Origin of the sequence: Halomonas sp. NPDC076908, from assembly GCF_050269715.1 — a bacterium.
GTDB lineage: Bacteria > Pseudomonadota > Gammaproteobacteria > Pseudomonadales > Halomonadaceae > Vreelandella.
Window position 1 is genome coordinate 78,879 of sequence record NZ_JBNNIW010000010.1, and the last position, 57,671, is coordinate 136,549.

The following is a 57,671-nucleotide window of genomic DNA, read 5'->3' on the forward strand; positions in this document are numbered from 1 at the left end:
AAGGCGAGCGAGTGATTGGCTATGTGGGCAGCTTCAGCCCCTATGAAGGTCTGGATGTGCTGCTCGACGCCTGCACCGAACTGGTGCAAAACGGCGAAAAGCTCAAGCTGCTGCTGGTGGGTGATAGCCAGCCCGTCACCCAGGCAAGCCAGCGCCTGGCGAACCTGGCCGATGCGCCCTGGCTGATTCAGGTCGGGCGCGTGCCCCATGAGCAGGTCGCCGACTACTACGCGCTGCTGGATGCCGTGGTGATCCCCCGCAAGCCCCTGGCGGTATGCCAACTCGTGCCGCCGATGAAGGCCGCCGAGGCCCTGGCCTACGGTAAGCGCTTGGTGGTTTCTGACGTGGCGCCCCTGGCCGAATACGCCGACCATTTTGACGGCGTGGTGAGCTTCGAGGCCGGCAGTGCCAAAAGCCTGGCCACAGCCCTTCAGAGGTCACTGAAGCTGCCGGCGCCCAAGCCGAGTACCGAGCTTCTGTTCTCCGCCCATACCGAGCCGATGGTCAAGGCGCTGAAGGGGGAAGAGGAACAAAAGGGCGGAGAGAGTGAGCCCGTTGCCCTGCCAGTTACCGAGCCCGTTACCATCGGGCCGCTGCTCAAGCTGGCACAGCAGATGGCCAATCAAGAGAAGGCACCGGTTGATTCTATTGAAGGACGCGTGGCCTATGTGGTCAGCCATGGGGTCAGCTATGCCAGCAATGGCTATGCGATACGTACCCAAGGCATTGCGCAGGCACTTAACCACCATGGCCTCGAAACACTATGCTTCGTGCGGCCGGGACGCCCCTGGGACCTAGGCGTAGCGCAGGGTGAAGTAGCCTCTGAAGTAGAAGTCGATGGGGTACGCTATCTCCATAGCGCCTGGGCCAAAGGAGAAAAGCCTCAGAGCGAGCGTGAACGCATCATTGCCATGGCAGAGCGGTTTACAGAGCTTTTCTGTGATCACCGCCCCCAGGTGGTGTTGGCTGCTTCCAACCATGAAGTGGCTCTACCGGCGCTGATTGCAGCTCGCCGGCTTGGGCTGCCCTTCCATTATGAAGTACGAGGTTTTTGGGAAATCTCGCGGATCTCACGCGACCCGTCCTGGCACGATACGCCCGACTTCATGCGCCACCACGACCATGAAAACTGGGTGTGCAATCACGCAGACAGGCTCTATACCCTGAACCGTTTCATGCGCGAAGAGCTGGTTAAACGCGGCGTGGCAGGGCAGCGGATTACGCTGGTGCCCAACAGCGTAGCCGAATTGCCATCACCACAGCCGTCAGTGAACCAAACACTGAAAGCGTCGCTGGGGATTGCTGACGATGCTTTCGTGGTGGGCTATATCGGGGCCTTGACCGAGTACGAAGGGCTCGAGTTGATACTGGAGGCGCTGGCCAAGCCTCAGTGCAAATTCGTCCATGCGCTGATAGTCGGCGGCTATAGTCCTGTCAGCCGCCCCGAGCAGGGCAAGAGTGAACCTATTGCTGAGAAGCTGGCTCTCTACGCCAAGCAGCTAGGCGTGGCCGATCGTGTCACCTTTACCGGGCGTGTTCCCCATGAAGTGCTGGGCGACTACTTCGGTCTGATCGATGCCACAGTGATTCCGCGCAAGCCATTACCGGTATGCGAACTGGTCAGCGCTATCAAGCCGCTGGAATACCTGGCCTGGGGCAAGCCGGTCATCGCCTCCGATGTAGCGCCGCAGGCGGAGCTGCTTGAGCATGGAGAACTGGGCTGGCTGTTTGCCAAGGGGAGTGCTGACGCCCTGGCCGACACCATTCAGGCGGTTCGCAATACCGCCCCCGAGGCGCGTCAGGCAAAGGTGGACAAGGGGCGCGAGGCCATCAAGCGTCACTACCTGTGGAACCAGGCGGTCCAGCCGATGGTGAAGGGGCTGAAGGGCGAGCCTCTAGCAACCAAGGGCCCCAGAGTGGCCTGCATCATGGATAACTTCACTTACAGCTCCTACAGCCCGGAAGCCAACTTCTTCCAGCTGACGCCGGAGCACTGGCAGCAGGAGCTGGAGGAGTTCAAGCCGGAGCTGCTGTTTATCGAGTCCGCATGGCGCGGCAAGGATGAGCTGTGGGGCAGCAAGGTAGGCCACAAAAGCCAGGAAGTGCAGGGTATCGTGAGCTGGTGCAACCAGCACGGTATTCCCACGGTGTTCTGGAACAAGGAAGATCCGATCCACTTCGAGACCTTCCTGAACACGGCCAAGCTGTTTGACTTTGTGTTCACTACCGACCTTGACTGCATCCACCGCTACAAGGCGGCGCTGGGCCACGACAACGTTTACTTCCTGCCCTTCGCCTGCCAGCCGGCCCTGACCAACCCGGTGGAAACCTACCAGCGCAAGGACGCCTTTTGTTTTGCCGGCGCCTACTACGTGCGCTACCCCGACCGCACCCGGGATCTCGAAACCTTCGTCGAAGAATTTCCCAAGTTCAAGCCGCTGGAGATCTACGACCGCAACTACGGCAAGGACGACCCCAACTACCAGTTCCCGGAGAACTACCAGCCCTACATCGTGGGTACCTTGCCGTTCAGCGAGATCGACAAGGCCTACAAAGGTTACCGCTATGCGATCAACCTGAACTCCATCAAGCAGTCGCAGACCATGTTTGCGCGCCGGGTGTACGAGCTGTTGGGCTGCAATACCATCACCGTCAGTAACTTCTCGCGAGGCGTTCGCCTGTTGTTCGGTGAGCTGGTGCTGACCTCGGACAGTGGCGGCGAGATCGTACGCCGCCTGCAGGAGCTGGAAAGCAGTACCGAGCATGCCGATAAGTTCCGCCTCGCCGGGCTGCGCAAGATCCTCAGCGAGCACACCTACCAGGCGCGTTTTGACTACATCCTCAGCAAGGTGACCGGCAAGCGCCATGAGCACCCGTTACCTGACTATACCGTGGTCAGCCTGGTCAATAGCGTTCAGGAGCTGAGCACCACCCTGAACAATGTGGCGAGACAGCACCATCTGCCGACCAGGCTGGTAGTGATCACGGGGGCAGGCATCACGACCGCCGACGCCGAGGCAACGCTTGGCCAGCTGCCAGAGGGCATCGACACGGAATGCCTGAGCCTGGAAAGCCTGGGGGGTAGGGCACTGAAACGCCTCGCCAAGTCGGGTAGCTGGTTGGCGGCATTCAGCCCCAAAGATTACTACGGCCCCAACTATCTGCAGGATATGGCCCTGGCGACGCGTTTCACCGAGGCGCCGGTAATCGGCAAGGGTGCCTACTACCAGGCCGGTTCTGAAGGCATTCAGCAACAGAATGCGGACCAGGCCTACCGAGCCGATGCGGAACTTCCGCTACGGGCTGCAGCGCTGGCACCCGGCATGCAGCTTGGTCAGGCGAGTGTTTGGGTCAAGGGAATCGAGTCAGCGACCTATACGGCAGCCAACCAGCAGGCGATCGATGCCTTCAACTACTGCCGTGATGGCCTGAGCGGTGCATCTGCCATGGGGAGTGACGCCTTGGATGCGTTGCAGGCCAAGGTAGACGATGCCGAATTTGACACCGGTATACCCCTTGCAGAGCTAGAGAAACTGGCAGAAACGACGGCTCCGGCCACCAACAGCGCCGAGCAAATCCCAAGCTTCTCGCCCAGGGAGCTCAACGAGATTTTCTCCAACCCCGGCACGGCCAGTAGCCAGATGGCGCTGACCGAAGAGGGGTTGGAAGTAACCTCAACGCTAGGGGATGGTAAGCATGAATACATCTATATTCGCGATGGTAACAATCTGGCATTGGATGAGATAGGGAAAGGAAAAATTGAAGAGGGAAAGTTGCCGCTTCATCTTGAGATGACACCCGGTCTCAATCTGACGTTTGTAATCATTTTCTTCGATAAAGATGGAAGCAGGCTTCATCACTACATCGTTCCGCCCAACAAGAACCACCTGTTGGAGATACCGGAAGGCGCTGACAATGTGAGGTTGGGCTTCCGAATTTATCAAGGTGGTGAGTCAGTTGTGAAGCGGCTGTTGATAGGGTCTAAGGACCTTTCGCCTCCCAATGTCATGGGTCGAAACGATGTGCTCATACTAACCAATAATTACCCAAGTTATGGCGATCTCTACAAGAATGGCTTTGTGCATAGTCGTGTGAAGGCCTATCGAGAGTATGGAACGGATGTCGATATATTCAGGTTCAAGAAGGATCAGCCGCTAAGCTGGCATGAGTTTCAGGATGTGGATGTGATAACTGGATCACAAAATGCACTGGAAAACATGCTGGCATCGGGGCGGTATCGCCATGTTCTGGTTCATTTTCTTGATCCGGATATGTGGGCTGTCCTTGAAAATTTTATCGACAACATCAAGGTGACGGTCTGGGTCCACGGTGCAGAAATTCATCCATGGTATCGTCGTAAGTATAATATCCAGACACAGGCGCAGGAGGATGCTGCTAAAGAAGCCAGTGAGAAGCGCATGGCCTTCTGGCGGGGTATCCTCAAGCCGATGCATCCGAATTTGAAATTGATATTTGTGTCTCGCTATTTTGCCGGCGAAGTCATGGAAGACTTGGGCTTCTATCTTCCCAAGGACCAGTACCAGGTCATACACAACCCGATCAATACTGAACTTTTCAATTACATAGAAAAGCCGGCGGAGCAACGAAAAAAGATTCTTTCCATACGTCCATTCGCTTCTAGGCAGTATGCCAATGACCTGACAGTAGCTGCGATCGTTGAGCTCAGCAAGAAGCCCTACTTTAATGAGCTAGAGTTTCGGATCATTGGTGATGGGCCTCTCTTTGAAGAAACGGTTGAACCCATAAAAGACTTCCCTAATGTGATTCTTGAAAAGAGGTTTGTTGCGCAGCCCGAGATTGCGCAGTTGCATAAAGAGTATGGTATCTTTCTATGTCCGACTCGCTGGGATAGTCAAGGCGTGTCAAGAGACGAAGCGATGGCATCTGGGCTTGCCGTAGTGACTAATAATACTGCTGCAATTCCAGAGTTTACTGATAGCACTTCCGCTGTCATAGCGAAACCTGAAGATTATGTTGATGTTGCTAATAAAGTGGCGTCGGTTTTAGAGAGTGCATCTTTGTTCAGAGCTATTTCTTCATCAGCTTCTAAAAGGGTTAGAAGCTGTTTGTGTATTGATCAGTTAACTCCTAAAGAGATTTCTTTGTTCAGTAAATTATAAATATGGGTTGGGTCATGTGAGTCTAAATATAGTGCTATCCTGACACGAAGTTTAGTTATTCAAAACCTTTTGTTTCTTGTTATAGGAAGTCTATGAAAGCTAGTGAAATTAACGAAAATAGAGATGCGTTTTATAATAAAGTGAAAGAGCTGGTGCGAAGTGAAGGAGTGGCTCAAAGCATCCATTTCATAGAGGGGTATCGGGGGAAGATAAACCCACGGGTGTTTCTTCAGTCAGGAATTATGGCATATAGGTTTTCCGATGTAGGTAGTGAGGAAGAGCTAAAGTTTGCAGAAAGTGTTGCTTGTGATAATCCTGGAGATATCTACATAAAATTAATTTTAGCGAACACCTTGTTTTCAATGGGTGGAGTTGAAAGAGCTAAAAACTTGTTGTTAAGCCACTGTGAAGAATATGAAATAAAAAGCTTTAAAAGCAGAGTGGTTTCTACTTTGCTGAATATGGGGTTTTATCATGATGCCCACAGAGTTTTTGAGGGGCTTGGTATTATTGCCGACAATAAAGAGCACAAAATTCTTGAGAGTCGAATCAAAAAGTCTTTATCTTCTGGTTATTTTGATCATGGTTCAAGTCTAGGTGTTTTATACATAAGCCTGGATCGTGATGTTAGAAAACAAAAAGTAATAACCGGGGTGTATGATAATGTTGGATTGTCGCCTGTTCGCTTGCCGGCTGTTCTCGGGAGCTCTTTGCCAAGAGTTGTGAGAGGGCGGGTTGACCCTATGGGAATGTTTGATGACGCGCTAGGCTCTCTAGGGTGTGCATTAAGTCATGTGCGAGCGTGGGAGTCTGCGGTAAGTAATGATTTTACGCTCATAACTGAAGATGATGGTCTTCCATTTTATGACTTTTCTGACGACATTTATTATTATCTTTCAAATAATCAAGAATTAGATGTTCTTTTTGTTAATGAAAGAATGTCTAGTGTTCGAGATGATGCCTTTGGTCTTGGTGTTGAGGGTTTGATGCCCGTTAGCAAAAGGCTGAAAAATTTACCAGATACTCAAAAAGGATGGGGTGGAGATGGATATGTCCTATCCAGAAAAGGTGCAGAGAGGCTTTTAGAAGCATTTGAAAAAGATAATATTTGCGGGCATATAGATGGACATTTAGGTTCTTATGGGGTGTGCAACAATATCGACCCGGAGAGTAGAGCTCAAAAAACAGCAAAAATTTTCCGGAGACGTTTTTTATCAGGACTTGTCTTGGATGCTAGAGCCTTAAATTTCCCAATGATTCATCAAATGAATTTTGGTTTTTCCTCAAGAGATTCATATTGATTTCTTAATTTTAATTGATCGCGGCGGTAAATTATGGACCTTTTTTGGTGGCAGTCTAATGATGGTATGTATAATCTAGGCGATGAAATCACACGCCCTATTTTTGAGGAGTTGTTTGATTGTCACGTTAGCAGATCTAGCTATCCTGCTGCTGATGTTATTAGTACAGGAAGTATATTGGGATGGGCGTTTGAACGAGATGATTTGAAGGCGCGAAAAAAGAAAATGGTGGTGATGGGGTCAGGGTTTATGCACCCGTGGGTACCTGTTGAGAAAAGAGAGTGGCTAGACATTAAGTTAGTGAGAGGATATTTAACAAAAAACCTTCTGTCTAGGGTTTTCCCTGATGATATTTTGGTAGGGGATCCAGGGTTGCTAGTTTCCTACCTGGATGTAGGTGATGTTGAAAAAAAATATAAATACGGGGTTATTCCTCATATAAGTAGCTTTGATAAAATTGTAAGTGGGGATGAATTTTCTTTTCTTGGTGATGTTTTGTATATTGATTTTAGAACAGACGATTACAGATCAGTCTTGAGAAAGATGAAGCAATGTGAGTTTATTATAAGTCAAGGGCTGCACGGCCTTATTTTTTCTGACTCTATGGGTATTCCGAATGTATGGTTGGATCAAGGGCGCCTTCATAGTGGTGGAGAATTTAAATTCTTTGACTATTTTTCTTCAATAAATAGGTCTTTTGATAAAAAAGTCGGGAGGTATTTAAGCAGGCAGGGGGTTGATAATAATTTGTTCTGTGCTGATAGAGAGGCTGTTGGGGTGTGTAAAGAAAATATATATGTAGCTATGAAAGATTATTTTAAAAGTTGCGAGGGTTGAAGATGAATCTTTACGAAGACCAATTTTTGAATAGCCATGATTTCCCTGTTTTTCGAGGTGAAAGAAAAAACCTAATATTAGCTACCACTCCCCGATGTGGAAGTCACATGCTCGGTCATGCATTATATGAGACTGGCGCTTTTGGTTTTCCATTGGAGTACATTAACAATGCAAATGTTAAGAGGTGGAAAGAGCGCCTAGGGGTTAGTGATTTAGATGAAGTTATTGAAGAGATAAAGAATAGAAGAACCTCCCCTAACGGAGTATTTAGCGTTAAGGCTCATTTTAGTCAAATGAAAAATATTGGGGGGATGGCAAGATTTGACAATCTTTTTAGTGATGGGAAGTACTTGCATATTAAAAGGAAGGATGTGCTCTCTCAGGCCGTATCATTTTATATCGCAAAAAAAACAGGGAAGTGGATATCTGCGCAGGCCTCAGTTGTTGAGGCTGAAGATGTCGAATATGACTTTCAGTCAATAGATTCCTGCTTAAAGTCGATACTGAATCACAATGCTTGGTGGGAGTATTCTATTGTGCGGATGGGGCTAGACTATTGCTTTGTTTATTATGAGGATGTGTTAGAAAATCCGAGTTCTACATTAGAGAGAATATCGCGCTTCATTGGTATTGATATGCCTGATAAAATTTCACTTGACTCATATACTTCTAAGCAGTCAGGGTCAATAAGTGAGATCTTCAAGGATAATTTTTTGAAAGACTGTAGAGCTAGGTGAAATGGTGCGGTAATAAACTTTTAGGTTTAGGGCCCCGGATGGTAAAAGTCAAATGAGCTATAGGGGTTGTCCTCTACTGGCGGCCAGAGAGTTTCTATAGAAATTTATTCGGGAGCAGGTTTATTGATCCTGTGTGCCAACCTGAGTTTATATACCGGCTCAGTGAATTAAGCTCAATATCAGAACCCGGGGCTCAGGTGACTTTAGGTGCATTTATTCCAAATAATGGTCGTCAATAATCCCGATGCAGCTATTCAGGGATTGTCATCAGCGGGCTTTGTCGCTTTGGGCCGAAAGGATCTTCCCCATTACCCCTTTTCACTGCCTTTCGATTGGGCGGCTAACCCGTTCTCCGACCGAAACTGGATGTTTCAGCTACATGGTTGGCGAATGCTGGATGCCTTCTTCAATCGCATGGCTCCCGATGATGTCGCCTTTATCGGCGAGGTCATGAGCGATTGGTGGCGGTTCTATCAGGCGGACCCTGATGCAACGCCCTGGTACTGGTATGACATGTCCACCGGGCTGCGCGCTTCGAAGATCGCCTACCTGGTGCACTGGTGCGAAGAGAATGGAGAGGTTGTGCCGTTGGCTCCCGGTGTGCTTCAGTGCCTTGTAACGGAGCATGTATCTCATCTCACCAATCCTGAAGAACTCAATCACGGCAACCATGGATTGTCCCAGCTTCAGGGGCTAATGGGGTTGTTGGATGCATTGGCCAAAACCGGACGAACTTTGCCAAACCAGAGTGCAGCAACGGAATTTGCGGTTAGTAATATGCGGAGCATTTTACTGAGCCAGCTGGGAGAGCAAGGGGTCCACACCGAAGACGCGCCCGACTATCACTTCTTTGCCTTGTCCAAGATCCGGCAGATTCTGGATTCGCCCTGGTGGCAGCGTGATGATATGGCAGATATAAACGCCTTGTTCGATCGGGCGGAGGTTGCCAAAGAGTGGCTGGTAACGCCCTCGATGCATTGTCCGCCAGTCGGCGATTCTGCAGAAGCCGCCAAACTCAAACGTTACAGCCGGCTGGGTGAGTGGCCCCATCAGGTTCAGGGAGAGAGCATGGCCGCCTGGCTGGACGGCTATGGCGTAGTTCGCTCTTTGCCAGAGGTGGCGCTGGCGGACTCCCATTACCTGTTTTTTCAGGGCAGCTTCCACAGCAGTGGCCATAAGCATGCCGATTGCTTGTCGTTTGTATGGCAGGAAGGTAACCGCTATCGGCTTTGGGATTCCGGCAAGTATGGTTATCAGAAAGATGACATGCGCGCTTATTTTCAAAGTACCCGGGCGCATAACACCTTGGAGATTGATGGTAAGGATTTCAGCCGCTCGAAGGCGGATGGTTATGGAAGTGCTATTCAAGAGGTGGTTGCCTGTGCCGGCGGCTGGCTACTCTCTGGAAAGGTTTTCCATAAGCGATTGCAGGTTACTCATCAGCGCATTCTGTTTTACCGGCCGGGTATTGGCGTGGATGTGTTGGATAAAGTGGTTAACCACACGGAGGCCATGCGGCGGTATCAGTTGTGGTGGCATTTGGGTGAGGAAACGGAGGTCGCTGTTTCGGGCCAGTCTGCAAAGGTTTTGTTTCAAGGTGAGCCAGACCTGGTGTTTGCTACTGCGAGCAGTGTGGATTGTTCACCTGAACTGTCAGTATTCCGCGGAGAGGAAAAGCCGAGGCTATTAGGGTGGATTTCACGTGAGTACCTGAAATTCGAGCCTTCAACATGCATGTCTGTTAGCTGGGAATCTCGAGAGCCGGAACAGTTTTTTGCAACTTGTTGGCGATTGGCTTCCTGCCCCGATGTACCGCCGGCATTTGAGGTTAGTCCGGCGGGCGTTAAGGCGGATGATCCAGAGCTCTCGGCAAAGCTTACTGCCTTATTGGGCATATGAGCTATTCCCGGCGTATGCACCCCAGGGGGTCAAGTGGCCGATAACGTATTTGAGATTTCTGTAGATGACCATGCTTACCGCATGGTTCTGCCCCATTGGCAAACCGACTACATTCAGGGGTTGCTGGCCAATACACACGAACCTTATGAACTGGAAATGTTGCGGGCCATGGCTGGCTTGCTAAAACCCGGTGAGGTGGTTCTGGATGTTGGTGCCAATATTGGTAACCACAGCATGTATCTGGCGGTGGTTGCTGGCTGCAGGGTTTGGGCATTCGAGCCGAACCCGGAGCTTTGTAGCGCATTCCAGAAGAGTATCCGGTTGAACCGTTTGGGACGCCAGATCACCCACCACTGTAAAGCGATAGGGCAGGGCAAGGGCAAAGCCCGGTTTGTAGACTTGCTTCCTGAGAATATTGGTGCCCAAGCCCTGGAGTTGCTTGCCCCTGATGAAGAGGGTGACGATTCCTACGATGTGATCGCACTGGACACTTTCCGCTTTCGCAAACCGGTGCGGGCGATAAAGGCTGATGTTGAAGGCATGGAACTCGATGTTTTGGAAGGGGCGAGAAAGCTTATTTCCAAAGATAAGCCATTATTGTTCATTGAAGCCCAGGCAGAAGACGATTTTGAGGCGTTGCACACGATATTGGTGGAGTTAGGGTATGTGTACTGGGATACCTTCAACGCAACGCCCACCCATTGCTTTATTCACCGGGATGAATTGGGTGAAGATCAGATCATCGACCACTATTACAGCAAAGGAAAAGACAGCTATAAGCTGTTGCTTCAACTGCGACAGACGAAAGATCAGCTGAATTCCGCCAACCTCAAGTATCGGGATGCCATTGCGCGAATCGATACCTTGAAAGAGAAGTTGTCGGATGCGACCGCAGCCCGCCAAAAGACTGCTGAACAGTATTCATTGTTGAAGGAAAAACATGTTGCGGTTGTTGAGCGGCTGAAGGCTCAGATTGAGCGGTTGCGCTCTGGTGGTGACAAAAAATAATGGATATGTAAGCTGCTTAGGAATCGACAGTGTAGCATGATGATCAGGATTCTCACCCAACACGCCCAAACCCTGAATACAACCCCGCTCCGCAGGAAAACGACGCCGGAACACGGCAGTTGTTGCAGCGGGTTTTGGAGTGGCGGCAATAAGCCAGCAGCCCCACGCTCGATATGATGGCGGTTTATCCATTGGTCGGGCTTTATGTTATTGCTCTGGGCGGCATCTGGGCCAGCCGGTTGGGGCATTTGTCTCAAGGCGTGGGGCTTATGCTTGCGTATGTGTCACTGTTGGCAGCGGCTTTTCTGGTGGGTGAAATACTGCTCACTGTGTTCGAGCTTATGGGCGAAATTCATATTGGGCTTTGGGCAAACCTGCTGTTCGCCTCGGTGTTCGGGATGTGGGCATTGGTGCATGAAACATTCCTGAAGCCCAAAGGTCAGTGACGGCAAGCTCAGTGTCCGTGAGTGATGCGCCAATCACTGCACAAAACCAACTCCAGGGAAAGGAGCCACATGAAAAACATCATCATTTGTTCAGACGGAACCTGGCAATCTCCGGAATCCGATACCACTACCCACGTACTGCGCCTGGCGGAGGGTATTGCTCCGCAGGACAGCGCCGGCAACAAGCAGGTGGTGTTCTACGATTGGGGCGTAGGCTCGGAGGGCGATAAGTTCTCTGGCGGCATTACCGGCCAGGGGCTGGATAAGAACATTCAGGACTGCTACCGCTTTCTGGTGCACAACTACGAGCCGGGCGATGCCATTTACCTGTTCGGTTTCAGCCGCGGGGCCTATACCGTACGCTCGCTGGCGGGGCTGGTGCGCAATTGCGGCATTCTGCGGCGGGAACATGCGGAAAAGGTGGGCCACGCCTACGCCCTTTACCGCAACCGTGGCCCGGCCAGTGCGCCCGGGCGCGAGAAAGCTGGTGTCTTTCGCAAGAATTATGCGCTGGCGGATATCAGCCGCATTCACTTCATTGGTGTGTTCGACACCGTGGGTGCCCTGGGCATTCCGGCGCCGTTTCTGGGTACTTTGGGTTCCGACAAGTACCTGTTCCACGACACCGAGCCCAGCAGCATCATCAACCACGCCCGCCACGCGGTGGCCATTGATGAAAACCGGCTGGATTTCGAGCCTACCCTGTGGTCTGCAAAAGCCGGCATCGATCTGAAGCAGGTGTGGTTTGCCGGCGTGCACACCGACATTGGCGGCCAGGGAAAATGCATGAAAACCCGCGCCATGATGCGGCTTTCAGCGCTTTACGAGGTTAGTCTGATGTGGTCATCTAAGTGTTTTCCTTTTGGATAACATCTATGTCAGCGCCGTCTCTGTTTCAGCATTTGTCTGTTATTCCCGACTTCAGGCAATCCTGGAAAGTGCAACATCAGCTTTCGGATATCCTGTTTTTAGTGGTATGTGCAGTGATTTGTGGCTCAGAGGGCTGGGACGAAATCGAGGATTTTGGCCACTCAAAACTTGATTTTCTCAGACAATATGGTGATTTTGGCGGCGGCATTCCCAGTCACGATACGTTGGCGCGTGTCATGGCACTGATCAACGCAGAACAGCTTCAGACAGCCTTTGCCGAATGGATGAAAGCCTGCCACGACGTAACTCAGGGTGCAGTGGTGGCTATTGACGGTAAAACACTGCGGGGCTCTTATTGCCGAGGAAAGCAGAAAGGCGCGATCCACATGGTGAGTGCTTTCAGCGCGGCTAATGGCGTCGTATTAGGGCAAGTGAAAACGGCACAGAAATCCAATGAGATCACCGCGATACCCGAGCTACTCAAGCTTCTAAATTTACAAGGCTGTCTGGTGACAATTGACGCGATGGGGTGCCAGAAAAAAGTAGCGGCAAAAGTGCTCCACAAAGGAGCTGATTACCTGCTTGCTGTCAAAGATAATCAGCCTAAATTGATGCAAGCCTTCGAGCAGGCGTTTCCAATGAGTGAGCTGATTGGCTTTGAAGGTGATGCTTATGTGACCGATGAGAAAAATAGGGGGCGTCAGGAAACGCGTTATCACTTTGCCAGTGAGTTCACTCAAGAATTTCAAGATCTTAGTTATGAGTGGCCGGGGTTGAAAACAGTGGGTGTGGTGATGTCATTTCGTACTGAAGTCGGTCGTGCACCAGAAGAGCCAACGTTGCGCTACTACATCAGTTCAGCAGAATTGAGTGCTAAAAAATTGGCTGAAGCGGCTCGTCAACATTGGTTCGTGGAAAATAAGTTGCACTGGTCACTGGATGTCGCTTTACGAGAAGATGCTTGCAAAGTCCATCGAGGCTATGCGGCTGAGAACCTTGCCAGGGTTCGTCACATTGCTTTGAATTACCTCAAGGGCGAGACAAGTTTTAAAGGTGGCATACGCCGAAAGCAGAAAAAGGCAGCACTGGATGAAAGCTATTTAGCGACGATATTGGCTGGATGAAATCTTTCATGCGTTTGCCCTGCATTGGCGGCGGTTACCCCAATCACACCCTGGGCGATATTCCGGGGCAGTGGATGGCCAAAGAAGCGGAAGCCTGTGGCCTGGCCCTGGAACCTCACCTGCTGCGGCGTATGAACCCGGACTACGCCGGCCCCAAGCACAATGAATACAAAGGCTTCTACAAAGCCATGCGCCGCAAACACACCCGCCAGCCTGAACCGCTGCTGCATGTGAGCGTGAAGCAGCGGTGGCAGGATGATGCGGTGAAGTACCAAAGCCCGGGGTTGAGGGCTTTGGTTGAGCAGCTGGGGTGGGAGGGTATTGAGCTGGAAGGCTGAGTAGTGTCAGTCACCAGAATACCGCACCCCCAGGATAATCTGATAACCTCCCTTTCCACGAATTCACCAACAAGGACCTTTTAAGGCATGGCACGAAGAAAATCCAGAAAGAAGTCGACCCCCAAAACCCAGACCACTCAGACTCAAGCAAGCACAACCACCACACAGGCAACCCCCATGACCAGTTACAACGCCCCTGAAGCCACCGCCACTGCCACCACTGAAGCCCCCGAGCGCAGCCGCACCACCGTGCGCCCGGTAGACCTGGCCGCAGGCATCACCAAAGGCCTGAACGAGCAGCACGAAACCCTGCAAACCAAGGCCAATGCGATTGTGATCAAAGAAGTGTTCGAGCAGATCCGCGCCCAGGTGGAAAGCACCGAAGATGGCGTAATCAACATCCCCGGCCTGGGTACCTTCAACTGCCGCACGGTTACCCGTGAAGGCGAAGAAGGTGCAGAGCCGGTGCAGGTTAAGCGTGTGAACTTCCGGGTGGCTAAAGCGCCGCAGTAAGTTATGGCTAAGAGCGTGTTGTTGCGCTCACCTTGCATTAATTGGGTACCCCTGTGTCTATTTTGCTAAAATAACTCAAGGATTGGATATGGGGGTATCTAATGATTAGTTTGGTATCGGGGCGGGATGTTCAGTCTGCATTGGCGGGCTACGTACAACAGCGCCGGAAGGCTTTGAAGTGGTCTCGGGCTGCATTGGCCGAACGCAGCACGGTGCCAGCACCCACCATCAAGAAGTTCGAAACCACCGGGCAGATTTCGCTGCGGCAATTTTTGTTGTTGTGGCAATGCGTAGACGATCTGCAGCGCGTTCAAAGCCTGACTCAGGCCTCCGAACAAGAACCAAAATACAGGACACCCACTTTTTTGACAGCCTGCTTCGGCGGGCTATGTTGAGATAAATCCCGCCTGACGGACACCGTCATGACTCAGCCTCGTGCCACCCTTATCTCGCTGGAAGCCACGCCCTGGTATCACCTCGTCAATCGCTGCGTGCGCCGTGCCTTCCTGTGTGGCACGGATTCCGTGAGCGGACAGTGCTATGAGCACCGCCGTGGCTGGATCGTGGACAGGCTGCATCAGCTGGCCGGGGTGTTCGCCATCGATGTGGCGGCGTATGCGGTGATGAGCAACCACTATCACTTGGTGGTGCGAGTGGATGCGGCGCGGGCAGGGGAGTGGGGCGATGACGAGGTGCTGCGCCGCTGGACGTCGCTGTTCACCGGCCCGCTGCTGGTGCAGCGCTATCGGGCGGGGGCCGACCTGTTGCCGGCGGAGCGGCAGGCGGTGACGGCGCTGGCAGCCACCTACCGCGAGCGGCTGGCCGATGTCTCCTGGTTCATGCGCCTGCTCAACGAGGCCATCGCCCGCCAGGCCAACGCCGAGGATGGCGTGAAGGGGTGTTTCTGGGAGGGGCGTTTCAAGAGCCAGGCGCTGCTCGACGAGGCGGCGATCCTCAGCGCCATGGCCTATGTCGATCTGAACCCCATCCGCGCCGGCATGGCCGATACGCCGGAGCGTTCCGAGCATACTTCGGTGGCCGAGCGCCTTGGCGAGCTGATGCCCCAACGCGATTCCGTGATGCCGGTGGCGCCGCCAGCGGTGTCCGCTGCTTCGGGCAGGGCGCCGGCCTGGAGTGACATGCTGCCTCGGCAGCCGCTGATGCCCTTCGATGCCACCGCACGGCTGTCCACCGCCATTCCCTTCAGCCTCGAGGACTATCTCGAGGTGGTCGAGACCACCGGGCGCTCGCGGCGAGCCGACAAGCGGGGGCTGATCGAGGCGCGCGTACCGCGGCTTCTTGAACGCCTGAGCATCGACCCCGAGGCCTTCATTGCGGCTTCCACCACACTGCTCAAACGCTTCGGTAGTGCCGTAGGCTCGCCCACCAGCCTGACCGCCTGCTGCGCTTCCCGCCAGGCACGACACCTGAGAGGCATGCGCGCGGCGCGGGAGGTGTTCGCGCGGCGGGTGGCGTGATGGACGCTGGCGTAGATAGAATGCTTGTTATGGCTTGGGGAGTGAGGAAGCATGCCTACGATATCGGCATTCTTTGGCATCCTGATTCGCATGTATTATGACGACCACAATCCACCGCATTTTCATGCCTACTATGGTGAGCATGAAGCAATCATTGCTATCCAAACCTTGGAAGTCATGGAGGGAAATCTGCCGAAACGGGCTCTGGCAATGGTCCTTGTGGATGGATGACACTATCCGCCCCCTCTGTCAGGAGGAGAAGGATATCTGCGAGCGCTGGGCAACGGACCATGGCTTTGAGCTGGAGTATTACCCTCTTGAGAAGGGGTTGGGTCGATTGACACGGCGTGACGCTTCCTACGCTGCTTTGGCACCGAAGCCGCCGACGATGGTTGCTGTCAGCAATGACGATGTCCACCCAGAGCATACCTTAGGCCTAGACTTCTCCTTGCCTGAAGAGAGACGTTGATGGCTTGTGAGGAGTTTTACCTTCTTTGGGTATGGATTCCCGAGTGTCCTGCTATTCTGTCATTCCCGCGTGCCCTTAGCGGGAATCCAAGTTGATCAGGTGGCCGGGCCTCAGCGGGTAAGGTCAAACTAGATTCCCGATAACCCCATTCGGGAATGACAGGCATGGGAGGGGCGGGAATGACCGTATCTTATCTGTAACGAAACATCTTCAAACTTTCTCTTCTTCGGTTTTTCGCTTTACCTGTATCATGGTGTGCAAGCATCACTGCATTGAATTCTTTACTTTTATTTATAAATTTCACTTTCGACCAGGTATTACATGGACGTACTGATTAAACACGCGGAACAGTTAGCTCAGCATCGCCTTCCTTTTATTGCTCAGCCGGTTGCTGGGCGGGTGGCTTATGTCGTTAATCATGGCCAGTACGATGCGACCAATAGTGACACGGTGCGTACACAAGGTATTGCAGAAGCACTGAACCATCAGGGGTTAGAGGTGTTGTGTTTTGTACGCCCTGGGTGTCCATGGGCATTTTATCCCAACCGCGAACTTTCGCCTGATGTAGAGGTGGAGGGGGTAACGTACATTCATTCGCGTTGGCCCTATGGCGTGGTGCCGCGGGGGCAGTTGGCTAATTTGAATGCCAGTGTGGAATGTTTTATTGAACGGTTTCGGGTGTACCGCCCTGCGGTGGTGGTGGCTGGGTCTAACTGGGAAACGGCGTTACCTGCCTGGGTGGCGGCGAAGCGGATGGGGTTACCATTTTGCTTTGAAGTACGCAGTTTCGGGGAGCTTGCCAAGGATGCCCGCGAGCCGGGGTATGCCCATACGCTGGGTTTTCGAGAAGAGGCGGCGCGAGATAGTTTTATTGCTCGTAACGCGAGCCAGGTATTTACCCTTAATGCATCCATGAAAGCGGAACTGATCAAGCGTGGGGTTCAGCCGGAGCGTCTGAGTGTCGTACCGAATGGCCTCCGCGAGTTGCCTGCCATTCAACCGATTGATACAGGGCTGAAGCATCAGTTGGATATCTGGGAGGGTGATAATGTTATTGGTTTTCTTGGTAGCTTTCATGCTTACGAAGGGCTGGATATCCTGTTTCACGCCTGCGAATCACTGATAAGCAAAGGCATTAACATTAAGTTGTTATTGGTGGGGGATGAGCAGCCGCTAACCAGCGCTGTTAATCGTCATCAGCGTGATGCGGATAAACCTTGGCTTATTCAGGTAGGCCGAGCATCTGATGAGCAGTTGGCGAAGTATTACGCGCTTATGGACTGCGTGGTTATTCCACGTAAGGCGGTGCCGCTATGTGAACTGACGCCACCCACAAAAGCGCTGGAAGCGCTGGCCTATGGCAAGCGGTTGGTCATGTCGAAGCTTCCTGCTTTAGAAGATGCTTGCCCGGTAATCAAGGGCGTTAGCTTCGCCAAAGCGGATGACGTGGGGGCGTTAGTCGCTGCTATGGCGCAAGTGCTGGAAGATGTGCGTGTTGAGCGATTAAGTATCGAGAAGAACACTGAGCAAGAAGGCTTGCAAAGTAACGCTGTTTTTCAAGGGCTAGACACCAACGTGCTGACGTTTAACCGCTTGACCCAGGGAATGGTAGAGACCCTGGAAATGGTTGCAAACGAGCCAACACCGCTATTAGCGTTGCCGCAACCCCAGGATGAGCCTGAAGGTTTAGGCAACATTACTTTCTCAACGGCCAGCCAGTGGTTCTATGAAGAGGGTCGCCTGACCGATACGCTGCTGGCGTTGCAAAGCCTGCAAGCTCGCGGGGTTAAATTTGATAAACCTAAGCGCGATTTAGAGGCCTTTGTAGCGGGCTTAGCACGCCTAAAAGGGGGCATTGGGCTGCCGCCTCGCCAACCCAATGCTGGGCTGATGAGCCGCCGCCAGCAAGTGTTGTACTGCTTACACCAGTCGGTTCCCCATGCCACTAACGGCTATTCTACCCGCTCACATGGCATAGCGGTGGGCTTGCAAGAGTCTGGCTGGAACGTGCGTGCGACGACGCGACCTGGCTTTCCGTGGGATGGCGGCATGAAGGGATTGCCCCGTGGTTACCATGAAGCCACTGTCGATGGCGTGGCCTATGCGGCGTGTGCTGGCTGGAACCTTGCCAAAACTCCGTTAGACCTTTACCTGGCAGAGGCAGCTGACCACTACCTGCGTGAAGCGCAAACCAGTGGTGCGGAAGTGATCGTGGCGGCGTCGAATCATATTACCGCCTTACCAGCGTTAATAGCGGCACGACGCTTGGGTTTACCGTTTGTTTATGAAGTGCGCGGTCTGTGGGAAATCACGCAAGCCTCTACCCAGCCTGAATGGGCAGGCTCTGAACGTTACCAGCTTATGCGTGAACTGGAGCAACAGGCTGCTCTTGAGGCAGACTTGGTTATTACCCTAACCGAAGAACTGGCCGATGAACTCGCCAGTTGGGGCGTGTCGCGTGAGCGGATTACGGTAGTACCTAATGCCGTGAACGCTGAACGCTTTACCCCAAGGCCCGCCGATATTGATGTGGCGCGCCAACTAAAACTACCTGCGGGCGTACCGGTTATCGGGTATGCGGGTAGCGCGGTAGCCTATGAGGGGCTGGAACTGCTGCTGGAAGCATTAGCCAAACTGAAGGCTCGGGGGCAGGAGTTTGTCTTTGTGCTGGTGGGGGATGGCAAGGTTATTGATACCGTTAAAGCCACCGCTAAGACGTTAGGAATTGAAAAGAACTGCCGCTTTACCGGGCGGGTAGCGTTTGAACAAGTGCCACGCTATTTATCGTGCATGGATATTATGCCGATACCGCGGCTTTCCTCAGCGGTGACTGAAATGGTGTCGGCACTCAAACCGCTTGAAGCAATGGCAATGGGGAAGGCCGTGGTGCTTTCCGATGTGTCGCCCCATCAGGTAATGGCGGGCCTAGGTGGCGAACGTGCGCGGTTATTTGAAAAAGACAACGCGGTGGCGTTAAGCGATGCGATTGAAGCGCTCATCAACAACCCCGCCGAGCGTGAGCGTTTGGGCGAGGCAGCCCGTGCTTGGATTGACCGTGAGCGTACCTGGAACCACGTTACAAGTATTTATGCTCGTAGCTTGCAGCAATTGCGTGAATCCGTGGTAGCGCATCAACGCAAGCAACAAGTTGAAGGGCAAACAAACGCTAAAACACTGGCGCAGCTAACGCTGGGGCTGATTGGCGATACGTTCACGACCGACACGCTGGCAAGCGCGGTTAAAGTAGTGCCGCTTTCACCGGACAACTGGCGTGAGCAGCTTAAAGAACAGCCCATTGATGCGCTGTTTGTGGAATCCGCTTGGAAGGGCAATGACTGGCAGTGGTTCCGCCAAGTAGGACATTACAGCGTGCATGAGTTTGCAGCGCTTGATGCCTTGTTAGCACATTGCCGCCGTAAGGGGATTCCGTCGTTATTCTGGAACAAGGAAGACCCGGTTCACTTTGACCGCTTCCGCGCGACCGCCGCTAAGTGTGACCATGTGTTTACGACCGACAGTCGCCGGATTATTCCCTATCTCGCCACGCCCGGTGCGTTGACGCAAACGGCCAGCAGTGCGCCGTTCTATGCGTCACCGAAAATTCATAACTTGTTGCCGTCTACCCGTGAATGGCAGCCAACGGCCGCTTATGGCGGTACGTATTATGGTAAGCGCTACCCTGAGCGCACCGAGTACATGGACAAAATCATGAGCGCGGCAGCCCCCCTAGGCCTAACGCTTTATGATCGTCAGCATGATGACCCTACATCGCCCTATAAATACCCCGGCGGCTTGGGTAGCTATGTGGCAGGTAGCCTAACGTACGAAGAGATGATCCAGGCGTACAAAGCTCATCCAGTGCAAATTAATGTCAACTCGGTGCTGGACTCGCCAACGATGTTTTCGCGCCGTGTTGTGGAAACGGCAGCCTGCGGCTCACCGATGCTTTCCGGCCCAGCCCTTGGCATGAATCGTTATCTGGAAGGGGCGGGTCATGTGATTCGCACTGAAAGCGATGCCGCCCAGGCGCTTGAAAATTTGATGCATTATCCTGCATACCGCTGGCGCGTGGCGCTGAAAGGTGCCCGTGCGGTGATGCGTGCCCACACCACAGAGCTGCGCCTGACCCAAATGCTGCGCACTGCCGGTATGGTTGTTCAGGCACCCGAACTACCAGCGTACTCTATTTATACATCTGAAATGACTCCTGCTGGCGCACAGCGTGTACTCGCGCAAACGGTTCGCCCGGCGTGTATTGTTAGTCGCGAATGGCAGGCGGGCACCCGTGCCCAGCTAGAAGCGGAAGGTATTCGCTGTGCAACGCCGGATGGTGAACGTGTGGCGGCGGAAACGCTTTGGTTGCTGGCTAATCCGCGTGCGTTGGAAGGGTTGGAAGCGGAAGACCTCGAAGACTTGATCTGGCCAACGTTTTACGCCCCCCATAAGCGTATTGCTTTCAGTCGGTATGCGGTGCTTGAAGAAGGCGACTGGCCAGGAGTGGCGGTGGAAAACTCTTCTATCGATACGTCATTGCAGCTGCTTCGCCCAGATGCGCAAATGGCACTTGCCGAGCTTCAGAAGTGGGGGGCGCGTAAGCCCACCTTAACGCTTCGCAAACCACCCCACGTTCATGCTCAGGCGCCTAATGTATCGCCCAAGAAAACGGTTGTGATTGCGGGGCACGATCTCAAGTTCATTAAGCCGTTTTATCCCTACTTTACGAAAGCAGGGATGCGGCTATTGCTGGATTTTTGGACCGGTCATAATCATCACAACGAAACCGCTAGTAAGCGCTTAGTACGCCAAGCCGATACCGTGTTCTGTGAATGGACCCTGGGTAACGCTATTTGGTATGCCAAGCACAAAATTGAAGGGCAACGGTTGGTAGGGCGTTTGCACGCTCAGGAATTGCGCAATGTGTTGTTTGATCAAGTGCCCTTCGATGCCTTTGATAAGGTGATATTTGTCGGCCCACATATGCTGCGTAACGCCCAGCAACGTAATCCAGCATTGAAGAAAAATGGGGTGGTCATCTATAACGGCGTTGATATCGACGCCCTGCAAGCGGTGCCGCGACAGCCCACTAATGGCAAAGTGCTGGGCTTGGTCGGTATGGTGCCGCAAAGCAAGCGCTTAGACCGCGCGCTGGATATTCTGAAAGAGCTACGCAAGGAAGACACCGGTTATATTCTGCGAGTAAAAGGAAAGCGGCCAGAAGACTTCGCCTGGATGGTCATGCACCGGCCTGAAGAAATGGCTTGGTATGAAGAACAGTATCGTCGAATACAAGATGACCCGTTACTTAAAGATGCCGTGATCTTCGACCCGCATGGCAATGATATGCCCCAATGGTATGCAGGGGTTGATTTCATTCTTTCGGTAAGTGACCACGAAAGCTTCCACCTAGCAGTAGCCGAAGGCGCTGCTAGTGGCTGCACGCCGATTGTGCTGCCATGGGAAGGTGCGGATGAGATTTACCCCAAAGAGTGGGTGTATTCGGATGCTAAGGCGGCGGCTGAGGGGATAAAAGCGGGCCCGGGGGGGCAGGGGAGTGTGAAAGGCTTTTCCGCGGATAGATTTAATATCAAATCAATCTTTTATTTTTTTATGAGGTTTTTTTAATGAAGGTTGCTATTAGGCATTACGCCTTCCCAACATACGAAATGCAGCTCCCATTGAACTGGCTGGCAGATCCATACAAGAATAAAAATTGGAGGCATCACTTAAATAGCCTCAGATGGTTATCAGGAATACATGGTTTGGTTGAAAAGAAAAAAGTCCTTGTGGATTTCTATCGACAACATTGTGTGAAAAAAAAAAGAAATCCTTTTTATTCAACCATGCAAGGTGATCACACGGCAGCAATAAGAGTTGATATTTTTTTGACTTTAAAGAGGCTTTTTTTAGAGAAAGGGCTTACTTCAGGAGTCGGAATATGCAACAGGTTGCTCCAGGAGGAGCTGAAAAACCTGCAAAGAAAAGAAATGTATAGAACTGGCCATAATCATGGGATGATGGTTGATCTTGCAATTCTTGAGGCTTGCGAAGTTGAGCCAAATTTGACTAAATTTGTTGATATTGATTTGGTGTTGAAGAGAAGCTCTCGGACATTGGGTGAAATGTGGAGCCTTTCTGGTTACACTAAGGAGCACTCCATCTCATACCAAGAATATAACCTCCCCTTAACTATAAGTTATTTTGAAAAGCTTGTTAGCTTAGGGTTTGATTCAAGCTCATTTATTCAAGAAGATTTCCTAAAAAATGAAACCAAAAGGATATTGGGATACTCTCTTAGAGCGAGTGGAGAATATTTCCCAGTAGGAGATTCATTCAGGCAACCTAACAGAAAAATTTTGCGCAGCGTTTACCCAGAAAATAGTAAGGGTATTGATAGCCCTAGTCAAATACTGGCACCGTATTCGATGGAAAAAGGTTGCGTCGTAAAAGAGGGGCTGGTTATACGAAAATGGCAGGGAAAATATAATAAACTAATGCACATTATAGTTACTTGTGGATGGAATTCTTTTAGTCACAAGCAAAATGATGAGTTTTCATTTTGCTTTGATGTTGATGGTGTCCCAATATTCGATGATGCCGGTTACTCTACAGCATGCAGTAAACAAGTTACTGACTTTCTTAAGTCTGAAAATGCGCACTCAAATTTCTCGCTGAAAAATTACGCCTGGTCGGATAAAAAGGTACCAGATGGAAATTCTATTCTTGAGACCTTCTGTTCGCCTGAAAGTAGTGACAGTGAATGCGGTATTCAAAAAATCAACATGCAGCATGGTAGGTTTAGTGGCCTTACAGCAACTAGAGATGTGGTGTTTAATGATCATGGGTTTAGGATCATCGATGGTTTAAATTCAAAAGCAGAAAACTCTTGCCGAGATGTTGACGAAAGTCTGGTTATTTGTCATCGCTTTGTACTTTCGCCAGATGTTTCTGTAGAGATAACTGATGATTCGGTAATGTTAAAATCTGATGGAGTTATATGCAGCCTGTCTTTTGAGTTTGGTAAGGCAAGTGTAATTAAAATTCCTTGGGTCAGCAAAGAAAAGCATAAGATATTTGAAACTAACGCGATCCAAATTGTTAGTCAGAGAAATGTGAGAGATAGACCTTTAAACTATTTTTCGGTTGAGGTGTTGAATGGCGACTGAGTTTGTTTGTGTAATATCGGATGTTGATAGTTTCCATAGAAACCATAGTTTTTTTCAGTCTAGTATAGATAGATCCGATTTAATGCATGGGTCACTTGTAAGGACCCCCAGTTTTTACAGAGAAAAACTTGGAAAAGTTGGGGGCAAGGAGTGTCATTTTTTTTCTGTTCATGACCAAAACGAGAACATTCCTGTAATTCAAAGAGGTGATGCATTTACATTCTTTGATGGTGAGGCTGTATACAAGGGAGCCCACTCACGGCAGCATGAAGTAGAAGATTACTTTGTTTTTAGTAGGGAGGCGCGCGGCTCCTATTGCTTGCTTAGTTATAATCAATGCCATTCAGGTGTGGTTAAGGTAACAAATGACCCTATGGGGCTTTATCCAGTTCTTTATGTTTCATGCGATGATTTCGTTGTTATTACTAATACGCCAATATGGGCGGAAACAGTCCTGAAAGAGCTTTATGGAGTCTACCTTAGAAGGAGCGATGAGCATGTTATAAATGAGATTGTGACTGGTGCGCCCCTTGATGTCGGGCCCTACGAAGGTATGCGCTATCTACCATTTGATTCGGAGTTGACTGTTTCAGAGAAAGGGAGTGTTGTAAAGAATAAGAGAGGGGTGAGTTATTATTATAAGTCAAGTCGGGATGAGTTTGAGGGTTTGCTTGAAAAAGCCAAATCTGAAATATGTAGCAATGTACTATCAGTTGCTAAATCTGAGGATTATGACTATAAAATTAGCGACATATCAGGAGGCATTGATAGTCGAATGATTCTGGCAGCTATATTGGCAACCGGAACTAGAAGTAATTTCTTTTTTAACACTACTGGCAGCTATCCTAACCCTGATTCGAATGTTGGAAACTATATTATTGAGAAGTATTCATTGCAGAAATGCAATATACAAGACCCTTTGTCAAAATCGCGAAGAGGATCATTTTCGGATAACCCAGGGAGGTTTATAAAAACCTTTTGCTATGCTTCTTCAGGTATGAAAAATAATGTAGCTCGCCATGTAGAAAGTAAAGATAAAGAGGTGCGAATATTTAAGCTTGGTGGTGGTTTTTCTGCTTACAAGGCTAATAAGTCGAAGCTTTTGAGTGGATCAGGAAATGTTGCTTTGGACCAGGCTGTCCATTTGCTTACTAAGGGTCAGTTCTGTATAGATGGTGATCGTCTCGATAAAGTCAGGGGGAAGGTCAAAAATATCTTGCATGATTGGGTTGTAAATGACGCAATGTCTATTGCAAGTGCTCTTGACAGGTTCCATATTGAACACAGAGGGCGTTTTCATATAGGAGTATGTGAGCACTGGGGGAGGCACCATGGTGGAAAGGCTCATCCACTAAATTCTCCGTCTTTGGTTAGGGCGAGTTTTTCAGTTTCTGATGTTGACCGGTTGAATGACGTTGTTACTTTTTCATTGATGTATAAAATATTCCCTTCCCTTGTTTTTGTACCTATAGAAAGCAGGGTTTGGAATCCTCTTGCATATGCAGGCTATAGCCCGGGCGTTATACGAAAACTAAGCAAAATTAAACCGGTTTTAAGGTCCTCTAAAAGGCTTTATGGTCAAGAGCCAAATGTAAAAAAGTTAGTATTAAGTGAGCTTGATGGCTTGAGTGTTGATCAAGAAAAAAAGGACGGTTTTTTTTGTGATAGCGTTTCAAGAGAAGTCAAGTCTGTGTCCCTTTGGAAAAGAAAGCAAGTTAGACTAAACAGGAAGTGGTATTGGGCCGAGCTGGATAAGGTAAGAACAGTTTTTTTGTCTCTATTTGATGAGTTCTACTCTTCTGGGTATCATATCGATAGCGATTTTCTGGAGTATCTCCGCCGCTTGAAAAATAAAGATTTAAATGAGTATAAGTCTATAAAAGAAGTTTTGGAGATGCATTGTGTTACAACCTTGCTAGTTTTTATTATGAAAAAAGAGGTCGAGATAAAAGTCTGAGTTTTTTGAGGCTGATACTTTTATTTTTTGGTTTTTTTCCTATTTGGGGGGTGGGGTATGAGTTTTAGTGAATTATTCAAGAGGTATGTAAGCAAACCTGAAAGCTTCTGGCATGAAACTCATTGGAGAAACGCGCGTAAAATAGAGAAGTTCTTAGAAAAAGGCAGTGAGCTTAGGTCAGAAAGTAAGGAGGGGTATGTTGATAACTTATTGAGGCTTGCATATTTAAGGCAAGGCTTTAGGCCTAAGCATATTTATTTGGTCAATGCAGGAAGTTCAGGGTCGCATTGGATAGAGGCGATGCTGGGGCTCATTCCTGGTTTTTATAATGGTGGAGAAATTTACTTCCCCGCCGAGATAAGAAAAAAGCTTAGCTCTATGGATGGCGATGATGCGAACCTGTTTTTAGATGCTGTTTATCTATTGCATTCGGGCGGTATATATAAAGACTCTTTGTACTCTTCTTTGAGTAATTCTGCGCATCTTGCTAACCATGGTCAGGTTTCAGCGTGCAGCAAAAAAAAAGTTGCTGTGCTGGTGCTTCGAGACCCTGTTGATATTGTTATGTCAAGAACATTTAGGAAGGAGGAGTATAAAAACGACATAGCCTCCGGTCTTGATGATCAAGAGTATTTAGAGAAAAACTGTTCGTATCTTGAGAGGTTTTATAAAGGTCTTGATATTAAAAGTTTTGATCGCGTGATAAAATATGAAGAGTTTGTTAGGGATCCTGTGGGTAACCTTCGATGTCTTACTGATTTGTTTGAGCTTGATGTGAAAGAGGCTGACGTTGAAAAGGCTGTTGTAAAGACTTCTAAGTTAGAAGAGGAGAAGGTCGTTAAAAAAGGCGATACCCCGCTAACCAATATTTACTTGGGTGTTAAAAAAGACCATGAATGGGCGAGAGATTATATAAAAGAAAGGCTGCGGGAAGTGATTGATGAATACGAAAATTATTGACGCGATAGCTTTTTTATTGTTATGTCTTTACGTTGTTTAAAAACTTCATGTAGAGAGCCTGATGCGCAGCATTTCTGAAGCTTTATTGTTTAAGTCGTATCGTGAGCTCGATATTGGCACGCATATATCACTGAAAAATGACTATATTTACTTTCAAGTAAGCAAGTCGGCAAGCAGTACTGTAAAGTTCTACTTGCAGGAGCTTGAGGTTCGCGGGACTCAGCGTAAAGTTGCGGATGTCAACAACCGTAACTTGTCACCGCACACCTGGCCGAGTCAGCTGAGAGAAGATCACTTTCTTGAATTGTTGGGCTCCCCTGCAATGCGCAAGGTTACCTTCGTCCGCAACCCGTTTCCCGACTTCTTTCTTGTTACCTTCATCGGATCAAAGGGTCGCCTGATTCTCCCAGTGTCAAGAACATTAAGCGCTTCACCCGCAATCGCTTTGATGCGACCCTTTCTTTTGCTGATTTTGTTCAAATTGTTTGCGATCAGGAAAGTATCCAGCAGGATTCGCACTGGCGGGTTCAGTCAGATGAAGTCTTCTACAATCTTATCCCTCACTGGAGCTTTATCGGCAGGGTGGAGCGTATCGACGAAGACCTTCCAAGACTGATGGCGCTGCTTGACCCCGATGCAGCGGCCCCAACTAGTGAACTTGAGGACTACTCCCCCAGCGTAACCAAGGCAAGCAGCAAGCTTGCCGATTTTTATACGCCTGAGCTTGAGAAAAAAGTGGTCACACGCTACAAAGCGGATTTTGATAACTTTGGCTATGCCACTTCCATTGAGCTTTCTGGATAGGATTAGGAATGGGGCTATGATGCCTGTTGATAAGAAAAGGGTTACATGACCGATATCGCAATGAAAGCTGGCTCAGTTGCTGCGCTTGAACGCTGCGTCCAGAAAAAACTTCAGCAGCTTTCGAATAATTCTAGCAACAAAGCGCTGGGTGAGAAGATAGTTACCAAGCAGCAGCTTGAGCTGGCTCCCTTCAAGGCCGTCCCGTTTTCTGGGTGGGGTGACTGGGAGCAGGATCCTCTCAACAACCGCAGCTGGCAGTGGCGGCTGAACTGGCTATCGTTTCTGTCTTACCTGATGGCTTACCATCGCGCCTCTGGAGATGAGGCGGTGCTGGACTTGGCCCGCGAGGCGATTCAGTCGTGGTTGGATACTTACCTGGAAACGGATACCAGCTACCCGTTTGAGTTTATCTGGCACGACCATGCCACAGCACTGCGTGCCGAACAGCTGGTGTTGCTAGTTTATTACTGCCGTGACTATGCGCCGGAATGGGCAACAACGAACGCTCAATTTCTAACCTATGTTGAAAAGGCTGTCAGGGTACATGGTGAATGGCTAGCCAAGGACAGTTTTTATTCCGAGCATACTAACCACGGGTTAGAGCAAGCCCGAGTGTTGCTATTGCTTGGCACTGTATTTGAGGGCGAGCAGGCTCAGCAATGGCAGCAGCTTGCTACACAGCGAATCAGCAGTGAATTGACGTTTTCATTTACCGATGAAGGTGTCCACGTCGAAAATAGCCCTGCCTACCATATTTTTGTCTTTAAGGTGTTTGTGGGCATCATCAAGGATTATCCCGATGAAGTGCTAGGAGGGCTCTCTAGCCAGTTCGATGTATTTGCCCACAAAGCACTGCGTTTTATTACCCATATACTCCGGCCCGATGGCCTTTTGCCGCCAATTGGCGACACTGAGCAACTGCCTACTTCTAATATGTATCGTGATGCTTTCGGCCACATGCCGGAATATCAACATCTATTATATGCGCTGACCAGTGGTAAGCAGGGTGAGCCGTCAGCAGGCACTAATGCTGTCTTTCCGCGTTCGGGTTATGCAGTCTTTCGTGATCAGTGGCCGTCTCGGGGAAGTTATGCTAATGCGCTTCAGTGCATTATAAAAGTGGGCTGCTCTAGCCGCTATCATCACCAGCAGGATGAAGGGCATATTAGTCTTTATGCGGGTGGTGAAGATTGGTTAATTGACTCAGGTTTATATAACTACAGCGGTAAAGATCCGGTTCGCCGCTATATGCGCAGTCGGGCAGCGCATAATATCCCGCTGGTGTCGGAGGCAGATTATGCTGCGGAGTTTGAGCATCGCCTGAGTGCCTGGGAAGTAACCGCGTATGATGACTCGTCTTCTTTTCCTTTTGTCGAAATGGCCTTGAATGTTCTTCCGCAAGTTGAACATCAGCGGCGTGTAGCCCTTAATACGGCACAGCATGAGCTAAGTGTGGTTGACCGATTCCACTGCGACGATGCACAGCCTCGTGAAGTGATTTTGCAGTGGCACTTCCCGCAGGATAAGCAGATCAGTATTCAAGGAAACCGGGCGATCATCAGCAGCGCAACGGGCAGCCAGCTGTTAATGGAGATCCAAGGTGCCCAGCCGGATAGCTTGTCGGTGGTAAAAGGCTGGAAGGGGGAGCGTGTTTTCAGCGCTTTTTCTGCTAAAGCAAACCAGCTTGAGTCTAGTCAGCTATTGCGAGTTGTGTTTGCACCGAGCAACGCATTGGAAGTGACGACTCGGTTCCATCTTTCGTTGTCACCACTACGTAAACTTGCCGCTTCCGATGCTCAGTTGAGCAGGGGGGATTCGCTTGAAACACTCGCCGCCGTGATGGACCGAACGGGAGTGTGGCAGCACACACTGCTGATGGGTAATGCATCCTTAGCGACTACGTTGGGCAGGCTGCACCAGGACAAGGGGCGTGGTTTTGTGACGGTAATGACTGATGATGACAGCGCTAGTCAGCACTTAGAGGCGCAGTTGGTCAGTGCAGGGCTGGGGCTATGGGCGCAATCGTTATCGCTAAGCGGTTCGGTTGATTGTGATGCGGCGGCAGGAGCTGTCTCAGGCGATGCCTTAAGTGGCCTTAAAGGCATCAGTTTGTTGATTATTGGTACATCAGATGTTTCAGACGACTATCTAGAAGCGTTACTCGGTAAGCTTTTGCCCATACTGTTGCCACGCTTAGCACCCACCGCACAGGTGTGGCTGGCGGATACTATGAATGTATCCTTAAAAGCTTTGTGTCAGCAGTGGGCAAAGCGGCATGGTTTTAAAGTAGCCCAATTGGCTAGTTGAGGTGGTTAGTCGGTGTCGCGTACCTCTAACCACAATACCCTAAAAAGGAAACACCATCGGGGTAATCACTAAGACGGCGGCTGAGTAAGTGATACTGACGGGTAAACCAATCTTGAAGAAATCAGTAATCTTATAGCGCCCTGGTGAATACACCATCAAGTGGGTCTGATAGCCAAAGGGAATTAAAAAGCAGGCGCTGGCACCGTAGGCAACGGCCATCACAAAAGGCAAGGGGTCGACACCAAAGGCTTGGGCGGTGCTCCAGGCAATGGGAAAGGCCAGGGCGGCAGCGGCGTTATTGGTGACGGTTTCGGTTAGTAGTAGTGTTAGTAGGTAGCAGCCAATAAAGGCAGCGTAAACGCCGTAACCGCTAAACATCCACTGCATTCCCCCTGCCAGAACAGCGGCGGCGCCTGAGTTTTCTAACGCTTGGGCTATTCCTAGGGCAGAACCAATGATCAGCCAAAGTTCAAACGGAAAGCGGCGGCGTAATTCTGCCAGGCTAATTACTTTTAATAGCAATAGTCCGCCTAGCAATAGCAGCAAACCATGAAACAGCGGCAGTAAGTTGGCCGTCGCCAGCGCGATAACCGTTGCAAACCCACCTAACGTAATAATGCTCTCTTTGCGCGTGAGCTGAGGCCGTGTGAAGCTGCCGCTAAGCAGGTGGAAGTTACGGTCTATATTGCGGTGCTGGCGAAAGTCGGCACTCACGGCCAGAAGCAAACAGTCGCCCACCCGCAGGGGGATTTTGCCAAGTTGACCCTCCAAACGTTTCCCGCCACGGCGTATGCCGACAACCCCTGCACTAAACATACTGCGGAAGTCGACGTCTTGTAGGGTTTTGCTGGCAAGTTCTGATTCATGGGAAATAACCACTTCTACCAAATTGGTGGCGAGTAAGTTACCGGCTTGGTGGCCAAATAGATTGAGCCCAGGAAAGCGCTGTAGCGCCTGAACTTTGCTTACTTCGCCTGTAAACACCAGCGTGTCGGCTGCTTGAAGGCGTTCATCTGGTGCAACGGGGCTGATTAGGCGGCCTTGGCGTTCAATTTCTAGTAGATATAGCCCGTTTAGGCTCCTTAAGCCGTTTTCTTCAATACTCTTGCCAATCATCGGTGAGTCGGCTTCTACATCAGCTGCAAGGAAGTAGGAGAGCTTTTCGTTGTTATCTTCCAGGTGATGATGGGGTAGGGCATTCGCCCGCCATAGCAGTATGCATAGCGTAATTAATGCAACGGGCACCCCTACTAAGCTGAATTGAAACATGCCTAGTTCACTACCGCTGGCGCTGAGGTTGAATGAGTTCACCACCAAGTTGGTGGATGTGCCTACCAGCGTGGTAATGCCCCCTAAAACGGAGGCGTAGGAAAGCGGAATTAATAGCCGTGAAGGTGCAATACGTTGCTGGCGGGAAATAGCCCCTAAAAAGGCTGCAACGACTGCGGTGTTGTTCAAAAATGCAGAAAGCACTGCGGTGCTGCCCATCAGCCGGGCGGTGGCTAAGCGGGGGTGGCCTTTAAGCAGGTGGCGGGAAAGCCAGTCCAGCAAGGGCGAGCGCTCCAGCGCAAGCGATACCAACAGCAGTAAGAGTAGTGTGGCTAATGCTGGGTTGGTGTATTGCATTAGCAATGTACTGGTATCAACAAACCCAAAAAGCAAAAACAGCCCTGCAAGGGTAACAAAGGCAATCGCGGGCTTAACTTTTCCGCTGATTAACACGATTAGCAATACAACAATTGATAACAAAACGGCCCATGGGGTCATGTTAATCCTTACCAAACATAATTCATGTTAGAAACTTGCTGGATTCTACGCGGGCTTTTATGATGGTGTCTAATAATTGCCAACGATAGCGTTATATGTTGTTTGTAAATTGTTTTAAATCAAGGGTTTGTAATCAATATTGACCATTAAACATTTATCGCCTGAATTGCTAAATGAATGCCGTAAACAAGCGGTTCAGCTTCGCTTGGACGGCCATACCGTTGCGGTAGTCAGCCAGCAAACAGGGCTTTCCGCGCCGACCGTTTCGGCTGCCTGGAAGGCCTTTCGTGAAGGCGGGTGGGCGGCGGTACCCGTAAAGCCCCGTGGGCGTTTAAAGGGTCAGGCCAAGGTCCTTGGGGCAGATGTTCAGGCGCTGTTGTGGCAGGCACTTTATCAAGAACCACAAGACAATTTATTGCACCCAGCACCAGGTTGGAGCAGTGCCGGTTTGGCTGAATGGCTAACTAGGCATCACGGTGTTGTGCTATCTCAGCGGGCAATTGAGCACTGGTGGGAAGCGCAAGGGCTGAAGCATAAGCCTTGGAAGCTAAATCACCTAGAAAACAGTCGCTTAACAAATAGCCACTTAGCAAACAGCCACTTAGCAACGCAGCGTTCCCAAGAAGGGCGTTGGTTTCGCAGCGCGGTGGCTCCCGCTTTTACCAGGCTGAAAGATGCAGACCAGCGTTGGCAAGGTGGTGTTCGGCGGGTGGATCATCCATCTGGTTCCGTGTACCAGATTTATTTGCATGGTCCCAGGGGGCGGTTATTAATGCGTTGCTTTAAAAAGCCGCCTGAAGCGCAAGATTACCTAGCGGTATTTGATGCATTAAATTCATCCGGTGCTGCTGCCCTGGTATTTCATGGGGCTTTGTTTTCAGCAAGCCCAGAAGTGACTGACTGGTTAGCGCGGCAGCCCGCGTTTTGGCTAGTGCCAGTGCCTGCTGATTTTACGCTTCCCATATAGGGCTGTGTTAATAGGGCTGTGTTAATAGTGCTGTGTTAATAGGGCCGCGTTAGTTGCGTAAATTGCTGAAGTTAAGGGTTTTTGAGTCAGCGCCCCGAGTGGCCACTTGAGAACGATTTTTTCATATAACATTGGGATAGATGATGACATCACTCACCCATCTGCAGCGTCTGGAAGCAGAAAGTATTCAGATTATGCGCGAAGTGGTCGCCGAGGCTGAAAATCCAGTCATGCTGTATTCCGTTGGTAAAGATTCTGCGGTAATGCTGCACTTGGCACGTAAGGCGTTTGCGCCTGGGCCACCACCGTTTCCACTCTTGCACGTAGACACGCGTTGGAAGTTCCGCGCGATGTATGAATTCCGCGACAAAATGGCCGAAGAGATCGGTATGGACCTGCTGGTGCATGTCAACCCGGAAGGCATTGAGAAGGACATTAACCCGTTTACGCATGGCTCGGCGATTCACACCGATGTGATGAAAACCGAAGGCCTGAAGCAAGCGCTTGATAAGTACGGCTTCGATGCGGCTTTTGGTGGTGCTCGTCGTGATGAAGAGAAGTCACGTGCTAAAGAGCGTGTGTTCTCTTTCCGCTCTGCTCAACACCGTTGGGACCCGAAAAATCAGCGTCCTGAACTGTGGAAACTTTACAACACGCGTAAGAACCCTAAAGAGTCTATTCGCGTGTTCCCCATCTCTAACTGGACTGAGCTGGATATCTGGCAGTATATCCATCTGCAGAATATTCCCATTGTTCCGCTTTACTACTCGGCAGAGCGCCCGGTGGTTGAACGTGACGGTGCGTTGATCATGGTCGACGATGAGCGCATGCCGCTGGAGTCGGGCGAAGTCCCGATGATGCGCAAGGTTCGCTTCCGCACGCTTGGGTGCTACCCGCTAACGGGGGCGGTGGAGTCTGAAGCTGATACGCTTCCTGCCATCATTCAAGAAATGCTGTTGACCAAGACGTCAGAACGCCAGGGGCGTGTGATTGATCACGATAGCGCCGCCTCCATGGAGAAGAAAAAGCAAGAGGGGTACTTCTAATGTCGCATTCATCCGAACTTATTGCCGAAGACATCGAAGGTTACCTGAAGGCCCACGAGCATAAAGGCCTGCTGCGTTTTATTACCTGTGGCAGCGTCGATGACGGTAAAAGCACCCTGATTGGCCGCTTGCTGTTTGAGTCCAAGCTGTTATTTGAAGATCAGTTGGCTGCTATTGAAGCTGACTCTAAAAAATACGGTACTCAGGGCGGCGACATGGATTTTGCGCTGCTGGTTGATGGCTTGGCAGCAGAGCGCGAGCAGGGCATCACTATCGATGTAGCGTATCGCTTTTTCTCCACCGAAAAACGCAAGTTTATCGTTGCTGATACGCCTGGGCATGAGCAGTACACCCGTAACATGGTGACTGGTGCTTCCACGGCAGACGCTGCCATTTTGATGGTTGATGCGCGCCACGGAATTTTGACCCAGACTCGTCGCCACAGTTTTTTAATGTCCTTGATGGGCATGCGGCATATCGTCGTTGCCATCAATAAAATGGACTTGGTGGATTACTCTAAAGCGCGTTTCGACCAGATCGTTGAAGAGTACCGTACGTTTGCCAAACAGCTCGGTTTGGAAAACATTACGTTTATCCCTATGTCGGCGTTGAAAGGCGATAACGTTATTGAACCAAGCCCGCATATGCCTTGGTATCACGGCACTACACTAATGGGCTATTTGGAAACCGTTGAGCTAGATGCCGAGCATTTGCAGCGCTCGCCCTTCCGGCTGCCAGTACAGTGGGTGAATCGTCCCAACCTGGATTTCCGTGGCTTTAGCGGTATGGTTGCCAGCGGTGTTGTTCGTCCTGGCGATCAGATTCGTGCTCAGCCTTCTGGTAAAACCAGTGCGGTGTCGCGTATCTACACCTTTGATGGTGATTTGGACGAGGCCGTGGCAGGCCAGTCGGTAACACTGCTGCTGGAAGATGAAATTGATATCTCTCGGGGCGATGTAATCTCCGGTGTAGAGCAGCCTGCGCATACGGCTGATCAGTTCGAAACAACGTTGGTGTGGATGCATGAAGCGCCGCTGCTGCCAGGCCGCCCTTACTTAATGAAGTTAGGCACCCAAATGGTATCAGCGACGGTGACCGATATTAAATATCAGGTTAACGTTAATACGCTTGAACACACGGCTGGCAAGCAGCTTGATTTGAATGGTATTGGTATCTGCACAATTAGCCTCAACCGTGCGGTTGCTTTTGATGCTTATCAAGATAATCACGATACCGGTGGCTTCATCCTGATCGACCGTATGACGAACAATACGGTGGGTGCAGGTATGCTGCATTTTGCGCTTCGCCGTAGCCAGAATATTCATATGCAACACGTGGATATTGATAAACAGGCACGTGCGTTGGCGAAGAGCCAGAAGCCAGCGGTTCTATGGTTTACAGGCCTTTCTGGTGCTGGCAAATCAACTATCGCTAATCTGGTTGAGAAAAAGCTATTTACCCAAGGCCAGCATACCTACTTACTTGACGGTGATAACGTGCGTCATGGTTTAAACCGTGACTTAGGCTTTACCGATGCTGACCGCGTTGAAAACGTGCGTCGCGTAGCGGAAACCGCCAAGCTGATGGTTGATGCTGGGTTGATCGTTATGTCCGCGTTTATTTCGCCTTTCCGCAGTGAGCGTCAACTAGCGCGAGATTTGCTGGAAGCAGGTGAGTTCATCGAGATTTTTGTAGATGCGCCGCTTGATGTCGTGGAGGCTCGGGATCCTAAGGGGCTTTATAAAAAGGCCCGTCGCGGTGAGCTGAAAAACTTCACAGGCATTGATTCAACGTATGAAGCACCTGAGTCGCCAGATATTCATCTGAAAACCTCAGAGATGAGTGCCGAGGAAGCGGCTGATAGTGTGATTAAGGCATTGCGGGAGCTTGGCCTGATTAGCTGATCTCCAACGCAGTGTCGGTTAAACGCGTAATGTAAATACTGATAAGCCACCAAGCAGCTAGTCGCTGTTTGGTGGCTTAATCATAAGGAAATGACAAGATGATTGATCAAGCGTTATTGGATTCTGTGGAACGTATTGCCCGTGACGCGGGCGATGCCATTATGGCGGTTTACGCACGCGAATTTAGCGTGGAAGAAAAAGAAGACAAAAGCCCCTTAACAGAAGCGGATCAAGCTGCCCATCATGTGATTATGCGCGGCTTGCAAAGTCTTCCAGTGCAGTTGCCAATACTCTCTGAAGAAGATGCAGAAGGCTTTGCCGGGGTAGATAGCAATGGCCACTATTGGTTGGTAGACCCGCTTGATGGCACCAAAGAGTTTATCAAGCGTAACGGCGAGTTCACCGTCAATATTGCGCTGATTGAAAACGGTCAACCCGTATTGGGCGTTGTTACCGCTCCGGCGCTAGAAACCGCTTATGTCGCCGCTGAAGGGTTAGGTGCATTCAAGGTGGAAGCGAATGGCGAACGCCATGCAATTCGTGTTGCAGGCGAGCCGGGTGCTGATTCTGCCTGGCGTGTAGTGGGTAGTCGCTCGCACCCCAGTCCTGACCTAGCAGTGTGGCTTGAAAAGTTAGGTAAGCACGAAATGCTGCCAATGGGCAGCTCGCTTAAACTATGCTTAATTGCAGAAGGAAAGGCCGATGCTTACCCCCGCTTAGGCCCTACCTGCCTTTGGGACACCGGCGCCGCTCATGCGGTCGTGCTTCAAGCGGGTGGCCGGGTTGAAACGCTAGAAGGCGAGCCGCTTAGCTATGCCAACCCTAGCGAAAAGCTCAACCCATATTTTATTGTTTGGGGAAATGCGTAAAGGCTGTGTTTTGAAGACCGAGCTTTGAAGACCGTGTCTTGAAGACCATGCTTTAAGCCTGAACCATGGGGAGTGTAAGATGCTCCCCTTTAAGGGGCCGTTCATGGGATACTTTCTATGATCGGTCTTTATACAGGCAATGATTAGTCTCTTGTGATCAGCCTTCTGTAGCTGGTTTTTGTGACGAGTCTTTGTAAATAGCCCTCTGCAAATGGCCCTTTGCTAGTCGTTTTTTGCAAATGGTTCTTTGCACATGGCTCTTTGCATGCGAGTGAAAGCCATCGTCGTTATAAGTCGTTATTAAAGGATTGAGTATGTGCGGAATCGTCGGCGCCATTGGCGCAATGGAATGTACCCCGTTTTTGCTTTCAGGCTTGAAAGTGCTTGAATACCGCGGCTATGACTCTGCTGGGTTAGCCGTGCTAGATGCATCCGGAGCTTTGGTACGCGCCCGTGCTAAAGGCCGCGTGTCTGAACTGGAAGCCCGTGTTGCAGAGAAGGGGGCAGAGGGGAATGTGGGCATAGCGCACACCCGCTGGGCAACGCACGGTGTTCCTGCTGAACGTAACGCTCATCCGCATATTTCTAGCGGGTTGGCCGTTGTGCACAATGGCATCATTGAAAACTACGAAACCCTGCGTGAAAAGCTTCAAGGATTAGGGTACGAGTTCACCTCAGACACTGACACTGAAACCATTGCGCACCTAATTCAAGCCTGCTTTAAAGGCGAAATTGGCGAGCCAGCGGAAAATCTTTTTTCTGCAGTGCGTTGCGCCGTGGCGCAATTGCAAGGCGCTTTTGCTCTGGCAGTGGTAAGCGAAGAAGAGCCGGATTGCTTAGTGGTGGCTCGTGAAGGTTCGCCGCTGATGCTAGGTATTGCTGATGACGGCCACTATGCCGCTTCAGATGCCTCGGCGCTGCTGTCTGTCACTCAGCGGATGATGTACCTGGAAAATGGTGATGTCGCGCGCTTAACGCGTGACTCGATTACGTTGGTTGATGCGCTTGGCCAGCCCGCTCAGCGGGAAGTGATTACCTCTAGCCTTTCTGCGAATGCAGTTGAGCTAGGCGAGTTTAATCACTACATGCAAAAAGAGATGTTTGAGCAGCCCCAGGCATTGGGGAACACGCTGGAAATGCTAAGCGGCGCAGGCCAGCTGCAGCCAGGTATTTTTGGCGCAGAAGCGCAAGCCGTTTTTGAGCAAGTGGATTCTGTGCTGATCCTGGCGTGTGGTACCTCAAGCTACGCAGGTATGACAGCCAAGTACTGGATTGAACAAGTGGCGGGTATCCCGTGCAACATTGAGATTGCCAGTGAATACCGCTACCGGCAAAGCGTGGCTAATCCTAAACAGCTGGTGGTGGTCATTTCGCAGTCTGGCGAAACGGCGGATACCTTCGCCGCATTGCAGCACGCTAAGTCAATGGGGCACATCCACACGCTGGCGATTTGTAACGTGCCTGAATCCGCCATTGTGCGTGAAACCACCCTGCGCTTTATTACCCGCGCTGGCCCGGAAATCGGAGTGGCATCTACCAAGGCCTTTACCACACAATTAAGCGCCCTGTTTTTGCTTACGTTATTGCTGGCCAAAGCGAAACAGCAGCTAGATGAAGCTGATGAAAAGGCATACCTGAATGAACTGCGGCACTTGCCCGTTGCGGTAGAGAAAGTACTCGCGTTAGAGCCCGGTATAAAAGAGTGGGCGCAGCATTTTGCCAATAAGCACCATGCGTTATTCCTGGGGCGTGGGCGACATTACCCCATTGCGCTGGAAGGTGCGCTCAAGCTAAAAGAAATTTCTTATATCCATGCAGAAGCGTATCCGGCCGGTGAATTAAAGCATGGCCCGCTAGCATTGGTAGATTCAGAAATGCCGGTGGTGGTGGTAGCGCCTAATGATGAGTTATTGGAAAAACTAAAAGCCAATATGCAGGAAGTGAGTGCGCGTGGCGGCCAGTTATATGTCTTTGCTGATGGTGATAGCCATGTGAAGTCAACGGAAGGCGTTCACGTGATGCCAATGCCTGAGCATTACGGGCTGCTTTCCCCGGTGCTGCACGTAGTGGCGCTTCAGTTGCTCTCTTACCATGTAGCGTTGGTGAAAGGCACCGATGTCGATAAGCCACGTAATTTGGCGAAGAGCGTAACGGTAGAGTAAATACCAGAACACCTGCGAAAGCGCTTAGCGTTGCCGCTGGGTGGGCTTGGGTGGCGCGGCATTCGCGGGTGCCGCCTTTGCTCGTGCCTCGCAAGCGGCGTTACCGCGCGCTACGAAGTGTGCATTCATTCATTGTAAATGCACGCAGGCCAGGTTTTATACTCTTCTGATTCACGATTCACGATTCACGATTCACGATTCACGATTCACGATTCACGATTCACGATTCACGATTCACGATTCACGATTCACGATTCACGATTCACGACTCACGATTCACGACTCACGACTCACGACTCACGATTCACGACTCACGACTCACGATTCACGATTCACGATTCACGATCCATCATTCAGGTAATCCATAATGCGTAAATACTTTGGCACTGACGGCGTTCGTGGCCGTGTTGGCGAATTCCCCATGACTCCTGCCTTTGCGATGAAGCTGGGTTGGGCTGCGGGCAAAGTGCTGGGGGCGGAAGGTATTAAAGAAGTGTTGATTGGCAAAGATACCCGGGCCAGTGGCTATATGTTGGAGTCTGCGTTGGAAGCGGGCTTTTCAGCGGCGGGTGTTAATGTGGCGCTGGTTGGGCCTCTTCCTACACCGGGTGTAGCGTACCTTACCTCTACCTTCCGTGCAGATGCCGGGGTAGTCATCAGCGCTTCTCATAACCCTTTTGACGACAACGGTATCAAAATATTTGGGCAGGGGGGCTATAAGCTAACCGATGCTCAGGAGCAGGAAATTGAAAACAAGCTACATATTGCTCTTGAAGGCGGTATGGAATGCGTAAGTTCAGAAGCATTAGGTAAAGCGCGCCGTGTTGACGATGCGGCTGGCCGTTATATCGAATATTGCAAAGCCGTACTGCCCAGCACATTAAGCTTAAGCGGGCTGAAAATTGTAGTGGATAGCGCGAATGGTGCTGGCTACAAAGTAGCGCCTGCTGTTTACAAAGAGTTAGGCGCTGAGGTTGTTAGCATTCATGACCAGCCTAACGGTGTGAATATTAATGCGAACTGTGGTGCGACCTCTATGCGCAGCCTGTGCACAGCCGTATTAGAGCATGAAGCCGATCTTGGCATCGCGTTGGATGGTGATGCCGATCGTCTGATGATGGTTGATCACACCGGTGCAGTCGTTGATGGTGACGAGCTGCTGTTTTTGTTGGCGAAAGATGCCAAAGATGCCGGTTACATGGGCGGCATTGTTGGCACCCAGATGAGTAACCTGGGGCTTGAGCAAGCTTTGGCTGCGATTGAAGTGCCCTTTGTACGTGCAAAGGTAGGCGATCGTTACGTGATGGAGCAGCTAAAAAATACAGGTTGGCGCCTAGGCGGAGAGGGCTCTGGCCATTTGCTGAGCCTGGACCATGCCTCTACGGGAGATGCAGTGATTGCTTCCCTACGCGTGCTGACTTCATTGCTTAACCAGGGCACGACGCTTTATGTGGCTAAACAGGGCATGAAAAAGCTGCCCCAGGTACTGGTTAACGTGCGTTTTAAAGCCAGTGAAAATGAAGATCCGCTCGAAAGTGCGACGGTTCAGCAGGCGGTCAATGAAGCAGAAGATAAGCTTGCTGCCAATGGCCGAGTGCTACTTCGCAAGTCCGGCACCGAGCCACTGATTCGTGTGATGGTCGAAGCCAGCGACGCCCAGCTTGCTGAATGGTGTGCCCGGCATATCGCTGATGCATTACCCTCTCTCTAATCTGTTTGCGTTGTTAATAAGCGTTGTTAATAAGCGTTGTTAATAAGAATTGTTAATAAGTGTTGTTAATCAATAATCTGGCATTGTATGTAACGGTTTAGGTGAGAGCAGATGAAAATTGCAGTCGCTGGCACGGGCTATGTGGGCCTTTCAAACGCGATGTTATTGGCGCAGCACAACGAAGTGGTGGCCGTTGATATCGTGCCTGAAAAGGTCGAAAAGCTAAATAACCGTGTTTCTCCGATTGAGGATGCTGAGGTGACAGCGTTTCTTGAGAGAGAAGACTTGCACTTCACCGCTACCCTGGATGCTGATGCCGCCTATAAAGAAGCGGATTTTGTCATTATCGCTACGCCTACCGATTACGACCCCAAAACTAATTATTTCAACACTAAGAGTGTAGAAGCGGTTATTGGTCAGGTAATGCGCATTAATCCTGATGCCGTGATGGTGATTAAGTCCACGGTGCCGGTGGGGTATACCGTAGAAACCGCTGAGCGGTTTAATACTCAAAACCTTCTGTTCTCACCAGAGTTTTTGCGTGAAGGCAAGGCGCTATACGATAACCTTTACCCCTCACGGATTATTGTGGGTGAGCGCTCTGTGCGCGGTGAAACCTTTGCAGAACTGTTGAAGCAGGGTGCCATCAAGCAGGATGTTGAGGTGCTACTGACCAACAGCACTGAGGCAGAAGCGATTAAACTATTTGCCAATACTTACCTGGCAATGCGGGTCTCTTATTTTAATGAACTTGATACCTATGCTGAAACTCATGGCCTTGATGCCAAGCAAATCATTGAAGGTATTGGACTAGACCCGCGTATTGGTAAGCACTACAACAATCCAAGCTTTGGCTATGGCGGTTATTGCCTGCCTAAAGACACCAAGCAGCTACTCGCCAACTACGAAGATGTGCCTAACAATATGATTCAGGCCATTGTGGATGCGAATCGCACCCGTAAAGATTTTATTGCTGAATCAGTACTCCGCCGTGAGCCTGAGGTAGTCGGTATTTACCGGCTGATTATGAAAACCGGTTCAGACAACTTCCGTGCCAGCGCCATGCAAGGGGTGATGAAGCGCATTAAGGCCAAAGGCATTGAGGTTGTGGTTTACGAGCCAGCGCTGGAAGAAGAAAAATTCTTCGGTTCATCCGTGATGCGTAATTTGGCGGATTTTAAGGGTAAGTGCGATGTGATTTTGACGAATCGTATGGTGGACGAGTTGAAAGATGTCGCTGAGAAGGTCTATACACGAGACCTATTTGGTAGCGATTAATTGTCCTGGTCAGTGAGTGAAAATCTGTATTTATCACTTAAATTCAGATGGTTATGAGCGAGGCTTTGCAGTATGCTGGCCTCGTTTTTGTGCGCTGACTATCCCGAACGGTAATGTGGCTGTGGTTCTGTTCACTTCATTGTTTGCTTAATTCTCTCTTTTACTTGGGTTGTATAGCCGTGCTCTCTTATTTGGCTAAATATTGGCGCCTTTTCTCTTCTTCTCATGCCACTGAAACACCACCATCGGCTGAAGACGCCACGCGAGCTGAATTTGATGTGGATTGGTATTTAGCAGCCTACCCTGATGTGGCTCAAGCAGGCATTGACCCGTGGGAGCATTACCTACGCCATGGTAAAGCGGAAGGGCGTTTACCCCGACGTAATCGTGCCTTGGCTTGGGACCATGCGTTATGGCGTGGCGCTGATGCAGTGATTTTGCCAAGGTTACAGGCATTGCTTACTGATACTTCTGCCAGCGCCTCAGAACAGCAAGCAGCACGATGGGCGTTAGCGCGCTGGTACGTATGGCAGCAGCAGTGGGGGAGCGTTCTTACCTACCTACTGCCAAATGGTGACCCCAACGCTTTGTTCGCTAACATGGATCACCCTGCCATGGCGCTCCTGGCGATTGAAGCGCACTGCCGGTTAACCCTTGAGGGCAAGCCAAGCGATGGCACGGTGTTGCCGGAATTGTTGGAAGCGCTCAAACAACGCTTTCCAAACCATGCAGATACTTTTCTTGCAGAGGCTAACGCGCAATTAGTAGGGCAGGGCAGTGATGCCGATAGGCTTGATGTACTCAATCAGCTTTTTACCGCCCACGGGCTAAGCGCCATTACCCAGCGCAACACCAATGCTCCCTTATCGCTAGATAACCTCTCTACTCACGCCTCACCCCTCACAACTCACCCCTCACCCCTCACCCCTCACCCCTCACCACTCACCACTCACAACTCACCCCTAATCTCCGTCATCATCCCGCTCTATAACGCGTCGCATACCATTGGTACCGCGCTGCGCAGCTTGTTCGACCAGCAGGGCGTTCGCTTGGAGATTGTGGTGGTCGATGACGCCAGTGAAGATGATGGCGTGCTTGAGGTAGCCCGTTGGCAACGCATGGCCCCCATGCATGTATCGCTAATGTTGCTTCGCCACGCCACTAATCAAGGCGCTTATGCCGCCCGTAACACGGGGTTAGCGGCAGCCACGGGTGATTTTATTACCACTCACGATAGCGATGATTGGTCCCACCCCCAAAAGCTGATTACTCAGTGGCAGGCGTTGCAAGCGAACCCTGAGGCAAAGGCTTGCTTGTCGCACTGGGTGCGCGTAACGAATGAATTGCTATTTCATCGCTGGCGATTGGATGAGTACGGCTGGGTATATCCGAATATCTCTTCACTGCTGCTACGCCGTGAAGTGATCGATTCGCTAGGTTACTGGGACGTAGTCAGTGTTAATGCGGATACCGAGTACCGCGAGCGCGTGGAAGCGGCCTTTGGCTCTGAATCCGTAATCATAACGCTGCCTGGGGTGCCGCTTGCGTTTGGCCGTGCGGATCAAGGCTCACTCAGCCAACACTCCCGCTCACACTTGGCAACGCAGTTCACAGGCTTACGTTACCGCTATATGGCAGCGGCACGCCGTTGGCATGCCAGCGCTGAAAACGCCCACCAGCTGTATATGCAGCAGCACCCCGAGCAGCGTCCCTTTGTGGCGCCATCGGCGATGTTACGGCCCACCGATACTCTGCAAGCGAGCTTGGCGGAGATCGATGTGGTCAGTGAATCCGCACTGTTCGATGCGGGCTGGTATTTAGAACGCTATATCGATCTTCAGCAGGCCAGCATTGAACCGTTGGAGCATTTTTATTCAACTGGCGCTTTAGAGCAACGAGACCCTGGCCCGCATTTTTCCCTTTCCGGTTACTGCCGCCGCTACCCGGAGGTAAAGGCATCCGGCCAGCATCCGTTAGTGCACTTCATGGTGGAAGGGCACGCAAAGGGGCTGGAGCCGCTGCCTATTTGGCAAGGCAAACGGGAATTTAGCCGACGACCCACGGTGTTGCTGTGCGCGCACCAGGTGGGGGCGGCACTGTATGGCGCCGAGCGTAGCCTGCTCGACATCCTGGATGCGATGAACGAACTGCGCTGGAACGTCATCGTGGCGCTGCCCGAAACCAATAACGCGGAGTATGAACAGGCGCTGTTAACGCGCTGTAAGGCGTTGGCCGTTCTGCCTTACGGCTGGTGGCAGGTGGGCAGGGAGCCAGTGAGTGCGACGGTGGGCTATTTTCGTGATCTGATAAAGCGCTTTGCTGTTGATGCCGTGCATGGTAATACCGTGGTGCTGGCGGAGCCATACGTGGCCGCAAGCCAAGAGGGCGTGCCCACCCTGGTTCATGTGCGTGAATTGCCAGCCCATGATGAAGCGCTGTGTGTCACCTTAGGTGCAACGCCTGAACAAGTGGTTGAACACGTGCATCAACACGCGGATGTGATCATTGCCAACTCCGCCTGTGTGGCCCAGGCATTTGCCCGTGAAGCCAATGAGGATACACAGCCGCCAGCGCAGTGCGTGGTGCCCAATACCATTGAGATGGCGCCGCTGCTAGCGCTACCTGACGTGGGTTTTGATACTGAACAAGCGGCGCGTGTGCGGGTGGGCATGCTGAGCAGCAATATCGCTAAGAAGGGCTTGGCGGATGCTGAGAAAATGGCGGGGCATCTGCAAACGCTGGCCCCCGGCGTTGAGGTGGTGCTGTATGGTGCCCGTACCGCTGAGATTGAGGCGCTGTTAAAGCGCCAGGCCCAGGGCCTTGCACCGGCCAACATTACCTTTGCGGGCTACGTTCAGCGGCCTGAAGAGGCCTTGGCACAGCTGGATATCGTGGTGAACCTATCGCGCTTTCAAGAGTCTTTCGGGCGGACGGTCTTAGAGGCCATGGCTGCTGCGCGGCCAGTTGTTGCTTATGATTGGGGGGCGTTAGGAGAGCTTGTTGTAGAGGGTGAGACAGGCTTTTTAGTGCCTGTTGGTGACACTTTGGTCGCTGCCCAACAAGTTGCCAAGCTTGCCAGTGCTCCAGAACAGTGCCGTGTTTTTGGTCAGGCGGGGCGGCTGCGTGCCGAAACGCAGTTTAATGCTACCCAATTGCGACATGCCTTGGTCAATGCATACAAATTGACATATGTTTCTAATTTCATTGATGTTACTGAGAACGGTTGTTAAGAACTGTTAGGGGTTTTATTTGAAGCTTGCTATTGCTGCCATCGTTAAAAATGAATTAGACAGTTTGAGTGAGTGGATGGCGTTCCATCTTGCGGTAGGCGCTAGCCATTTTTTAATCGCTGATAATGAAAGTAGCGATGGGACTTATGAGTTATTAGATGCGTTGTCAAAAACCGGTTTGGTGACCTTGATTTCCGTGCCCACTGGAAGTACTCCTCCCCAGCTGATCGCTTATCAGCAATTGCTTGGTAGTTGTCCAAACGATATTGATTTGGTGGCATTTATCGATGCTGATGAATATTTATTACCGACTCCCCCCGCGGTGGCAGTCGCTGCCGATAAGGCGCCAGAATTTCCGTTATTGGCGTGGCTGGAAAAACAGTTTGCCTCAAAAGAGGTGGGGGCCATGGCGCTTAACTGGGCGTGCTTTGGCTCCAACGGTGCAAAGTTTCGTGATGAGGGGCTGGTCATTGAGCGTTTCACCCAGCGTGCTAAGCAGGCGTTTGGTCCAAATCACCATTTTAAAAGTGTGGTTCGGCCCTCCTATGTTGAAAAGTTTGATAACCCCCACTATGCGCGCTTAAACCGCGGTCATTACATTAATGCTGTGGGGGAGCCGGTTGAAGCACGTCTTGATAAACAAGGCAAACCTAGGATGGGGTTGAGTGAACAGATCGTGTGGGAAGGCGCGCGCATCAATCACTATTTGGTGAAGTCGGTTGAGGAGTTTGTTGTTGGTAAAGCTAAGCGTGGCAGTGCTGCGACGCCTAATTATACCAAGCAACGTGACTACTTTATGCGCCATGACCGCAACGACATCGCTTGCCACATCGCGGCGGATCTAGCGCCTGAGGTGAAGCAGAAAATGGCGTGGTTGCAACAACAGCTTGCTGTTCTTGAAGAGACCCAATCGGTAAATTCGGCAGAGCGACAGACCTCTTTTGATTTGAAACGCTGGTTGAAGCGTAGGCTAAAAGAGTGGGCTTCTAACAGTAATGGTGATGATGCGCCTATTGAGCGTTGGGCGCTGGATTATCCTTCAGATCAGCGCGGTTCGTGTTTCATCGCTTCGGGCCGCGTTGTGCAAGGATGGCTACTGCTGCCCGAAACCTTGAAGGAAATGCAGTCTCAGGCAAGCATTATCGCAGAGTGGCAGCCAGCTTTTGAACTTAACCACCCGTTAGACGTTGACCGGCCTGATGTTATAGACACAATTCTGGCGGCTTCCGCTGAGGGGCATCCTCAGCGTGTTTGTGGTTTTCGTTTTAGCATTCCCCCGAGGTTGGGCAACTTCCGCTTATGGCTTGCCTTAGGTGAGCAACGCTGGTTATTAAAAGAGGTGAGTGTCGATACCCAAGATGTTGGCGCGGCACAGCCATTAAAAGTACTGAAAGGCAAGCAGGGTTGGTTGTTTTTGGATAACGATACCAACGGTAGCGTTGATCAGTTTATGGGCCGAATGCGTTTAACCCAGGCAGGCTTGGAGGGCTGGAAAAGCTACTTATCCGATATGGCGAGTGTGGCAGCTCAGCGGCCTTGGGCACTGTTAGTAGCTCCTTCTAAAGAGAGTGTGATGGGGGCGGACTATCATCCACGTAAAGAGGGTGAGGGCGGGCCGCTGCATCAAGTGCTTGGCTTGGCGGCCGCCAAAGATGTGGTTTATCCCGTTGAAGAGCTAAAAGCATTAGGTGACAACGCTTTTATTCTCACGGATACCCACTGGACTCAAAAAGGCGCGTTAAGTGCCACCATTGCGCTTGCTGAAAAACTGGGGGTCGAAAGAGCCGCTTGTGAGGCTCTGTTTCAAAAAGATCGCTATAAACAAAAAGAGATGGGCGGCGACTTGGGGAATAAGCTCACACCTAAACAAGTTTGCACGGTTGAGGTCATTACTTCTTTTAATCACACTCGCTATAAAACATATGATAATGGACTCCCAAATTTTGGACGAGTGTTAGTCATCGAATACCCGAATGCCTTGGTGGCAGGCACCTGTTTGCTGTTCGGCTCCTCTTCCAGCTCTTCTATGTTCAATTACTTATGTCGAGTTTTTCAGCGGTTCGTGTTCGTGCATAGCGCAGGCAACATCGATCCTGACGTGGTGGCTGCGGTGGCGCCTGATTATTTAGCGGCGCAAACCAATGGGCGTTTTGTGGTTCAGGTACCCTCGGCTAGCCAAAATCTTGAAGAGGTTATCCGCGAAAAATGTGCTCAGCTTGATGAAAAGACGCTTGAGGGGGTAAGCGAAAAGCGTATCATCGCTTCGGATGATTATCTTGAATCTATTGGTCTGCTGTTTTGGGAGCAGACTCGCAGTGCGCTGATCAACTGATAGTTGCCTAGGAAACTGATTAAGTAAGGTATTGGAATGGGGCAACACGTCATAAGTTTGAAAGAAAAAATAGCTACCTTCATTGATAGCATGATGCCTGCTTTTTGGCGGAAAAAATCGACAATTCATATTTGTGAAGCGTTGCCGCTTGATAATGCGTCCTCCTTGGAAAATAGCGTTCTGTGTGTCGCGGCAGGGGAACAGCCTTTGCCGGGCTGGAATATGCTGGAACTAAATGGCTTGGGGGCGGATGCTCATGGTGCTGCAACGCTCATCTTTTATACGGCCAACCGCGTTGTTGAGTCATCGGTTTCCCTGCGCCCTGGTAAGGTGACTAAGCGAATTTTATGGGTACCGGTGAATGTTAAAAAAATCACCTTCTCTTTTATGGCGACGGAAAGCGCCCTCTCAGAGGTAACAGTAGAGTGGGTGTGGTTAACTCCGTGGTTTGCCCACAACCGTTTAGCGCGTCGGCTGATTAATAATCATGCTAGCTATAAAGGCATGCGGCTTAATCAAGTGATTCGCACTCTACACGTTGAATCGGTGGCTAAAGGTCGCCGTTGGCGAAAGCTGGCATTGGCAGATTACGATCAAACCCATGCTAAACAGCATGTGGCCGATGACTATACGCGTTGGATCGCGACAACAGAGCTGGCTGCTCATGAAGACCCGCTAACCGTTATTGCGGGTTTAAAAACAGCACCGCTGTTTTCTCTGGTTATGCCGGTTTCGGTAAGTGACCTTGAGCGGGGCGAGGAGCCGTTTTTAGATACGATCAATTCGTTAAAAGCTCAGAGCTATTTTTTCTGGGAAATCTATATTGTTCTCTCTGCCGAAATTTCGCATGAGCAGCGGCAAAGCCTAGAGCGCTACCTTCCTTCGACAAGCCGTATTAATCTTATCCACAGCTACCACTATGAATTTGCGCAGCTGGATCACCAAGGATTTATTCAAACGCAAGGTGATGGGGTGATGCGCATTAGCGTGGGTGACCAGCTTGCTCATGAGGCGCTATGCCGGCTAGCAAAAGCGTGGAATAAATACCCGGATGCTCAGCTCTTTTATGCCGATGAAGATTTGTTCGGGCCAAAAGGCGAGCGCTGCCACCCGGTGTTTAAGCCAGGCTGGAACCCAGATTTACTGCTTTCGACTAACTATATTGGCCGTGTGGCGCTTTATAAGCGACGTTTGCTTTGGCAACTTGAGACCGAACAAGCGGATTTGTTGGGTAACTTAACCAATGCTGCAGCGGTTGATTATGCGCTGGCGTTGACGTTTTTAAATTGGCAAAGCATTCATGGCACTATTGATTCCGTTTGCCACTTGCCATACATGCTTTATCACCGGTTGGCTGAGTTGCCTCGCCCACTGCTGCAAGACGATGCGGTTACGTTGGTGCGTAAAGTATTGGCGCAGCAGCTAGTCAGTGCAGAGGCGGCGGTACACCCAGGGTTAACGTCTACCTCCGTGCGGGTTGAATGGCCGATCCCATCGCCAGAGCCGTTAGTGAGTTTGCTGGTGCCAACGCGTAATGGCGTGGGTATTCTGCGTCCTTGTGTCGATGCAATTTTGGAGATGACGGCTTACCAACATTTTGAGCTGTTGATTCTGGATAATGAAAGTGATTGTCCTGAGACGCTGGCTTATATGGATGCGGTGGAAAAGCGCGATCCACGTGTTCGTGTGTTGCGCTGGCGCCATCCGTTTAATTATTCGGCGATCAATAATTTTGGGGCAGCTCACGCACTTGGCAGTATCATTGGCTTAATAAACAATGATGTTGAGCCGATGGATGAGCACTGGTTAACGGAAATGGTTAGCCAAGTCAGCCGTGCTGAAATTGGTTGTGTCGGCGCTAAACTTTATTACCCTAACGGTATGTTGCAGCATGGCGGGGTTATTCTGGGGTTAGGCGATGTGGCGGGCCATGCTCACCGTTTTTTCCCTCGCCATAGCGAAGGCTATACAGGTCGGCTAAAGCTTGTTCAAAATTTATCTGCCGTGACCGCCGCGTGTTTGCTGCTGCGGAAAAGCGTGTTCGATAATGTGGGTGGGCTGAACGAGCATGACTTAACCATTGCATATAACGATGTCGATTTGTGCTTAAAAGTCAGAGAGGCTGGTTATCGCAATCTTTGGTCTCCGTTTGCTGAGCTCTACCATCATGAGTCGATGTCGCGCGGAGCTGACGATACGCCTACCAAGCGGGCACGATGGTTAAGGGAAGTGGCGTATATGCGCCGCACCTGGGCCGAGCAGCTTGATAAGGACCCGGCCTATAACCCAAACCTAACGTTGGTGCATGAAGATTTTTCGTTGCGTTAGGGTTAATAGTGAAGGGTAAGGAGTGAGTGGTAAGGGGTTCCGTAGCGCGTGGTAAGCGGAGCGCACCCGCGAATGCAGCGCGGAGCGGTGCTGGGGTTAGCTTGTGCAGGCAGTGTAATCAACGATGTTGTTTGTAGTGCCGGGTGTGTGCATCACTCGATTAATGGATTAAAAAAGGATGCATCGTGAGTAGTCACATTCACTGGGTAGTTCTTAGCGATGGCGCGCGGCCAACCGAAGATATCTATTTCTATGAATCCGCCGCGCCTACCCTGCATCAACAGGGCGTGCTGGCCGAGCGGTTTCCGGTTTCTCGTTCTTTCGGTGCTGCGTGGCTACATGGGCGCGCTTTTAAACACCGCTATGCTGGGGTGAGCCTGCTGTTGTGTCGCTCGCTGCCATTAAGCTGGCTGCGCTGGCTGGAACGCAACCGCAACGCCTTTGGCTATATCGTCTATCTGATTGATGATGATATTGCCGCTGCCGCCGTTGATACCTCGCTGCCCAGCGCTTATCGCAAACGCATGGCGCGCATAGCGAAGCTTCAACCACGCTTGCTGGAACTGGCTGATGAGGTGGTGGCATGCAGCGACCAACTGGCGAGCTATTTTACGCCGCGCCACGCTAACGTTTCCGTGCTAACGCCCCCTTTGCTGGCGCCCCTGCCAGGGCATGATCACTGTTCCATTCCCCCCTCCGCAGAAACGCCGTGGCAGATTGGCTTTCACGGGACGCGAGCCCACCTTCAGGATTTGCTGCATATCGCACCTGCCTTGGAAACACTGCAGCAGCGTGATGATACCGAGCTTGAAATCATGCTGGGGCAGCATATACCCAAGCGGTTGGCGGCGCTGCCACGGGTGAAAGCCCCGGCACCGTTGCCCTGGCAGGCTTTTCAGCAGTACCAACGCCAGCGACGAATACACATTGGTTTGGCACCTCTATTAGCAACGCCGTTCAATCAGGGAAAATCGTTTATCAAGTTTTTGGATATTGCTGCTATGGGCGGAGTAGGCATCTACTCCAATCGCTACCCCTATACAGAGGTGGTTCGCCATGGCGAAAACGGCCTGCTAGCAGGGGATTCCCCTGACGAATGGCACACCGCGATGCAGCAATTGCTCAACCACCCTGAGGCGACCGTTAAAATGGCAAAACAGGCGGCCATGGATGCACAGCGCATCGGTGACCCAGCGCACACAATTACTTTTTGGCAGGCGCGGTAGCGTGGTTGAGAACTGAGAAAGCACGCTTCGTTCGTGTGGGCCCGTCAGGCCTTACGGAAGTCGAGTGGTTAATGGTGATTTGTGAGTGGTGAGTGGTGAGTGGTGATTTGTGAATGGTGAATAGGTGATGAAATCAAAAATATCTTCGGAATACACATCCCAGCCCTCACCGCCAACGAGGCAAGTTATCTCGTCGGCTTTAGAACCGCTGACGAGATCCGAAATCGATGCGTTAAGGCAGAAAAAGAAACAGCTAAGCGCCTATTATCAAAAGGTTATACGAGATCAGCTGGCCAATAGGTGAGTTCAGGCCGTCTACAAGCGTTTACCCTCGGTGCCTGATGACAAGGCGGCGTAGCCCGGCTACAATGTGGCTACAAAGTAGCTACGAAAGAGAAGGAGAGAGTCATGAGTGCTGATACCGTGGTCCGAGCCCGCATCGACAGCGAAACCAAAGAGCGCGCCACCGTTGCCCTGGAGGCTATGGGTCTGTCCGTGTCCGACGCCATACGCCTTTTGATGCTGCGGATCGCCGACGAAAAGCGCCTGCCGTTTGCCGTGCAGGTGCCGAACGCCACTACGGCCAAGGTTCTGGAAGAGCTGGAAGCCGGCAAGGGCAAGCGCTTTGATAGCGCGGATGCGCTGTTCGAGGACCTGGGCATCTGATGCTAACCCCAGTACGTTCCAGCCAGTTCAAGCGAGATGTGAAGCGGGTCCAGAAACGCGGCAAGGACATGGATAAGCTCCGGTGCTTGCTGGGCCTGCTGCTCGAGCAAGCTCCCTTGCCGGATGCTTACCAGGATCACCCATTACGGGGGAACTGGAAGGGATACCGAGATGCCCACATCGAACCCGATTGGTTGCTGCTGTATCGCGTAGTGGATGAGGAACTGCACTTGGCTCGTACTGGTAGTCACGCTGATCTCTTCCGCGAGTAGACAAGGCAAGAAAGGATGATACTTTACCTTGCCGGCATGACTGCTCCTGACCATAAATCAAGGGGTTAGGCACCATCATAGGATGATATTCTTTTTTCATCCCACAGGAAGCCTTAAGCTGTAAGGGGTGAGAGCTTCGCTTGTGAGGGTAAGGGGGAGGAGCGCGGGCAGTCTCCTTTGCCCGCAGCACGGGTCAGTGGGAGGCGAGCTCGTTGAAGAAGGCTGGGTTGTCCTGGATCATGGCCAGTACCTTGGCCGCCAGGCCGGTGGGGTTGCGGCGTTTGACTTCCCAGGTTGCCACAATATTTGATCATATTTATATAATAGCCCGATTCACCACTCACCATTCACCATTCACCATTCACCATTCACCATTCACCATTCACCATTCACCATTCACCATTCACCATTCACCATTCACCATTCACCATTCACCACTCAAAACGGAAACACCCAAGGCGTAATCAGCAATACCGCCGCTGAGTAGGTCACACTGACCGGCAAGCCAATCTTAAAGAAGTCGGTGATGCGGTAGCGCCCTGGCGAATACACCATTAGGTGGGTTTGGTAGCCGAACGGGATTAAAAAGCATGCGCTGGCGCCATACGCTACGGCCATCACAAACGGTAGCGGGTCGGCGCCAAAGGCGTGGGCAGTACTCCAGGCAACCGGAAAGGCCAGCGCGGCAGCGGCGTTATTGGTCACGGTTTCTGTGAGCAGAAGCGTCAGTAAGTAACAACCCACAAACGCGGCATAGATGCCGTAACCGCTGAACAGCCCCTGCATACCGCTGGCTAACAAGCCTGCCGCGCCTGAGTTTTCCAACGCTTGGGCAATCGCTAACGCTGAACCAATAATCAGCCATAGTTCAAACGGAAAACGGCGGCGCAGTTCCGCCAAGCTGATCACTTTCATCAGCAGTAGCCCGCCCAGCAGTATCAGCAGCCCGTGGAACAGTGGTAGCAGATTAGCGGTAGCCAAGGCAATCACCGCGGCAAAGCCGCCCACGGTGAATAGGCTCTCTTTATTACTCAATTGCGGCCTGGTGAAACTGCCGCTGAGTAAGTGAAAGTTGCGGTCTAGGTTGCGGTGTTGCCGGAAGTCGGCGCTTACCGCTAACAACAAGCAGTCCCCGATGCGAAGTGGGATTTTCCCCAGTTGCCCCTCCAAACGTTTTTCTCCCCGCCGTATGCCCACCACTCCCGCACTGAACATGCTACGGAAATCCACATCTTGCAGGGTTTTGCCTGAAAGCTCGGATTCGTGGGAAATCACCACTTCGACCAAGTTGGTGGCCAGCAGGTTGTCGGCCTGATGGCCGAACAGCTGCAACCCAGGAAAGCGCTGCAGCGCTTGCACCTTGCCGACTTCTCCCGTGAAAACCAGCGTGTCGTTGGCCAGCAGTTGCTCATCCGGAGCCACAGGGCTAATTAGCCGCCCGTGCCGCTCTATTTCCAGTAAATAAGGTCCATCCAAGCTGCGCAGGCCGTTCTCTTCAATCGTCTTGCCGATCATAGGTGAGTCGGCTTCCAGGTCGGCTGCCAGAAAGTAGGAGAGCTTGTCGTCGGTGTCTTCCAGCCGGTGGTGCGGCAGGGCGTTCGCTCGCCACATCAGCACACACAGAGTGATCAGCGCGACCGGCACTCCCACCAGGCTAAACTGGAACATGCCCAGCTCGGAGCCACTGGCACTTAGGTTGAACGAGTTGACCACCAGGTTGGTGGAGGTACCCACCAGTGTGGTGATGCCCCCCAGGATAGAGGCATAAGAGAGCGGGATTAACAGCCGCGAGGGGGCGATACGCTGTTGGCGGGAAATGGCGCCTAAAAAGGCGGCAACAACCTGAAGGCTCACGAGCACAAGGGTCTGTTGCGTTTTATTACCTGCGGCAGCGTGGACGACGGCAAAAGCACCCTGATTGGCCGCCTGCTGTTTGAGTCTAAACTGCTGTTTGAAGACCAGTTGGCGGCGATAGAAGCAGACTCGAAAAAATACGGCACCCAGGGCGGCGAGATGGATTTTGCGCTGCTGGTGGATGGCCTGGCCGCTGAGCGCGAGCAGGGCATTACCATCGATGTGGCGTATCGGTTCTTCTCGACCGAGAAGCGCAAGTTCATCGTCGCGGATACCCCAGGGCACGAGCAGTACACCCGCAACATGGTGACCGGGGCTTCCACGGCTGATGCGGCTATTTTGATGGTCGATGCGCGCCATGGCATTTTGACCCAAACCCGTCGTCATAGCTTTTTGATGTCGTTAATGGGTATGCGCCACTTGGTGGTGGCGATCAATAAGATGGATTTGGTCGACTACTCCAAAGCGCGTTTCGATGAGATCGTCGAAGAGTACCGTGCTTTCGCTAAACAGCTGGGCTTGGAGAATATCACCTTCATTCCTATGTCGGCGCTGAAGGGCGACAACGTCATTGTGCACAGCGCCAAAATGCCTTGGTACCACGGCACAACGCTGCTGGGCTACCTGGAAACTGTCGAGCTGGATGCCGAGCATCTTCAGCGCTCACCCTTCCGCATGCCGGTGCAGTGGGTCAATCGCCCTAACCTGGATTTCCGCGGTTTTACCGGTATGGTGGCCAGCGGTACGGTACGCCCCGGCGACCAGATCCGTGTTCAGCCTTCCGGCAACACCAGCACTGTCTCGCGGATTTATACCCTGGATGGTGACCTGGAAGAGGCCATTGCCGGTCAGTCGATTACGCTGCTGCTGGATGATGAAATTGATATTTCCCGCGGCGATGTGATTTCCGGTGTTGAACAGCCAGCCCAAACCGCTGACCAGTTCGAAACTACCTTAGTCTGGATGCACGAAGAGCCGCTGTTACCGGGCCGCCCTTACTTGATGAAGTTGGGCACCCAAACGGTTTCGGCGACCGTGACGGACATCAAGTACCAGGTCAATGTGAATACCCTGGAACACACCGCAAGCAAGCAGCTTGATCTGAACGGCATTGGCATTTGTACCTTGAGCCTTAACCGTTCGGTTGCCTTTGATGCTTACAAAGACAACCACGATACCGGCGGTTTTATCCTTATCGACCGGATGACCAATAATACGGTTGGTGCGGGCATGCTGCACTTCGCCTTGCGGCGTAGCCAGAATATCCATATGCAGCATGTGGATATTGATAAGCAGGCGCGCGCGTTGGCAAAAAGCCAGAAGCCAGCCGTGCTGTGGTTTACTGGGCTTTCCGGCGCGGGTAAGTCGACCATTGCTAACTTGGTTGAGAAAAAACTCTTCGCCCACGGCCAGCATACCTATCTGCTGGATGGCGATAACGTGCGCCACGGTTTGAACCGCGATTTGGGCTTTACCGATGCCGACCGGGTGGAGAACGTGCGCCGGGTGGCGGAAACCGCCAAACTGATGGTGGATGCCGGGCTGATCGTGATGTCGGCGTTTATCTCGCCTTTCCGTAGCGAGCGTCAGTTGGCGCGGGATCTGTTGGAAGAGGGCGAGTTCATCGAGATTTTTGTCGATGCACCGCTGAATGTCGTAGAAGCACGTGACCCGAAAGGCCTCTACAAAAAGGCCCGCCGTGGGGAGCTGAAAAACTTCACTGGCATTGATTCCACCTACGAAGCCCCTGAAGCACCAGATGTTCACTTGAAAACATCTGCAATGGATGCCGAAGAGGCGGCTGACGCCGTGATCGCCGCTCTGCGCGAACGTGGAATGATCAGCTAAATAGAGTGCTCAAGCTGTCAGGTGGTGGCAAGGTTGGCCGCTGCTTGACAGCTTTTTTATGCAAGGAATTAACCCTATGTCTGTTATTGATCAAGCCCTGCTGGATGCTGTTGAAGGTATCGCTCGTGAAGCGGGCGATGCGATTATGAGTGTTTACGCCCGCGAGTTCAGCGTGGAAGAGAAAGACGATAAAAGCCCGTTAACCGAGGCTGATAAAGCCGCGCACAACGTTATTTTACGCGGTTTGCAAGCGCTGCCAGTGCAGATTCCGATCCTTTCTGAAGAGGATGTTGAGGGCTTTGCCGGTGCGGATGCCGAGGGCCGTTATTGGTTAGTTGACCCGCTGGATGGCACCAAGGAGTTCATCAAGCGCAACGGCGAGTTCACCGTCAATATTGCTCTGATTGAAAACGGTAAGCCGGTGCTTGGCGTAGTGACCGCACCTGCGCTTGAGGTGGGTTACGTGGCCGCACGGGGGCTGGGCGCGTTTAAGGTTGAAGCGGATGGAAGCCGTAAGGCTATCTCCGTGGCAGGCAAGCCAAATGCGGGCGTAGCGTGGCGCGTGGTGGGTAGCCGCTCGCACCCTAGCCCTGATTTGGCCGCTTGGCTGGAACAGCTGGGCGAACACACCATGCTGCCCATGGGGAGCTCGCTAAAGCTGTGCATCATTGCCGAAGGTTTCGCAGATGCATATCCACGTTTAGGCCCCACCTGCTTATGGGATACCGGTGCAGCCCATGCAGTAGTGCTTGAAGCGGGTGGCCGAGTGGAAACCCTAGAAGGCACTGCGCTTAGCTACGCCAACCCCCGCGAAAAGCTCAACCCTTATTTCGTGGTGTGGGGGTATTAATCCTGTGCTAGGGCGCCATCATTCATGTGGGCTACGCCTGCATAGCCGCAATAATATATAGTGAGTGATAAAGTCTAACCCATCATATCAATGGATAAATTATGTGCGGCATTGTTGGCGCGGTCAGCGCAAAGGATTGCACGACTTTTCTTCTGGAAGGCTTATCGACATCCGCGGGTGAATTGAAGCACGGCCCCTTGGCACTGGTCGATGCGGAAATGCCGGTAGTGGTGATCGCACCTAATGATGAGATGTTGGAGAAACTGAAAGCCAACATGAAAGCTAAGCAGAAAGTCAGTGTTGTCGGCGTGGGGTGACATGACAATGAGTCAATGGAAGTATGAGCGTGGAGAGGGACGCCATAAACACCGATGGAAGCATGATTGCGCAGGCTTTGAGCCCGACCAGAAAGGACCCGTTGGTAAATGTCCCAAAAGTATCACAGAAGAGGCCGCTACTGAAATATTGAATAAGGGTGTGCCATACTATGAAAATGTCGATGATACGATACCCTCAAAAATTTATTCGGTATACAAAGGGGTGGTTTACGAAGCTGTTGCGACACAGCCAGGGATATCATGGCATGGCTATCCATGGCGCGGTGATTTGCCGGGTAGGTTGCCACTTTCAAGAAAGATCAAAAAGTTACTGGAGAAAATGGCAGCCGATGAGGGTTATGGAAAAGAGTATTCACAATGGTTAAAAGATTACGGTTAGGCAGCGAAGCTGGCTTACGGCTCAATCTTGATGTCTGCTCTTCAAAGCGGAGAGATCCTGGTTTGATCTGGGGGAAAGGAGTTCTTTCTGTCAACGGTCTTCCCATTATTTCTGCAGAAGATAACAAGTCAGTCGAATGGACCTGGGTAGACTTGCTTGAATGGCTCGCGTGCCATTGGTCGTCACTGCTGCTTGAACAAAGCTTTCCCTTTCATGTTCCTTCTTTGCATATAGGTTATGTACTAAGTGACTTAGAGAAGCGTTGGGATAACATGTCTGAAGATCGTGTAGAAGAAGAGGAAGAAGAGGCATTGCGTTTTTTGTCTCGTCATGATTTTGCAACTGCTTTTAAGGGTATTTATTTTCCGAGTACTTATTTTATGCGGCACGGAAAAATAGTTGAAATAGTTAATAGTGAAACTCATTGCATTGAGCGTTTGTCATTGCAACAAGTAGTAAGTGATTTAGAAGAAATAGGTGATGCGTTGGCAGGGCAAATTCGCTTCTCTACTGATTTTATTTGTGAAAATTCCAGAGGCGCATTAGCAGTTAAACATTGGGATGCGCGTGAAGAAAGTCTCAAGAAATACGCTTTAACTAAATTAACAGGCATGTCTGTTTCAAGTTTGGAAATGTTTAGCGCGGCCAATGATAATGTGTTTTGGGAGTTTGATTCTAGTGAGCCGCTCATAGAAACTGAATTAATGGCTGCTGCACGTATGACCGCAGGTGCGATATCTTTACCTGAACAACAAGAATTATTAGAACGTGTTCGTCGAATTAATAAATATTCAACTCCTGTGTTAGATGAGTTAACTGATTCTATTGGTGAGGAGTTTGAAGAAACTGGAAAACCTCATGACCAAGGGTATTGGGCTGCGAATTGGTTACGCAGGCGCATTGATAAAGATACACGTTCTGCAATTAAGCCATTGGAAATTTTGAAACAATGGGGGGTTGCTGTAGAGGAAATGAGCTTGCCAGATGCTAAGTTTGATGCTTTGGCATGCTGGGGTTCTAGGCATGGGCCTGCGATTTTAATTAATCAGTCTAGTGAAAATGTACCTGCTCATGTCCACAGGGCAAACTCTACGTTAGCGCATGAGATATGCCATTTGCTTTTAGATCGTAATACAGCTTTGCCAGTTGTTGAGGTTTTGAATGGAAATACACCTGAGCGTCTAGAAAAGCGTGCGAGAGCGTTTGCTGCAGAGTTAATGTTGCCGCGAGAAGTAGTTGCAGTTGAAGTGCGTATGACTACGTCTTTAGAAAAAGCAATTGCTAAATTGTCG

General features: G+C 51.1%; 40 protein-coding genes and 1 pseudogene (2 of these 41 cut by a window edge). 39 read left to right on the plus strand and 2 right to left on the minus strand.

The window, feature by feature from the left end; translation table 11 throughout:
* From ACQKE4_RS08000 to ACQKE4_RS08100, 21 genes are all read left to right on the plus strand, one after another.
* Positions 1 to 5,141, plus strand: partial view of a glycosyltransferase gene (locus ACQKE4_RS08000; protein ID WP_427387726.1) — the 3' portion only. It extends 721 nt beyond the left edge of the window; the window shows 5,141 of its 5,862 coding nt (coding positions 722-5,862); its start codon lies beyond the left edge, outside the window; its stop codon occupies positions 5,139 to 5,141.
* A gap of 92 nt (positions 5,142 to 5,233) precedes the next feature.
* Positions 5,234 to 6,442 (plus strand): glycosyltransferase family 25 protein, encoded by a 1,209-nt coding sequence (locus tag ACQKE4_RS08005; RefSeq protein WP_427387727.1) that lies wholly within the window; start codon positions 5,234 to 5,236, stop codon positions 6,440 to 6,442.
* Positions 6,443 to 6,475: 33 nt separating this feature from the next.
* Positions 6,476 to 7,279 carry a polysaccharide pyruvyl transferase family protein gene (locus tag ACQKE4_RS08010; protein ID WP_427387729.1) on the plus strand — a complete coding sequence of 268 codons (804 nt, stop codon included), beginning with the start codon at positions 6,476 to 6,478 and terminating at the stop codon, positions 7,277 to 7,279.
* 2 nt (positions 7,280 to 7,281) lie between these two features.
* Positions 7,282 to 8,016 carry a Stf0 family sulfotransferase gene (locus ACQKE4_RS08015; protein WP_427387730.1) on the plus strand — a complete coding sequence of 245 codons (735 nt, stop codon included), beginning with the start codon at positions 7,282 to 7,284 and terminating at the stop codon, positions 8,014 to 8,016.
* Positions 8,017 to 8,223: 207 nt separating this feature from the next.
* Positions 8,224 to 9,915 (plus strand): heparinase II/III family protein, encoded by a 1,692-nt coding sequence (locus ACQKE4_RS08020; protein ID WP_427387732.1) that lies wholly within the window; start codon positions 8,224 to 8,226, stop codon positions 9,913 to 9,915.
* Positions 9,916 to 9,948: 33 nt separating this feature from the next.
* Positions 9,949 to 10,923, plus strand: coding sequence for an FkbM family methyltransferase (locus tag ACQKE4_RS08025; RefSeq protein WP_427387733.1), 975 nt, complete (start codon positions 9,949 to 9,951; stop codon positions 10,921 to 10,923).
* 173 nt (positions 10,924 to 11,096) lie between these two features.
* Entirely contained in the window at positions 11,097 to 11,369 is a 273-nt protein-coding gene (locus ACQKE4_RS08030; protein ID WP_427387734.1) for a hypothetical protein, read from the plus strand.
* Positions 11,370 to 11,438: 69 nt separating this feature from the next.
* Entirely contained in the window at positions 11,439 to 12,239 is an 801-nt protein-coding gene (locus tag ACQKE4_RS08035; RefSeq protein WP_427387735.1) for a DUF2235 domain-containing protein, read from the plus strand.
* Between the two features lie 5 nt (positions 12,240 to 12,244).
* Positions 12,245 to 13,363, plus strand: a complete 1,119-nt coding sequence (locus tag ACQKE4_RS08040) for an ISAs1 family transposase (protein WP_427387779.1) — start codon at positions 12,245 to 12,247, stop codon at positions 13,361 to 13,363.
* Positions 13,364 to 13,371: 8 nt separating this feature from the next.
* Entirely contained in the window at positions 13,372 to 13,701 is a 330-nt protein-coding gene (locus tag ACQKE4_RS08045; RefSeq protein ID WP_427387736.1) for a hypothetical protein, read from the plus strand.
* A 177-nt stretch (positions 13,702 to 13,878) separates the two neighbouring features.
* Positions 13,879 to 14,214: a hypothetical protein gene (locus tag ACQKE4_RS08050; RefSeq protein WP_273134989.1), complete on the plus strand. Its 336-nt coding sequence runs from the start codon at positions 13,879 to 13,881 to the stop codon at positions 14,212 to 14,214.
* A 101-nt stretch (positions 14,215 to 14,315) separates the two neighbouring features.
* Positions 14,316 to 14,609, plus strand: coding sequence for a transcriptional regulator (locus ACQKE4_RS08055; RefSeq protein WP_427387737.1), 294 nt, complete (start codon positions 14,316 to 14,318; stop codon positions 14,607 to 14,609).
* Positions 14,610 to 14,636: 27 nt separating this feature from the next.
* Entirely contained in the window at positions 14,637 to 15,692 is a 1,056-nt protein-coding gene (locus tag ACQKE4_RS08060) for a transposase (protein ID WP_427387738.1), read from the plus strand.
* Between the two features lie 51 nt (positions 15,693 to 15,743).
* Positions 15,744 to 15,923, plus strand: a complete 180-nt coding sequence (locus tag ACQKE4_RS08065; RefSeq protein ID WP_427387739.1) for a DUF4160 domain-containing protein — start codon at positions 15,744 to 15,746, stop codon at positions 15,921 to 15,923.
* Positions 15,916 to 16,161 (plus strand): hypothetical protein, encoded by a 246-nt coding sequence (locus tag ACQKE4_RS08070; RefSeq protein ID WP_427387740.1) that lies wholly within the window; start codon positions 15,916 to 15,918, stop codon positions 16,159 to 16,161. Before ACQKE4_RS08065 ends, ACQKE4_RS08070 begins: the two co-directional genes overlap by 8 nt.
* Positions 16,162 to 16,482: 321 nt before the next feature.
* On the plus strand, positions 16,483 to 21,783 hold the full coding sequence (locus ACQKE4_RS08075) for a glycosyltransferase (protein ID WP_427387741.1): 5,301 nt from the start codon (positions 16,483 to 16,485) through the stop codon (positions 21,781 to 21,783).
* Entirely contained in the window at positions 21,783 to 23,324 is a 1,542-nt protein-coding gene (locus ACQKE4_RS08080) for a heparinase II/III domain-containing protein (protein ID WP_427387742.1), read from the plus strand. Before ACQKE4_RS08075 ends, ACQKE4_RS08080 begins: the two co-directional genes overlap by 1 nt.
* Positions 23,314 to 25,281: a hypothetical protein gene (locus ACQKE4_RS08085; RefSeq protein ID WP_427387743.1), complete on the plus strand. Its 1,968-nt coding sequence runs from the start codon at positions 23,314 to 23,316 to the stop codon at positions 25,279 to 25,281. The genes ACQKE4_RS08080 and ACQKE4_RS08085 overlap by 11 nt, the downstream gene beginning before the upstream one ends.
* 57 nt (positions 25,282 to 25,338) lie before the next feature.
* Positions 25,339 to 26,241: a hypothetical protein gene (locus ACQKE4_RS08090; RefSeq protein ID WP_427387745.1), complete on the plus strand. Its 903-nt coding sequence runs from the start codon at positions 25,339 to 25,341 to the stop codon at positions 26,239 to 26,241.
* Positions 26,242 to 26,625: 384 nt separating this feature from the next.
* The gene (locus ACQKE4_RS08095) at positions 26,626 to 27,045 is read left to right on the plus strand and encodes a sulfotransferase family 2 domain-containing protein (protein WP_427387780.1); all 420 of its coding nucleotides are present in this window, start codon (positions 26,626 to 26,628) and stop codon (positions 27,043 to 27,045) included.
* A gap of 45 nt (positions 27,046 to 27,090) precedes the next feature.
* Complete coding sequence (locus ACQKE4_RS08100) at positions 27,091 to 29,352, plus strand: heparinase II/III family protein (RefSeq protein WP_427387747.1); 2,262 nt, start codon at positions 27,091 to 27,093, stop codon at positions 29,350 to 29,352.
* A gap of 39 nt (positions 29,353 to 29,391) precedes the next feature.
* Here ACQKE4_RS08100 and ACQKE4_RS08105 read toward each other — a convergent pair whose 3' ends face one another.
* A complete protein-coding gene (locus ACQKE4_RS08105) occupies positions 29,392 to 31,119 on the minus strand; it encodes an SLC13 family permease (RefSeq protein WP_427387748.1) in 1,728 nt (575 codons plus the stop codon).
* Positions 31,120 to 31,258: 139 nt separating this feature from the next.
* On the opposite strand from ACQKE4_RS08105, the gene ACQKE4_RS08110 reads away from it, so the two are divergent.
* From ACQKE4_RS08110 to ACQKE4_RS08170, 13 genes are all read left to right on the plus strand, one after another.
* Complete coding sequence (locus ACQKE4_RS08110; protein WP_427387750.1) at positions 31,259 to 32,086, plus strand: helix-turn-helix domain-containing protein; 828 nt, start codon at positions 31,259 to 31,261, stop codon at positions 32,084 to 32,086.
* Between the two features lie 143 nt (positions 32,087 to 32,229).
* Complete coding sequence (gene cysD / locus ACQKE4_RS08115; protein WP_427387751.1) at positions 32,230 to 33,132, plus strand: sulfate adenylyltransferase subunit CysD; 903 nt, start codon at positions 32,230 to 32,232, stop codon at positions 33,130 to 33,132.
* A complete protein-coding gene (cysN, locus tag ACQKE4_RS08120) occupies positions 33,132 to 35,036 on the plus strand; it encodes a sulfate adenylyltransferase subunit CysN (RefSeq protein WP_427387753.1) in 1,905 nt (634 codons plus the stop codon). The genes cysD and cysN (ACQKE4_RS08120) overlap by 1 nt, the downstream gene beginning before the upstream one ends.
* Before the next feature lie 98 nt (positions 35,037 to 35,134).
* A complete protein-coding gene (gene cysQ, locus ACQKE4_RS08125; RefSeq protein WP_427387755.1) occupies positions 35,135 to 35,905 on the plus strand; it encodes a 3'(2'),5'-bisphosphate nucleotidase CysQ in 771 nt (256 codons plus the stop codon).
* A 314-nt stretch (positions 35,906 to 36,219) separates the two neighbouring features.
* Positions 36,220 to 38,067, plus strand: a complete 1,848-nt coding sequence (gene glmS / locus ACQKE4_RS08130; protein ID WP_427387756.1) for a glutamine--fructose-6-phosphate transaminase (isomerizing) — start codon at positions 36,220 to 36,222, stop codon at positions 38,065 to 38,067.
* 367 nt (positions 38,068 to 38,434) lie between these two features.
* Positions 38,435 to 39,778: a phosphoglucosamine mutase gene (gene glmM, locus ACQKE4_RS08135; RefSeq protein WP_427387758.1), complete on the plus strand. Its 1,344-nt coding sequence runs from the start codon at positions 38,435 to 38,437 to the stop codon at positions 39,776 to 39,778.
* Between the two features lie 111 nt (positions 39,779 to 39,889).
* Positions 39,890 to 41,056 (plus strand): nucleotide sugar dehydrogenase, encoded by a 1,167-nt coding sequence (locus tag ACQKE4_RS08140; RefSeq protein WP_427387759.1) that lies wholly within the window; start codon positions 39,890 to 39,892, stop codon positions 41,054 to 41,056.
* Between the two features lie 179 nt (positions 41,057 to 41,235).
* Positions 41,236 to 44,286, plus strand: coding sequence for a glycosyltransferase (locus ACQKE4_RS08145; protein ID WP_427387760.1), 3,051 nt, complete (start codon positions 41,236 to 41,238; stop codon positions 44,284 to 44,286).
* A gap of 19 nt (positions 44,287 to 44,305) precedes the next feature.
* A complete protein-coding gene (locus tag ACQKE4_RS08150) occupies positions 44,306 to 46,618 on the plus strand; it encodes a glycosyltransferase family 2 protein (RefSeq protein WP_427387761.1) in 2,313 nt (770 codons plus the stop codon).
* Positions 46,619 to 46,654: 36 nt separating this feature from the next.
* A complete protein-coding gene (locus ACQKE4_RS08155; protein WP_427387763.1) occupies positions 46,655 to 48,946 on the plus strand; it encodes a glycosyltransferase family 2 protein in 2,292 nt (763 codons plus the stop codon).
* 185 nt (positions 48,947 to 49,131) lie between these two features.
* The gene (locus ACQKE4_RS08160; protein ID WP_427387764.1) at positions 49,132 to 50,172 is read left to right on the plus strand and encodes a glycosyltransferase family 1 protein; all 1,041 of its coding nucleotides are present in this window, start codon (positions 49,132 to 49,134) and stop codon (positions 50,170 to 50,172) included.
* 408 nt (positions 50,173 to 50,580) lie between these two features.
* On the plus strand, positions 50,581 to 50,838 hold the full coding sequence (locus ACQKE4_RS08165; protein WP_054641458.1) for a type II toxin-antitoxin system RelB/DinJ family antitoxin: 258 nt from the start codon (positions 50,581 to 50,583) through the stop codon (positions 50,836 to 50,838).
* The gene (locus ACQKE4_RS08170) at positions 50,838 to 51,110 is read left to right on the plus strand and encodes a type II toxin-antitoxin system mRNA interferase toxin, RelE/StbE family (RefSeq protein ID WP_054641457.1); all 273 of its coding nucleotides are present in this window, start codon (positions 50,838 to 50,840) and stop codon (positions 51,108 to 51,110) included. The genes ACQKE4_RS08165 and ACQKE4_RS08170 overlap by 1 nt, the downstream gene beginning before the upstream one ends.
* A gap of 438 nt (positions 51,111 to 51,548) precedes the next feature.
* Here ACQKE4_RS08170 and ACQKE4_RS08175 read toward each other — a convergent pair whose 3' ends face one another.
* Positions 51,549 to 52,964 (minus strand): SLC13 family permease, encoded by a 1,416-nt coding sequence (locus tag ACQKE4_RS08175; protein ID WP_427387765.1) that lies wholly within the window; start codon positions 52,962 to 52,964, stop codon positions 51,549 to 51,551.
* 15 nt (positions 52,965 to 52,979) lie between these two features.
* On the opposite strand from ACQKE4_RS08175, the gene cysN (ACQKE4_RS08180) reads away from it, so the two are divergent.
* From cysN (ACQKE4_RS08180) to ACQKE4_RS08200, 5 genes and pseudogenes are all read left to right on the plus strand, one after another.
* Positions 52,980 to 54,812: a sulfate adenylyltransferase subunit CysN gene (cysN, locus tag ACQKE4_RS08180; protein WP_427387766.1), complete on the plus strand. Its 1,833-nt coding sequence runs from the start codon at positions 52,980 to 52,982 to the stop codon at positions 54,810 to 54,812.
* A gap of 76 nt (positions 54,813 to 54,888) precedes the next feature.
* Positions 54,889 to 55,662 (plus strand): 3'(2'),5'-bisphosphate nucleotidase CysQ, encoded by a 774-nt coding sequence (cysQ, locus tag ACQKE4_RS08185; RefSeq protein WP_427387767.1) that lies wholly within the window; start codon positions 54,889 to 54,891, stop codon positions 55,660 to 55,662.
* Positions 55,663 to 55,832: 170 nt separating this feature from the next.
* Positions 55,833 to 55,943, plus strand: a pseudogene (locus ACQKE4_RS08190) (hypothetical protein); the annotation flags it as partial.
* A gap of 43 nt (positions 55,944 to 55,986) precedes the next feature.
* Complete coding sequence (locus tag ACQKE4_RS08195) at positions 55,987 to 56,379, plus strand: hypothetical protein (protein WP_427387768.1); 393 nt, start codon at positions 55,987 to 55,989, stop codon at positions 56,377 to 56,379.
* Positions 56,358 to 57,671: the 5' portion of an ImmA/IrrE family metallo-endopeptidase gene (locus ACQKE4_RS08200; protein WP_427387769.1), read on the plus strand. The gene runs 114 nt beyond the window's last position; only the first 1,314 of its 1,428 coding nucleotides appear in the window; it begins with the start codon at positions 56,358 to 56,360; its stop codon lies beyond the right edge, outside the window. Before ACQKE4_RS08195 ends, ACQKE4_RS08200 begins: the two co-directional genes overlap by 22 nt.

Excerpts from the sequence above, each read along its gene's own strand:
- ACQKE4_RS08080 (WP_427387742.1), top strand. The coding sequence starts at position 21,783 with ATGAAGGTTGCTATTAGGCATTACGCCTTCCCAACATACGAAATGCAG.
- ACQKE4_RS08085 (WP_427387743.1), top strand. The coding sequence starts at position 23,314 with ATGGCGACTGAGTTTGTTTGTGTAATATCGGATGTTGATAGTTTCCAT.
- ACQKE4_RS08050 (WP_273134989.1), top strand. The coding sequence starts at position 13,879 with ATGACCAGTTACAACGCCCCTGAAGCCACCGCCACTGCCACCACTGAA.
- cysQ (WP_427387767.1), top strand. The coding sequence starts at position 54,889 with ATGTCTGTTATTGATCAAGCCCTGCTGGATGCTGTTGAAGGTATCGCT.
- glmM (WP_427387758.1), top strand. The coding sequence starts at position 38,435 with ATGCGTAAATACTTTGGCACTGACGGCGTTCGTGGCCGTGTTGGCGAA.
- cysQ (WP_427387755.1), top strand. The coding sequence starts at position 35,135 with ATGATTGATCAAGCGTTATTGGATTCTGTGGAACGTATTGCCCGTGAC.
- ACQKE4_RS08065 (WP_427387739.1), top strand. The coding sequence starts at position 15,744 with ATGCCTACGATATCGGCATTCTTTGGCATCCTGATTCGCATGTATTAT.
- ACQKE4_RS08040 (WP_427387779.1), top strand. The coding sequence starts at position 12,245 with ATGTCAGCGCCGTCTCTGTTTCAGCATTTGTCTGTTATTCCCGACTTC.
- cysN (WP_427387753.1), top strand. The coding sequence starts at position 33,132 with ATGTCGCATTCATCCGAACTTATTGCCGAAGACATCGAAGGTTACCTG.
- ACQKE4_RS08070 (WP_427387740.1), top strand. The coding sequence starts at position 15,916 with ATGGATGACACTATCCGCCCCCTCTGTCAGGAGGAGAAGGATATCTGC.
- ACQKE4_RS08195 (WP_427387768.1), top strand. The coding sequence starts at position 55,987 with ATGAGTCAATGGAAGTATGAGCGTGGAGAGGGACGCCATAAACACCGA.
- ACQKE4_RS08030 (WP_427387734.1), top strand. The coding sequence starts at position 11,097 with ATGATGGCGGTTTATCCATTGGTCGGGCTTTATGTTATTGCTCTGGGC.
- ACQKE4_RS08060 (WP_427387738.1), top strand. The coding sequence starts at position 14,637 with ATGACTCAGCCTCGTGCCACCCTTATCTCGCTGGAAGCCACGCCCTGG.
- ACQKE4_RS08155 (WP_427387763.1), top strand. The coding sequence starts at position 46,655 with ATGGGGCAACACGTCATAAGTTTGAAAGAAAAAATAGCTACCTTCATT.
- ACQKE4_RS08170 (WP_054641457.1), top strand. The coding sequence starts at position 50,838 with ATGCTAACCCCAGTACGTTCCAGCCAGTTCAAGCGAGATGTGAAGCGG.
- ACQKE4_RS08015 (WP_427387730.1), top strand. The coding sequence starts at position 7,282 with ATGAATCTTTACGAAGACCAATTTTTGAATAGCCATGATTTCCCTGTT.
- ACQKE4_RS08100 (WP_427387747.1), top strand. The coding sequence starts at position 27,091 with ATGACCGATATCGCAATGAAAGCTGGCTCAGTTGCTGCGCTTGAACGC.
- ACQKE4_RS08165 (WP_054641458.1), top strand. The coding sequence starts at position 50,581 with ATGAGTGCTGATACCGTGGTCCGAGCCCGCATCGACAGCGAAACCAAA.
- cysD (WP_427387751.1), top strand. The coding sequence starts at position 32,230 with ATGACATCACTCACCCATCTGCAGCGTCTGGAAGCAGAAAGTATTCAG.
- ACQKE4_RS08045 (WP_427387736.1), top strand. The coding sequence starts at position 13,372 with ATGCGTTTGCCCTGCATTGGCGGCGGTTACCCCAATCACACCCTGGGC.
- ACQKE4_RS08075 (WP_427387741.1), top strand. The coding sequence starts at position 16,483 with ATGGACGTACTGATTAAACACGCGGAACAGTTAGCTCAGCATCGCCTT.
- ACQKE4_RS08055 (WP_427387737.1), top strand. The coding sequence starts at position 14,316 with ATGATTAGTTTGGTATCGGGGCGGGATGTTCAGTCTGCATTGGCGGGC.
- glmS (WP_427387756.1), top strand. The coding sequence starts at position 36,220 with ATGTGCGGAATCGTCGGCGCCATTGGCGCAATGGAATGTACCCCGTTT.
- ACQKE4_RS08140 (WP_427387759.1), top strand. The coding sequence starts at position 39,890 with ATGAAAATTGCAGTCGCTGGCACGGGCTATGTGGGCCTTTCAAACGCG.
- ACQKE4_RS08035 (WP_427387735.1), top strand. The coding sequence starts at position 11,439 with ATGAAAAACATCATCATTTGTTCAGACGGAACCTGGCAATCTCCGGAA.
- ACQKE4_RS08090 (WP_427387745.1), top strand. The coding sequence starts at position 25,339 with ATGAGTTTTAGTGAATTATTCAAGAGGTATGTAAGCAAACCTGAAAGC.
- ACQKE4_RS08105 (WP_427387748.1), bottom strand. The coding sequence starts at position 31,119 with ATGACCCCATGGGCCGTTTTGTTATCAATTGTTGTATTGCTAATCGTG.
- ACQKE4_RS08005 (WP_427387727.1), top strand. The coding sequence starts at position 5,234 with ATGAAAGCTAGTGAAATTAACGAAAATAGAGATGCGTTTTATAATAAA.
- ACQKE4_RS08010 (WP_427387729.1), top strand. The coding sequence starts at position 6,476 with ATGGACCTTTTTTGGTGGCAGTCTAATGATGGTATGTATAATCTAGGC.